Genomic DNA, 55,426 nt, shown 5'->3' with positions numbered 1-55,426 from the left:
GTCGAGGCGATGCGGGCGCGCCCGCGCGCAGGGGCGATGCCGGCCGGGACGCGGCCGCCACCCGCGCCCGGGGCTACCGCCAGCGCCTCGCGCCGGTGCTCGCCGCCATCACGGCGGAGGCCGGGGCAACGCCCGAGGGCATCGCCGCCTGCCTGACCCGGCGCGGCATCCCCAAGCCCCGCGGCGGCCGGGTCTGGACGCCGCCGGACGTGCGCCGGCTCCTGTCACGGCTCGCGGACGAGGCCGCCTCGTGACCGCCGGTCCCCGCCCGCCGCGCATCGCCGCGATCGACGCGCTGCGCGGCCTCGTCATGCTGCTGATGCTGGTCGACCACGTCCGCGAGTTCTTCTTCCTGCACGCCCAGGTTCGCGATCCGATGGACCTCGCGGTCACGTCGCCCGGCCTCGCGGCGACGCGGCTCACCGCGCATCTGTGCGCGCCGGTCTTCCTGCTCCTCACCGGGCTCTCGGCCAGCCTCTATGCCGGCCGCCACGGGCCGGGGGCGGCCTCGCGCTTCCTCCTCACCCGCGGCCTGTTCCTGATCGCGCTCGAGCTCACCCTCGTGAACCTCGCCTGGACCCGCAGCCTGCTGCCGCCGGTCCTCTACCTGCAGGTGATCTGGGCGATCGGTCTCAGCATGATCGCGCTCGCCGGCCTGATCCGGCTGCCCCGGCCGGCGCTCGTCGCGGTCGCGCTCGTCGTCATGCTCGGGCACAACCTCCTCGACGGGATCGTGCTGGCGCCCGACCATCCGGGCTACGTCGCGTGGTCGATCCTGCACCAGCGCGGCTTCATCCCGCTGCCCTGGGGCGTGGCCCGGACCTCCTATCCGGTCCTGCCCTGGATCGGCGTGGCGGCGGCGGGCTACGCGCTCGGCCCGTGGTACGCCCTGGAGGCGGGGGCTCGCCGCCGCCGGCTCCTGGCCCTCGGGGCCGCCGCCCTGGCGTCGTTCGTGGCGCTGCGTGGCCTGAACGGCTACGGCGACCCGACGCCGTGGCGGGCCGGGGCGGATCTCGGGGCGAGCGCCCTGTCGTTCCTGAACCTCACCAAGTACCCGCCCTCGGCCGACTTCCTGCTCGCGACCCTCGGCCTCGGGCTGGTGCTGCTCGCCCTGCTCGAGGCGCTGCCGGCCCGGCGGCTCGCCTGGCTCACGGTGTTCGGCGGCGCACCGCTGTTCTTCTACCTCGCGCATCTGTGGCTGCTGCGCGGGCTGCACGACCTCCTCCTCGCCCTCGGCTTCGGGGCGGAGGGCCGGGTCTCGGCGGACGCGCCGTGGCAGCTCTGGCCGATCGCGGCGCTCCTCGCCCTGCCGCTCTACGGCGCCTGCCGCTGGATGGTGGGGGTGAAGCGGCGCGGGCGCCACCCGGTCCTGAGCTACCTGTAGGTTCGCCGGGACGGTATCACTGGCGCAGGAAGAGGTTCAGCGACACGATGTGGTCCATCGCGACGCGCCCGGCCGGGGCCCGGGCGGTCTGGTTCATGTAGCCGAATTCCAGGGTCGACCGCCCCTGAAGCGGGATTTCCAGCCCGACGAAGGTGCGGACGCGGTCGAAGCCGGCCCGCGCGCCCCAGTCGGTGTCGTTGAGCGCGGCGAAGACCTCGGTCCAGGCGACGGCGGCGACGCCCCGCGTCTCGCCGGTCAGGGGCACGGCGGCGCGCAGCATCTGGCGCAGGCGAAACCCGGTGTCGCGGCCGTTGGTCTGGAATCTCTGCTCGAACCGCGTGCGGGAGGAGAGCTTCATCCGCTCGATCGTCCCGATTTCCCAGCCGATCTGCTGGAAGCTGCGATCCTCCGAGAAGGACCGCCCGGTCAGCGGCGTGGTCTCGACCCGGGCATAGCCCTGGTAGAGGGTGAGCGCGTCGTTGATCGCCCAGCCGACGGCCGGGCGCACGATGAGCTGGTCGAGCCGCGAGGGGCCGTCGCCGAAGCGCGGCTGCACCTCGGCGAAAACCGCGAACGACCCGATGCTGCCGAAGGCCGTGGCGTTGATCCAGAACTGCCCGTCCTGCTCGACCTGTGCCGCCGCCGGCAGGGGGCAGGCGGCGAGCCAGATGGCGGGGAGCAGGAAACGGGGAAATCGGGTCACGGAGCGGGCTCTCCCATCGGGAGCCCGACCGCCGCACGGAACCGAGCGGCTGGAACCTCCCCGACAGGATGGACGAGCGACGGCGGCCGTTTATTGCCGCCCTCCCGCCTCTTGCCGCCGCTGTGACGCGGCGGCCACAGGCGTGGGCCGGTGGGACGGATCCTCAGTGCAGGGCGACGATCTCGCTCTCGCGCACGGCGCGCTCGCCCTTCATCGACCGGATGCGGTAGGCGGCCTCGCCGCTGCGGTCCTCCGGCATCAGCCGCACGACCTCGAACACGTCGATGTCGCTGGCCAGCGCGTCGGAGATCACTGAGCGGACCATCCGCACCTGCTGGTGGAGCTTGAACTTGTACGGCATCGGGCCGGTCCCTTCCTGGTTGACGTGGGGCCGGGGCAGCCCCCCCGGGTCCCGGGACTCAGCCCCGCTTGCGCGCCTTGCGGGCGGCGTAGCGGGCGTCGCGGGCGGCCTTCTGGTCGATTTCCCGCTGCTCGGCCGCGACGGCGGCCTCGGCGGCGAGCCGGATCTCGTCCGCCGCGGCGACCTCGCGCTGGCGGGTCTCCTCGGCGCGGGCCTGGGTTTCGCGGACGAGCCGCTCGGCCTCCTGGACCGCGCGCTCGGCGTCGCGCTCGGCCTGGCGGGCGGCGCGGGCCTCGGCGACGGCCTGGCGCTCCGCGCGACGGGCGATCAGTGCCGGATCGTCGGCGGTGCTGCGGGCCTGGAACCGGCCGAGCATCGCCTGGCGGGCGGCCGCGGCGGTGCCGAGGCGATCACCCAGGGGCGCTTCCTTGAACTTGCCCATCGCTCAGACCCGGCTGATGGCGAGGGAACGGACCGGGCGCGCGAACCGGTCGGCGAGGTGCCAATGCAGCTCCCGCACCGAGTGATAGCGGTAGGTCCGGTCGATCAGGTGGCTGACGTCGCGCGGCTTGCCGCCGGCATGCTGCCAGATCTGCTGCACCTGGAACGTGGCGGGCTCGACGCGCGCCTGGTCGGGACGGGTCTCGGAACTGAACGTGAAATTCACTCAGGAACAATCTGTTGGAGGTCTGGCCCGCATCGCGTGCGGGTGGGGAGATGCGGCTGAAACCACCCGCATCCCGATCGCAAGAAAACCTTACGCGGCGCGCAGGTTGCCGGCGGACTGCTTGCCGCTGCGACGGTCGGTCTCCATCTCGTAGGAGATCTTCTGGCCCTCGTTGAGGGACTGCATGCCCGACCGCTCGACGGCGGAGATGTGCACGAACACGTCCTTGCCGCCGTCATCCGGTTGGATGAAGCCGAAACCCTTTTGGACGTTGAACCACTTCACGGTGCCGGTCGTCATTGTCGTATCCATGATCTGCAAGCATATGGCGGAGCTCGGCGCGCGGGTCCGCAGCGCCAAGGCTCGATTCAATCGACGGATTTGGAGCGAGTGGCAGAGCTTGCGCCGGCACGAGGCGGCGGAGAGGCTCGGTAATCAGGCCAACAATCGATCCGTCATTTGTAATTTATAGAAATCGAGATAGCAAGGCATCCGCGAAAATATTTGTCGTCATCGGCAGCGTGACCGGAAAATCTGCAAAAAACCGCTGGGAAACAGCCGGGTTTTTCTCGCTCAAGGCGCTGCCGACGCTGACGATTCCGCGTCTCGTGCGGGGGGCCGCTCCCGGCCGGTCAGGCGCTCCCGGCACCCGGGGCAGGCCAGCCGATGCAGGCCTCGTGGGCGCGGAAGTTGCGCAGCCACCAGCCCCAATCCTCCGGCACCAGGGCGAAGGGGTCGGGATGCGCGAGCTCCCGCGCCGCCCAGACCGGCCAGTGCGGGTTCGACAGGGCCGGGCGGCCGAGGAAGACGAGGTCGATCAGTTCGTCGCGGATCACTCGGTCGGCCACCGCCGGCAGGCCGAGATTCCAGCTCACGCCGACCGGGATCCCGATCTCGCGCCGCACCCGCGCGCCGCGCTCGACCATGAACGCCATGCGGGCGAAGGGCGGGTCGGTCATCGCGTTTGTGTTGAAGCCGATCGACAGGTCGGCGAGGTCGAGGCCGTGCGCCGTCATCCGGCCGACCGCCGCCACCGCCTCGTCGAACTGCACGCCGTCGGGGTGGAGGTCGTCAGACCCGAGCCGCATGGTCAGCGGCAGGCGCTCGGGCCAGACCGCCCGGACGGCGTCGAGCGCCTCGAGGTGGAAGCGCAGCCGGTTGTCGAACGAGCCGCCGTAGCGGTCGTCGCGCTGGTTGGCGAGCGGCGAGAAGAAGCTGGCGCCGAGATAGCCGTGGGCGAAGTGCATCTCCAGCCACTCGAACCCGGCCGCGACCGCCCGGCGCGCGGCGTCCGCATAGGCCCGGTGGATGCCGGCGATCTCCGCGACGCTCAAAGCCTCGACCGGGTAGGTGTAGCGGCCGCCATACGAGATCGGGGAGGGGGCCTTGAGCTGCCAGCCGTCCGGGTGGTCGGGCGGCAATTGCAGCTTGCCCTCCCAGGGCTTCTGCTCGCTGCCCTTCCGCCCGGTATGGCCGAGCTGGATCGCCGGCACGCCGCCCATCTCCTTGATGATGCGGGTGACGCGGGCCAGGCCCTCGACGTGCCGGTCATCCCAGAGGCCCGCGCAGGCGCTGGTGGTGCGCCCCTCCGGCGTGATGGCGATCTGCTCGGGAAAGACGAGGCCGAACCCGCCGGCCGCCCGCGAGCCGTAGAGCATGACGTGGTAGTCGCCCACCGCCCCGTCGACCGAGCGATGCATGGTCATCGGCGACATCGCGATCCGGTTGCGGAGCGTGACGTCCTTCAGGGTGAAGGGGCTGAACAGGTCGGGCATGCGGCCTCGCGGGAGGTGCGAACCGTCCCGCCGGGAGGCCGCTCGCGAGGGTATGGAGCCGGGGCGGGGGCCGGCAAGGGAGTGTCGGCGCCGGGGGCGATCCGCCGCGGGAGGGAGCGCGACGCCCCGAACTTCCCCCTCTGCGCATGGCTGTCCGGGAAAAGATGAGGCGCGGGTTTCCCCCTCTCCCCGCCCGCGGAGAGGGGGAAACCCGCGCCAACGTTCTGCCCCGGAATGCCCTGCCTCTGCGGGCAAGGGTTCGGGCGGGCGCCGTCGAGCTCGCGCTACTCGATCCCGAGCTTCGCCTTCAGCAGCGCGTTCACCGCCGCCGGGTTGGCCTTGCCGCCGGTGGCCTTCATGGTCTGGCCGACGAACCAGCCGAGCAGGGTGGGCTTGGCCTTGGCCTGCTCGACCTTTTCAGGGTTGGCCGCGATGATCTGGTCGATCGCCGCCTCGATCGCGCCGGTATCGGTGACCTGACGCAGGCCCCGGCTCTCGACGATCTGGCGCGGCTCGCCGCCCTCGCTCCAGACGATCTCGAACACATCCTTGGCGATCTTGCCCGAGATGGTGTTGTCGCCGATGAGGTCGACGATCGCGCCGAGCTGGTCGGCCGAGACCGGGCTGTCCTCGATCGACTTGCCTTCCTTGTTCAGGCGGCCGAACAGCTCGTTGATGACCCAGTTCGCCGCGATCTTGCCGTCGCGGCCCTTGGCCACCGCCTCGAAGTAATCGGCCGAGGCGCGCTCGGCCACCAGCACCGTCGCGTCGTAGGCCGAGAGGCCGTAGGCTTCGATGAAGCGGGCCTTCTTGGCGTCGGGAAGCTCCGGCAGGCCGCTGGCGAGCCCGTCGACGAAGGCCTGGTCGAGTTCGAGCGGCAGCAGGTCCGGATCGGGGAAGTAGCGGTAGTCGTGCGCCTCTTCCTTCGAGCGCATCGAGCGGGTCTCGCCCTTGTTCGGGTCGAACAGGCGGGTCTCCTGGTCGATCGTGCCGCCATCCTCGATGATGGCGATCTGGCGCCGCGCCTCGACCTCGATCGCCTGGCCGATGAAGCGGATCGAGTTGACGTTCTTGATCTCGCAGCGGGTGCCGAAGGGCTCGCCGACCTTGCGCACCGAGACGTTCACGTCGGCGCGCAGGTTCCCCTTCTCCATGTCGCCGTCGCAGGTGCCGAGGTAGCGCAGGATGGTGCGCAGCTTCGTCACGTAGGCCTTGGCCTCCTCCGAGGAGCGCAGGTCCGGCTTCGAGACGATCTCCATCAGCGCCACGCCCGACCGGTTGAGGTCGACAAAGCTCATCGTCGGGGACTGGTCGTGCAGGGACTTGCCGGCATCCTGCTCGAGGTGCAGGCGCTCGATCCCGACCGTGATGCTCTCGCCGTCGGGGAGGTCGACCAGGACCTCGCCCTCGCCGACGATCGGGCTCTTGTACTGGCTGATCTGGTAGCCCTGGGGCAGGTCCGGGTAGAAGTAGTTCTTCCGGTCGAACACCGAGCGGTGGTTGATCTGCGCCTTGAGGCCCAAGCCCGTGCGCACGGCCTGCGCGACGCATTCGCGGTTGATCACCGGCAGCATGCCGGGCATCGCGGCGTCGACCAGCGAGACGTTGTCGTTCGGCTCGGCCCCGAAGGCGGTCGGCGCGCCGGAAAACAGCTTGGAGCGGCTGGTGACCTGGGCATGGATCTCCATGCCGATCACCACCTCCCAGTCGCCCAGCGCGCCCTTGATCAGCTTCTTGGGGTTCACGGGAGCGGTCATGGCGGTCTTCTGTCTCTCGGGCGGTTCGCCCTCTCGCGTCCGGGAGAGGGGTGCGTTTGCGCCTAGTAGGAAGGGCGGCGCGCGAGCGTCAAGCGCGCGGCGCGATCACCCTACGGGCGGAGTAGCCGATGATCGCGTAGATCAGCGCCGCGCCGGTGCGGACCGGAAAGAAGGTCGGCAGCTCGCGTCCGATCGGCGCCGGCCACGGCACGCCGATCCCGGTCAGCACCCACGACACCAGTACGGAGGCGACCAGCGCGATCATCGCGACGAGGACGACCTTGCCGAACTGGTCCGCCTTCCAGCCGAGATAGAGCGCGAGCCCGATCAGCACCGGATCGAACGCCGCCATGATCCAGACGGCGGGCGGGTAGTAGGGAACGGTGGGGTGGTTCACGCCCACCACGCCTGCGGCAGGGCGATGCGGCCCGCCGCCTCCTCGATCACCTGGCCCGCCGCGAACAGCGTCTCCTCGTCGAAGGGACGGCCGATCAGCTGGAGGCCGAGCGGCAGGCCCTGCGAATCGAGGCCGGCCGGCACCGCGAGGCCCGGGAGACCCGCCATGTTCACCGTCACGGTGAACACGTCGAGGAGGTACATCTCGACCGGGTCGGCCTTGGCCTTCTCGCCGAAGCCGAAGGCCGACGACGGGGTAGTGGGGGTGAGGATCGCGTCGACGCCCGAGGCGTAGACCTGTTCGAAGTCGCGCTTGATCAGCGAGCGGATCTTCTGCGCCCGGACGTAGTAGGCGTCGTAGTAGCCGGCCGAGAGCACGTAGGTGCCGATCATGATCCGGCGCTTGACCTCGCGGCCGAAGCCCGCGGCGCGGGTTGCCTCGTACATCCCGGCGATGTCCTTGCCCGGAACCCGCAGGCCGTAGCGCACGCCGTCGTAGCGGGCGAGGTTCGAGGAGGCCTCGGCCGGGGCGACGATGTAGTAGGCCGGCAGAGCGTATTTCGTGTGCGGCAGCGAGACCTCGACCACCTTGGCGCCGGCGTCGCGCAGCCAGTCGGCGCCCTGCTGCCACAGCCGCTCGATCTCGGCCGGCATGCCCTCGACCCGGTACTCCTTCGGGATGCCGATGGTCAGGCCCTTGACGCCGCGGTTCACCGCCGCCTCGAAGTCGGGCACCGGCAGGTTCACCGACGTGGTGTCCTTGTCGTCGTGGCCGGACATCGAGGTCAGCAGGATCGCGGTGTCGCGCACCGTGCGGGCGATCGGCCCGGCCTGGTCGAGGGACGACGCGAAGGCGACGGTGCCCCAGCGCGAGCAGCGGCCGTAGGTCGGCTTGATGCCCACAGTCCCGGTGAAGGCCGCCGGCTGGCGGATCGACCCGCCGGTGTCCGTCGCGGTGGCGCCCAGGCACAGGCGGGCCGCGACGGCCGCGGCCGAGCCGCCCGACGAGCCGCCGGGCACCAGCTTGGTGTCGGAATCCTTGCGCCGCCAGGGCGAGATCACCGGGCCGTAGGCGCTGGTCTCGTTCGACGAGCCCATGGCGAACTCGTCGAGGTTGAGCTTGCCGAGCATCACCGCGCCGTCGCGCCACAGGTTGTGGGTGACGGTGGATTCGTAGTGCGGCTGGAAGCCCTCGAGGATCTTCGAGCCCGCCGTGGTGACGACCCCGTGGGTGCAGAAGAGGTCCTTGATGCCGAGCGGCAGGCCCTCGAGCGGCCGGGCCTCGCCGGCGGCGAGCTTCTGGTCGGCGACGTCGGCCATGGCGAGCGCCCGGTCGGGCGTCTCGAGCAGGTAGGCGTTCAGCACGCGCGCCTTCTCGATCGCGTCGATATGGACCTGCGCCAGCTCGCGGGCGGAGAACTCCTTCGCCCGCAGGCCGTCGCGGGCCTGCGCCAGGGTGAGGTCGGTCAGCTCTGCCGGCTTGGTGGTCACGATCGTTTCGTCCTGTCGCGGGCCCGCACGGGCCGCCTGGATGCCTGAATCTCGCGGAGACGCCCGGGGGCTACTCGACGACCTTCGGCACCACGAAGTAGTTGTCCTCGGTCAGAGGCGCGTTGAAGACGATCTCGCGGGCGTGGCCGCCATCGGTGATCACGTCCTCGCGGCTCTTCATCGCCATCGGGGTCACCGAGGTCATCGGCTCGACGCCCGACACGTCGACCGCGTCGAGCTGCTCGACGAAGGACAGGATGGCGTTGAGCTCGTCCTGGAGCGGGGCCACCTCCTCGTCGGTGACCGCGATCCGCGCCAGGTGCGCGATGCGCCGGACCGTCTTGGCGTCGACCGACATGGGCACTCCGTTCGGGGGAAATCCACTACCCGGGCACGGGTCCCGGTCGCCCGGCGCTATAGCACCGCGTTTCGCGCTGCCGCAACGGGCGGGCCTTCGCCTCAGGCGGCGGGCATCCGCACGGGCATGGCCGCGATGGCGTGCGCCCGGGTCGAGGGCACCTCGATCAGCACCGCCCGCGGCTTGAAGTGCCGGCGCGCCTCCATGCTGCCGGTATAGAGGATCGCGGCGGCGGTGAGCAGCATCAGCTTGTGCTTGCGCGGCATGCCGGAGCGGGCGGCCACGACCGGGGTCGCGGCCTGCGGAGCCGCCGAGGGGCTCGCGACCTGCCGCAGGCGCCGGCCGATGGCGAGGATCGCCTCGGCGGGCACCCGGCGGGCCGGGGCGGCCGCGGCGCGGGCGAAGCGCCCGCTCGCCGCCGGCAGTGGGCCCCGCAGCGGGCTCACCGCCCCGTCGAGGTCGAGGGTCATCGCGCCCCGCGCCGGCGGAACGGCCTCCTGCGTCGGACGGGTACCGGAGGACGGCGCGAAGGGGAGGATGGTGGCGGCCAAGACGACCTCGGAGCGGGGACACGGCGGATTAACGGTTTGTTAATCTCACTCGGTCCCGCCCCGCCACGTCAACCTTTGGTTAACCTTAACGGCGACGCTCCGGCCGGGCGCGGCCGCCCCCGGGGGAGGGCGGCCGCGGACGCGCCTCACTGCACCGTGACGGCGGTGCCCTTGTGGGGCACGATCACCTGCACGCCGCTGCCGTCGAGGGCGGCGACGAAGCGGTCGGCGCTCTGGTCGACGATCGGGAACGAGCCGTAATGGCAGGGGAACACCGCCTTCGGCTTGAAGAAGCGCGTGACCGCGAGCGCGGCGGTGTCGGCCCCCATGGTGAAGCGGTCGCCGACCGGGACCATCAGCACGTCGGGGCGGTAGATCTCCTGGATCAGCGCCATGTCGCCGAAGATGTCGGTGTCGCCCATATGGTAGACGGTGGGCTCGCCCTCGGCCCGCACGATCACGCCGTTGGGCAGCCCGAGCGGCACCGTGACCCCGGCCTCGCTCATGCCGGCCGAGTGGTCGGCCCGCACCAGGCTGACCCGGAAGCCGCCGACATCGACGGTGCCGCCGGTGTTCATCGGCTCGAGCTGCTTGACCCCCTTCGAGCCGAGCCACATGCACAGGTCGTAGTTCGTGACGACCTTGGCGCCGGTCTCGGCGGCGATCTCGACCGTGTCGCCGACATGGTCGCCGTGGCCGTGGGTGACCAGGATGTGGGTCGCCCCCTCGGTCGCCGCCTTGCGGTCGCCCTCGAAGGCCGGGTTGCCGGTGAAGAACGGATCGATCAACACGTGGGCGGACCCGAAATCGAGGCGGAAGGCGGAATGGCCGAACCAAGTGATGCGCATCGGACGAGCTCCGGGCAAAGATGTTTTCGGAGAGGAAATCGGCGGCCGGCCGCCCGGGCGCTGCGTCGGGGCGAGGCCGGCACCCCCTACCTAAGGCGCGGAGGCCGCCCGTGAACCGGGAGACGATCGAAGCCTTCGCGGCCGAATCCCGCGGCGGCGCCCGCCTGCTCGGGCTCGACCTCGGCACCAAGACCATCGGGCTCGCCCTCTCGGACGTGCAGCGCCGCATCGCCTCGCCGCTGGAGACGATCAAGCGGGTCAAGTTCACCCCCGACGCCGCCGCGCTCGCGGCCATCGCCACGAAGCACGCCGTCGGCGGGCTGGTGATCGGCCTGCCCCTCAACATGGACGGCAGCGAGGGGCCCCGGGTGCAATCGACCCGCGCCTTCGTGCGCAACCTGAAGCCGATCCTCCCCCTGCCGGTGCTCTTCTGGGACGAGCGCCTGTCGACCGCCGCCGTCACCCGCACCCTGCTGGAGGCCGACGCCTCCCGGGCGCGCCGCGGCGCGCTCGTCGACAAGCTGGCGGCCGCCTACATCCTGCAGGGATGCCTGGACGTGCTGGACGGGCTGGGGGACGAGGGGGAGGCGGAGGAGGATTTCCTCTGACGCGCTTCGGCCGGCGCCGTCCGCCGGCCACTCACGGCGTCGGCTCGCGATCGCCGACGGACTGCGCGGGGTCCTCGAGACACGCCCTTGTCCCGGACGATCGCCGCGTCAGGAGATCCGGGAAGAAGCCGATCGAGGCAGACCGGGCGCACCGGCACGCCGTCGTCGCGAAGCGTCCGAGAACCGGCGAGGCCGGACCTCGGATCGACCCCGGATGCGAAGCTGACCGGAAAAATGTGGCGACTCGGCAGCGAGCTGCGCTCGGTTGGAATTCTGCTTATGAGAGCGCCCACGGTACCCGACAGGGGCGTGAAGCCTTTCTGCGTCAAGGCTTTCCCATACACCACCTCATCCTGAGGTGCGGGCGATCGACGATCGGCTGACACCTCAGGATGAGGTCGCGGGTGGGAGAGATAAGCGTCGCGGATTCACGTCACTGTCGTTTGCCGTGGAGAGTGTCTATCTAAACCATTTCTACTCCTGTAATTTCAATGACTTGACGTGAGCCAGAGCGGGTTCTGCCAGGTGCGCCAAGGAGCCTCCCCCAGGCACTTGACCGAATCAGTCGGCTCGTGGCGTGTTCCCTCTTCGTTCTCGATGATTCGGCCGGAGGGCAACACGGTGCTGGCGAGACACACCGGGCCCGCCGGAGACCCGTCCTCAGCTCCCACCGGCGCCTCATGCCCCGTCGAGGCCATCGCTGCGGCCTACCTCTCGCAGACTTCGGGCGACCTCGCGCTTGCCCTCCGGTGCGCCATCACGGACGCCTTGGCGGACCTCCTGGAGGCCGAGCGCCGGACCCGGGAGCGCAGCCGGCTCATCTCCCGGGGCTTCGTCCGTGGGCGCCTGGACGACACCGGCGATGCGCTTTGACGATCCGCCACCGGCCCGGCCGGGCAACCTCGCCGCCTACCCGTTCGTGGTGGTGCGGGTAGGGTGCCCGCAGTGTCCCGACCGGCACAGGGCAGCTACAGGCTGGCAAGGCTGGCCGCGAAGTTCGGCCCGCAGATCCCGGTACTGGACCGGATCGCGATGGATTGCCCCTGGTGGGACGTGCCGAGGGCAAGCGCGAAGAGCTCGTACGTGCCGAAGTGCAAGGCGCATTTCGTGGACCTGGCGCGGCCCGGGAGGCCGCCGGATTTGCCTCCCGGGTTGATGAAGTTGCGTGTGGTGCAGGGCGGAAAGGGGTGATGGTTCTCAAGGCACGACGGAAAACGGCCGAGATGCGTAGGCCCACTTTCGTTCGGAACACTCACGCAGGGCCCGTGTTGGTCAGCCGAACCATCACAAGCCTGTGAGGCAATCTGTGTTGAAGTCCTTCCCCGCCCTGACTGCTACCGTCTGCGCTGGTGCCCTGGGTGCACTCCTGGTGTCGCTTCCTGCCTCGGCGGCTCCGCTGCCCGCGTCGAGCACGACAAGCGTCGGGGCGAGCGCGACTGTCGACGGCAACTCGCTCGTGACACCCGTTCGCATGGGCAACGGCAAGCATCCGTCCCGGCCGAGGGGCCAGAAGCGCCGCGGTATGACCTCCGGTGGCTATCGCAACTGAGCGCTGAGAATTCTCGGAGTGGCGGAGAGCCGGCCATCCGGTCCGCCCTTCGCCATCTTGGCCGCCACAGCGCCTTGGGCCTGAAGCCTCTCCCGTAGCCCCGCCCGACGCCACCGCCTCCGGCGAGCCCAGTGCGGGCATCGTGCATCTCCTCATGCTGCCGGCATCCCGGGCCATTCGCGGGAAGGTGCGCCCGACGAGGCGGAAGACCTTCGTCGTGCCCATCATGCCGACCGTCTCGCGCAGGAAGCGGGTGAACCACTTCGACCACGCCCCCGCCGCCTGGGCCTCCCGCTCGATGTCGAGGGCCGGCCGGAGGGAGGCTTCAGTCCCCACGAGGCCCGCCTGGTAGCCCCGCCCGGTAGCGGAGGAGTTCCAAGAGAAAGCCTGCCTCGATCTCTGCGACCGGGAAAGGGCGGCTTCTCGCGGCAAGACCGGCGGCGGACCTTCGCGCCTCGTCCTCTCGGCGTCCTCGAAGCCCACCACACAGCGGGGGAGGGGCGGGCGTGGGCTCGCCTCACGGTAGGCCGGGTCCTTGGTCTGGGGCCTTGCCTTCCCGGTTCACGGAGCGGGCATGGAGGGCTACAGCTCGACCGGGATGACCCGCCGGAACTAGCAGGTGCCGTGCCTGTCCCGCAGGAGGGATTTCAACAACCCCATGGCCCGTCTGCACCAGCCGATTGTACGACCGGAAGCCCGCAAGGCACTGATTTCAGCAAAGTTTCAGCCAGCTCGAAGGCTTGGCAAGGTGTGGCGTCCCCGGCAGGGCTCGAACCTGCGACCCCAGGTTTCATACCACTTCGGCTTTCGCCGCCGCCGCGAGGCGTTCGTGGTCTGGACTATCCCTTCACCGTAAGCCTGCAGGTCCGCCCGCACGCCCTTAGGTGCCGCCCGTCTAGTCTCTACACCTTCCCGGCCTGGCGGTCCGGGCTTGGCTCGGGATCGGCGTGAGGCCAAGGCGGCTCGACGCTTTCCCCGACTTTGAGCGGATCCGTCGCGCGGTTTCCCGGCGCGACGCCCAATTTGAACCTAGGAAACCTGTGCTCTGTCCAGCTGAGCTACGGAGACCCACGGCGAGCCTCTTACCATCCCGGCCGGCTTCCGCCAACCTCGCCGCGCGCGCCGCCGGGCGGGCATCCATCGGGAGCGGGGGTCGACTCATGCGGGGAGGGATCGCGGTCTGTCTCCTCGTGCTGGTCGCCGGCGCCGCCCAGGCGGCGGCCCCGCGCGGGCGCGAGCCGCCGGCTTGCCGGGGGCGGATGTCCGGGCAGGACCGGCTCGAATCGGCCGCCGCCCGGGGCGAACTCGTCCTCGCCTCCGGCCGGCGGGCGCGCCTCGACGGGCTGCGCTGGCCCGACGACCCGGCGGCGGCCGACGCGGCGCGGGCCTGGCTGATGCGCCTCGCGGGGCGCTCGCTCGCCACCCGCGAGGCGCCGGAGGCCGACCGCTGGGGCCGAATCACCCTCGACGCCACGACGCAGGACATCCCCGAGAACGCTCCTCCGGACGATGCCCCGGTCGATCTCGCCGGCGGGCTCGTCGCGGCTGGCCTCGTCCAGGTCGATGCCGGGGAGGGCGACAGCCTGTGCCGCCCGGGGCTGCTGGCGATCGAGGAGACGGCCCGGCGCGCCGGCCGCGGCCTGTGGGCCGGGGCGCCGCCGGTGCCGGCGGAAGAGGGGGCGCGGCTCGCCGGTCTCGTAGGCCGATTCGTGGTCGTGGAGGGCCGCGTCCGCAACGTCGGCGAGCGCGAGCGGCGCACCTACCTCAACTTCGCCCCTTTCGGGACCGAGGGTGCGACCGTCACGGTGTCGAAACGCACTTGGCGGAACATGCTCGAACGTGGTTTCTCTGCTGCTGCGCTTCGGGGGCGGCGCGTGCGGGCTCGCGGCATCGTCGAGCTCTGGCGCGGGCCGACCCTGGATGTCGGCGCGGCCGAGATGATCGAGATGCTGGACGAGGAGCAGGCGCCGCGGCGCTGACGCCATGGGGTGGCTTTTCACGCGAACCAACCCGGCCGGCCAGGCCGCGGTCGCAGGGCCTGCGACCGCGCTCGCCCTGCTCGTGGCTGCCTGCACCGCCGACCAGACCGGGGCGCTGCCGCCGGTGGCGGCCGTCGTGCCGCCGGAGGCGCCGCGCACCACCGGGCGCGACCGGCCGGCCAACGACGCCGACCACGCCAAGCTCGTCGCCTCGTTCGGCGGCGAGTACAGGGCGCCGGCGGCTTTGCGCTTCGTCGGCGACGTCACCGACCGCCTGGTGAAGGCGACCGAGCGCCCCGACGAGACCTACGCGGTGACGCTGCTCGATTCGCCGGTGGTGAACGCCTTCGCGCTGCCGACGGGACGGCTCTACGTCACCCGCGGGCTCCTGGCGCTCGCCGACGACACCTCAGAGCTTGCCGCGGTGCTGGCGCACGAGATCGCCCACGTGACCCTGCGGCATGCCAGCGCACGGACCGAGATGGCGTTGCGCTCCGAGCTCGTCAGCAAGGTCGTGGCCGACGTGCTCAACGACCCCGCGACCGGCGCCCTGCTGCAGGACCAGTCCCGGTTCGTGCTGGCACGCTTCTCGCGCAGCCAGGAATTCGAGGCCGACCAGACCGGCGTGCGCACCCTCGCCCGCGCCGGCTACGACCCGTTCGGCGCCGCCCGCTTCCTCACCGCGCTCAACCGCACGACGGCGCTCCGCGCCGGCGGCGGGCTCAACGCCGAGCCCGACATGCTGGCGACCCATCCGAGCACGCCCGAGCGCATCACCCAGGTGACCCAGGCGGCGCGGCGCATCGGCGCGCCGGGCCTCGGCACCGACGACCGCAACCGCTACCTCGCGGCGATCGACGGCATCGCCTACGGCGACAACCCGGCCGACGGGCTGATCCGCGGCCGCCGCTTCATCCATCCCCGCCTCGGCGTCGCCTTCGAGGCGCCGGACGGGTTCGGGCTCGACAACACCGCCCGCGCCGTGCTCGGCACCACGCCGGACGGTGCCCGCCGCCTGCTGTTCGACGCGGTCGAGACGCATGCCGGCCAGGGCCTCGAGGAGGTCCTGAAGGCGACCTGGAACGACGCGATCGAGACCGGCAGCGTCGAGAACCGGATCGTGAACGGCTTCCCGGCCGTCACCGCAATCTCGAAGGGCAAGGAGTGGTTCTTCCGCCTCGCGGCGGTCCGGGTCGGCACCAACACCTTCCGGATGATCATGGCCGCCAAGGGCACCACCGACCCGGAGCCCGCCTTCGGCCGCTGGCTGTCCAGCATCGCCCTGGTGACGCCCGAAGAGGCGCGCAGCCTCAAGCCCCTGCGCATCCAGACCGTCACCGCCGCCCCCGGCGACACCGCCGAGAGCCTGGCCCAGCGCATGACCGCGGTCGACCGCCCGCTCGAACGCTTCCAGGTCCTCAACGGCCTCGACAAGGGCGCTCCCCTGCGCGCCGGCCAGCCCTACAAGCTGGTCGTGGAGTAGGGGGAACGGAGCGCGGCCGGCACCGGATTTCCCCACCCGCCGCGCTTCTCAAACCGGATCCGCCGTGCTACCTGGACGGCGGCCGCGGGTGTAGCTCAATGGTAGAGCAGCAGCCTTCCAAGCTGAATACGAGGGTTCGATTCCCTTCACCCGCTCCAGCTTTTCTACCTTGCAACGCAAGGCCTTAGACTGCCCTACCGTTGGGCTCGCGTTCCCCACGTTCCCCGTCGCGTTCCCCATGCCTGTTCAGGCCCCGTTCTGGCTCGCCCGGTGCTTGAGCCGGAGGTTTGCCACAGTGCGCGACTTGCCGAGTCCGCCCCGCACGTAGCGGGCCGTGGTCGACATCGTTGCGTGGGCCGCCACGGTCTTCAGCGAATCGAGATCCGCAACGGCCTCGTCACCCTCGGTGATCGCGCCGGCTCGCGCGTCCATGTTGCGAACCTCCGCGGGGATGCCTGCCGCCTGCGCGACCTTGCGCCACTCCCGGGTGAAGGCCCACTCGGCGTAGGGCTTGCCCGTTGCCTCGTTGATGATCAGCGGGCCGACGCGCCGGTCAACCGGAACGTGCTTCAGCAATTCCAGCAAGATCGGACAAAGCTTGAGGTCGTGGGCGGCGAACGCCCCCGTCTTCGTCGTGGCCTTGCGAATCACCAAGTCCACGGCGAGGTCGGATGAGGTCAAGCCGTTCTGCCAACGGCGGCCGTTGATGACGATGCCGGCCGCTTTCTCGCCGGCCGGAATCGGCATCCACTCGCCGATTACGTCGCGCTGGCGCAACGCCGTCTCGAACTGGATCGCGGTCGCGAGCGCGAGTCGCCCCATCTCCTGCGCCTTGACGGCGAACGTCTCGACGTGCGCCAGTTGCATCGCGATGCGCCGCCGGGCCGGCTGCGAGAACCGTGCCTGCGACAGTACCGTATGCAGGCGCTGGCATTCGGGGCAACTCGTCCATGATCCCGTAGGCGAACAGCTCGCGCAGCTTCTTGATGATGCCACAGGCTCGTCGGATCCGCTCCGGGCCGCCGGGCTCCTTCGCCTCGTTGTACCAGCGGCGGAAGTCCTCGTTCTTCAGGTGGGCGAGCACCCGCTGCCCGAAGGCCTTTTCGATCAGCCGCAGCGTGCTCAGATCCGTCCGCCGGGTGTTGTGCTTCGTGTTCGTGTTGAATGGGCTCGCCTCGTCGCTCTGGTACCGGCGCGAGAGGCTGGTCAGCGTGCCGTCGAATCGGTCCGGGTCGCGCTTGTGCCCGGACGAACACTCCAGCATCTCGGCCTGCAGCCGCAGGCAGGCCGCCGAGAGCAGGGCCCCGTTGTCTGGCTCGTCGAGGCGGTAGGGGAGGCGAACCGTTTTCGGTTCGTATCCCTGCTTCACAAGGTCGGCGCGTGCCACCCAAACCGGCACGTCCGGTCCGCCCTTCCGCGTTCGGCGTTTCAGACCGGGTGTTGGAAAATCAGAAGGCATCGAGGTTCTCCACTCCGTCGGGCGCCATTGGCTCGACGGTGGGGAGACCGTAGCGCCTCAGGAAGTAGGCCTGAACCGCAGGCCACGGCCGGCCGCCCATCAACGGATCGACTTTCCGTAGGCCGTCGCGCTCCAGGATCTTCGCCTTCGTCGCCCACTCGGTCGGGCTCTGGCTGAGGCGCCGGGCCACCTCGGCCTCGCATGGAAAGAGGCCCTGGTTGCGGGGGGATGGGCGCGGCATGGTCAGGATCGCTCACATCTTTCGGAAGCCCGCTGGAACGTATCGGGCGTTAAATCGTAGTTCGGGCAGATGAGGCGCGCGAGCAGCGCCCAACACCTCACACCCGAAAGCTGTACGGTCATGTTGCTCTTCGAAGTGACGGACGCCCTTGGCGTGGGCGGCCTCTTCCGCGATGTCATGAAGCCGCTCGACACCTATCTTTCCAACGGTGAGGTCGAGACAGGTCGGTCGATCAGGCATAGCGATGCCGATCCGTCGGCGACTGCGCTGCGTGACGGTGGCATCCGGCGCAACGCCATTCGCCGCGCGCCGGAGACCGTCTCGGCTTACGGTTGAAAGTCGCGGCCTCACTGCGCGGCCGCCCGCGGAATCAGGCAGGCAAGCCGTTGATTCAATGAAAAATTTACCGGAATAGTGTCCGAAATCAGGGCACTGGAATCACCACCTCGTAGGGCGGCCGCGAGGTGCTGCAGGTACTGTCCGCCCGCGCACATCGGCTCGAATTCCTCGCTCTCCCGGGCGTAGAACTCGGCCAGGGCGAACAGTCCGGCTCGCGTGGTCGACAGGATAGTGGTCAGCGTCTGGAAGGCCGCCGAACTCGCATCGGCCGCGGCGTCGGCGCGGCGCACTTGCCCATCGTCGTTCTCGTCGAGGCCTGACAGCGCCGCGGTAGGGGCCGCCTCCGCGGTCTCGGCCGTGGCGATGGCCCGGTGGATCGGATCAGGGCCCACCGCCGGCCAGCACGCGCAAGCGAGTACCGTGAGATCTGCGACGCGGACCTGCGCGGCCCCGTAGGTCGGCTGGTGGGCCTGCGCGAACTCGGCCTCGTCCGCGAGCCACCAGCGCAAGTGCTCGAGAAGCGCCATCGCGCCAGTCGACGTGGTGCAGGCCGTCGCGACCAGGACGTCGCCGGCCTCGCGGTAGGCCCCCTCGGCGAAGATGGATGCCGTACCGTCGGGCGCCACCTGGAACGCGTCGTAGGCGGCGCGGTGGGTGGCGATGCCTACGAGGACGGGATCGGCCCCGGTCATGCCGATCCTCCTGCCTGCCTGCCGTGCGCGAACAGGCCGGGCTTCATCTCGGCCGCTCGGGCCCAGACCTCCGTCACGACCTCGTGGCTGAGGAGTTCCCGGGCGGCGAGGATGAAGGCGCGGCGCCGGCCGTCCTTGACGGAAGAGGCGGCCAGGGTGTCGGCGGCATGCGTCTGGTCCCGCTCGGCTCGCCGAAGGGTGCCGATCCGTTCCTGCAGCCGTGGGCGGATCCGGCGCTTGCGCTTGTGCGCGGTGGTGGCGCGTCGTCGCCACTCCGGGTCCGCGCCACGCAGGTCGGCGGCGGACAGCTGGTCCTCGATCCGGGCGATCTCGCCGTCGAGGACCGCCAGAAGCTGGCGCCCCTCGTCGGCGGTCAGGATGTCGTCGAGGTGGATGGCGCGTCCATTGATCAGCAGAACGTCGATCCCGACGAGGCCGCGGGTGGGAGGAATGCGACCGATCGCGTTCTTTCCCGGACCTCCACCAGGAAGTCGGCATCGTCCGGCGCGGCCTTGCCGGCCTGAGCCCAGGCGGGCAGCGATCCGCTGCCGGTCCAGGCCGCCCGATCGCGGTCATCGTGATCCGGCTCGTCGCCGAAGCCGATGAACCCCGGCGGCAGGCTCTCTCCGGTGGTGCCCAGGATCGCGCGGGCCGCGAGGGTCAAATACAGGCCCGCGTCGCTGTCGGCGGCGCGCCCCTCGGCCGCTATCGCCATCGCCAGGCCGGTGACGCGCAGGCCGTCCGGGGTGACCGGGGCCGGCAAGGCGAGGATGCGCAGGATGATCCTCCCTCGGTTTCGCGGACACCTCTGATACGCTCGTTACGGGCGGGGAAGGTGTTTGATGGCGAAGACACGACGCGAGTTCACCCCGAGTTCAAACGCGAGGCGGTCGCCCTTCTCAAGAGCAGCGGCCGGTCGCAGATGCAGATCGCCGCCGAGCTCGGGATCCAGCCCTCCAGGCTGCGCCAGTGGCGAACCGTGCTGATGGACGGCTCCGTGCAACAGCGACCCGCCGGCGCGCCGGGCTCCGCTCCTACGAGCCCGGTTGCCTCGCCGTCCGATCAGGCAGCCGAGATCGCCCGCTTGCGCCGCGAACTCGACCGGACGCGCATGGAGCGCGACGTGCTAAAAAAGCGATCGGCATCTTTGCGGAGATGCCCAGATGACGTTCGCCTTCATCGAGCCGCATGCGACCACCTGGCCGGTGCGTCTCATGTGCCGCGTGCTCGGAGTGTCCCCCAGCGGGGACTACGGCTGGCGATCACGTCCCGAAAGCGCCCGGTCGGCCTCCAATCCAACCGGCAAATCCTCGACGACGTGCAGCGGATCCATGCCGAGCATCAGAGGCGATACGGTTCGCCTCGGGTGCATGCCGCCTTGCGCGCGGAGGGCCGCGCAGCCAGCCGCGGGCGGGTGGAGCGCCTGATGCGCCGCCATGGCATCCGGGCGCTGGCGGGACGTCGGTTCCGGCCCTGCACGACCGACAGTCGACACGACCGGCCGATCGCCTCCAACCTGCTCAAGCAGCTTTTCTCGGCCGCGTTGCCCAACCAGGTCTGGCTGGCAGACATCACCTATCTGCCCACGGCAGAAGGATGGCTCTACCTGGCCGCCGTCCTCGATCTGGCCACCCGCAAGATCGTCGGCTGGTCGATGCGCGACCACATGCGGACCGAACCGACGTCGACCGCTCTGATGATGGCCACCCAACGGCAGCGACCTCCTGCAGGGCTCATCTGTCACTCGGATCGCGGCAGCCAGTACGCAGCGGAGGCTTACCGCAGGCAACTCGCCGACATCCGCGCGATCCCCTCCATGAGCCGCGCCAGCTGCTGCTACGACAACGCCCCGATGGAGAGCTTCTTCCACACCCTCAAGGTCGAACTCGTCCATCAGCGACGATGGGCGACCCGCGATGAGGCCCGACGCGACCTGTTCGCCTACATCGAGGGCTACTACAATCGACAGCGCCTCCACTCGGCTCTCGGCTACAGAACCCCCGAGCAGGCCGAGCGGAACGCAGGCTAATCCCGTGTCCGCGAAAACGGGGGAGGATCACAACCGAGATCCTGCTCAGCCAAGCCCCGTAGCCGTCCACAGAAACGGGGCAATCCCAATCCCAGTATGCTATTTCCCTACGAATGCAGCGGAGTTCGTTCGCGTCGTCGCCGACCTTGAGCGATCTCATGCCCGTCGGCACGGCGGCGAGCGGAGTCCGCTCGAACACGCTTGGCGAGTCGATAGCGTCCTGGGCTCGCTGGAGAAGCGCGATCGTCGACGTACATAATTGCTCAGTTTCGATGACCAGCAGCCGTAGGGTAAGAAAAATTCTCATGGCCTACAGCTTCACTGGCCGCACCGTGATTTTTTAAGTATTTTCGGATTTGAGTTGCTATCCGCTCACCGCACGCCATATACCTATGGGTGTCGTGGCGATGGGCCAGGACTGCACCGGAGGGCGCCATGCCCACCGACTTTCCTTCTCGCCGACAGCGTTCCCCAAGCTACGGTCGATCGACCCTGCGTGCCGTCATCGTCAACCTGCGGCTCCGTTTGCTCAGCTGGCGCATCGAACAGTCGCTTGAGGAACGCGATCACATCAGGCTCCTGCGCTACCTGAATGCCTGGGCCGAACTGCATCGTCGCACGTCAGAAGGATCAGGTGCAGGAGCACTGCCGAGTGCGAACGGAACAACCACAGTCGAATCCAAGGATGTGTTTTGCGATCGCGCACGCGAAATCTTGTCGAGGATTGCACGCGAGGAGCGGCGTCTCGACAGGATCGTCGGACGGCTGAAACTGGCACGCGTGCAGGGAAACCGTCGCGGTTATGATCGCTCTTATGCTGTCGGCAAAAAATCCTATGACCGTACGGTGCGACTTTGGCAGCACATTTCACTGTCGTTTCATTCCAGGAGATAGTCGTGCCCTACGGTGCTGAGATTATCGAGCAAATCGAGCGGGATCACAGACGGATCGGCCGCCTGCTTCAAGCCATCGACGATGGTCGCTGGTGGAGTGCCGACGAGCCTGGGCGAGCCAGCCTCGAGACGATCAGAGGCGCGGCAATGCAGATCCATGAAGCGACGATGCTGATTGAGCGCTTGCTGAGCGGTATCGGCACGAACTCCACTCGTGACCCGAATTCTTTGGTGTCGTTGCCGGCAGCCATGGCCACTCCTGGTCCCTGAACCTCGTTCGCGCAAGGAACGTACGTGCGTGGGTCCAGTGCCCCGCATATCAAGGTGTCGAGGCCATGACCTCCTTCCGCCGGCTCCGTCGGCCGCGGTCCGGGAGGGTCCCTCGGAGCACCCGCGTTCGCATCCCGACGGCGAAGAGCCGGCAACGCAGCATAGGGGGTTGGCTGGATGACGGATCGTCCGATCGAGCTGGACGAGCGGCGCGGCATGGCCGCCCAGAAGGCGACGAAGGTGCGCCGCAGGCGAGCTGCGGTGAAAGCGCAACGTGCCGGCCTCGTCGCGCGCCAGCACGACCTGGAAGCCCACCTGTTCGCGGCCGAGGCGACGACATGGCCGGAGGCCGCCGACAAGGCGAGGTATCTGCTCGAAAGGTTCGCCGCGACATTCTCCTGCGATGATCCTCGCTTGCAGGGCATGGTCGCCGCCGTGTTGTCCGACTTCGCGCGTCTGTCGGGGCCGACCAAGCCCGAGGCGCGAGACTCGCAAACTCCCAATATCTGACCGGAGAAGTCCAGATGACGAGCGATCGAACTCGTGGAAACCGTGAAGCCAAGAAGCCGAAGAAGGAAACCCCGAAAGTCATTGCGGCGGCACCGAGCACGAAGGGCCAAGTCGTCGCGAGCGGCAAGCCCGGTATGAAACGGTAGCCCGTCCGGGCCCGAACGACCGGCTGAATACCTTGCCGTCCCGTGGCGGCGACAGGCGTCCGATACCCGATAGCCGGCTTTCGAGCCGGAGGTGGGCGTGGCCGTCACGCTGCCATCCGGGCTGCGACACCGAACCCATGCAGCGATGGTTCGAAGTTCGCCTTGGTCTCACGAAGCGGCGCGTCGGTGAGCGGGGACATCCCGCTCCTCGATCGCTATACGGGCTCGGTACCTGATCTCGGTCGAGCGGCTAAGGACTATCGGTGCCGATCCATCGCGCGAAGCCAATGGCGTGTCGTCATGGTTTCCGCCCGCCTCTCGTCCGGCAGCGCACACGATGACGAACTCCGATCGACCATTCAGCGCCTTTGCGGTTTCGATCTGCCGTCGATGCTCGGATCGCCTCCGCTCGGGTCAAAGGGAATGACGGGACCGCCGCAGCCCGTGCAGATCGAGGCACCGAGCTTGTTCATGCGCTCGTCGCGCCTGCGATCGGCCTCCCTTCTTTTTCTCGCGCGGTCTTCGATTTTCGCGGGATCCAATCTGACCTTGGAAGCGGCTCCATCGACGGATCGCTCGGTGGAGCGCCCGGAACCGATCCCGGCCCCTGCCGGGCGCGCGCCGGCGCTCGACCAGGTGCCGGAGAGAACAGTCGCGCAGATCAGCGTGGCCAGAAACACCACTGCATTATTTTGGCGGTTCATCGAGAGGCCTTCTAAAAAGTCACTCTATCATATTTTGACATGAAAGGTGCTGGCTGGATTCCGACGCCGTCGCGGGTTCAAGCCCGTGGCAACCACGACGCCCAAATGCCTGCCACCACCGCGAATGCCGCGATGGGAGGGAGCGACCGACCGCTGCCCCGCCGGGGGGCAGTTGTCGTTTCGATGATCGCGCTCCGGTCCGGCGAACGGAAAAGCTCTTTGTTCGTGCTGTACAGATCGCCCATTCGTGTCATGGATCGTTCGAGTGCAGCCATGTGAACCGAAGACGCGAGCCGACTCGCGTTCAGGGAGAGCACGACCCTGCCGTCCCCCTGGAGACACGCGATGCGCATCCACGTCGGCTGTGAAATGACCTACGACTTCGTGCAGGACACGCCGGTCGTCACGATGCTCAACGTCCACGCGTCGCGGTTCTCCGATCTCGAGCGACCGGATTATCTGCTGACGGTGCCGGCCGTGCCCCTGGAAGGCTATCGGGACACGTTCGGGAACTGGTGCAACCGGCTCGTCGCGCCGGCCGGGCGCTTCACGCTCAAGACCGACACGGTCGTCCGCGATCACGGCAACGGGGACATGACCGACACGGTCGCACGGCAGGAGGAGGTGCGCAGCCTGCCTGTCGACACGCTGCTCTACCTGCTCGGGAGCCGGTACTGCGAGACCGATCGCCTGTCGCAGACCGCCTGGGACCTGTTCGGCGCCATGGCGCCGGGATGGGCACGGGTGCAAGCGATCTGCGACTACGTTCACGATCGCATCGCATTCGGCTACGAGCATTCCCGGCCCACCCGCACGGCGCTGGAGGCCTTCGAGGAACGTCGCGGCGTCTGTCGCGACTACGCCCATCTCGCGATCGCGTTCTGCCGCTGCCTCAACATCCCGGCTCGCTACTGCACCGGTTACGTCAGCGACATCGGTCTGCCGTTGCCGCATGCTCCGGGAGATTTCGCGGCCTGGATGGAGGTCTTTCTGGGCGGCCGCTGGCACACCTTCGATCCGCGCAACAACAGCTCGCGAATCGGCAGAATCCTGATCGCCTACGGACGCGACGCCGCCGACGTGCCCCTGACGCTCACGTTCGGGCCGAACACCCTCGTGGATTTCCGGGTGACGACCGAGGAGGCGACGCCGCTCACGGCATGAGACGCTCCGGCCCTGCCATTCGGTTCGCGGGCTCGCGCGGGTCGCCCCTTGGTCACGGGGCGGCTTGCAGGGCTGCGCTGCGTTTCGGGGCCGGATCAATCCTCCCTCGCGGCGGGTTGACGCCGTGCCGCATCTGCCGCGGTGCGGAGCGAGACATGATCAACCTGTTGCTGTCCTCGATGATGCTCGCGATCGAAGCCCAGAAGGTCGTCGAGCTGCGAATGGTTCGACTGGCCTGGGGCGGTCCCGACGGGTGGGCCGAGGCTCAGTCCATGGTGACGGAGAAAATCTCGGCGGCCGGCGAGGCGATGGTGACGCTCTCGTCCGGCGGGTCGCCCGAGACGGTGGTCGCCCGCTACCGCGAGCACGTGGCGGCGAACACCAAGCGGCTCGCGGCGCCATGACCACCCCGGGAGTGTCCGCCTCAGGAGTGCCCGCAACGAGCGTCGCGATGAACGCGCAGCGCCTGGTGGAGACCGAGCACCGACTGGCCCTCGCCGATCGCGCGTGGCGGGCGGAGGTGCAGCGGCTGCATGGGCCCGACGGCGTCCTGTTGCACGGCTACGGCCCCCTCGGCAGGGGTGAGCCGGGGACGCCGCAGCGTATGGCGTACGAGGCCCGACGAGCCGCCGTAGCGGCTTGGCGGCAGGTCAGGACCCGCGGGATCTCCGCGGTATGATCGCCGGACGAATTCGTGTGCTCGCCCTTCCTCCGGCATCCGTCGCCGTGCGAACGAGCCGGGCAGGGTCGCTTGCAGACCCTCGGAGCGTCCTGACCTCGGGTGGCTGACCGCCGGACGGTCGTCCGTGGAATCTCCAGGGATGATCCTGGCACCCTCACCCGGCGTATGCCGCGTTCTTCGGTACTCCCGACATGCCGTTCGCGAGCACCCACGAGGGACCGGAAGGACCGCTGCCGTGACGGGCGGCGGTCTCCACTGGCCCCAAGTGTGTATAGGAACCGACGCGGACCCCCACGAAGAATTTTGTCTAAACCATTGTTCGTAGGCCAGAAAGTTGGCTCCAAGCGGGTTTCACATCGGTGCTTATCGGGACCCCGCCTTGAGCGAGACTTCCGATTTCGCTTCGAGGGCTTGTTCCTCATCCAGCCCGGGGTCCCGCTTCGGCGTCGATCCACACCTTGCCCGGGGATCTTTCGTTCGAGTGATGCCAGCCTCAAGCGTTCTTCCCGGCTAATTCCGCCCCCGGTTCCCGGAGTCGTTTCAGGACCCGAGCAGCCTCGACCTCGCCGACCGGTGAGCACGGCGGCTCCGGGTAGGCGGCAGCCCGGAGTTCGATGAGGACGGTCTCGCACCAGCGGTCGACGAGGTCATAGCCGCCAGTCGGGATAGGCCCGGACGATGCGGACGAGGATCCCGGTCCGGACCGTGACGCCGCGACGAGGTGGAACCCGGATCGCAACCCGGGTCGCGCGGTGAGGCGCATCCGCTTCTCCAGTGCGGTTTGCAAGCCCTGCGCGGCGGAGCAGAACATTGCGCGCTTCCCTGCGCGGGTTGCGCGCGGCGCGTGGAACACGCCGCACTGGAGGGTTGTACGAGAGCGAGAGGTCGAAGCGGCCTACACCGCCACCACCTTCCCCGGATTCATGATGTTGTCCGGGTCGATCGCCCGCTTCAGCACCCGCATCAGGTTCAGCGCCTCGGGCCCGTGCTCGAGTTCCATGAAGTGCATCTTCTTCTGGCCGATGCCGTGCTCGCCGGTGCAAGTGCCCTCCATGGCAACGGCGCGGGCGACCAGGCGCTCGATGAAGCCGGAGACCCGGGCGATCTCGTCGGGGTCGTCCATCATCACCAGCGGCGCGGTGTGGAAGTTGCCGTCGCCGACATGGCCGGCGATCGGCGCCGTGATGCCGCATTCGAGGATGTCACGCTTGGTCTCGTCGACGCATTCGGCGAGCCGCGAGATCGGCACGCAGACGTCGGTGGCGATGACCTTGGCGCCCGGCCGCATGCCGACCGCCGCCCAGTAGACGTCGTGGCGGGCCTGCCAGAGGCGGGTGCGCTCCTCCGCCTTGGTCGCCCACTCGTAGGGCCCGCCGCCGAACTCGGCGGCGATCTCGCCGAAGCGCTCGGCCTGCTCGCGCACGCTGGCGTCGGTGCCGTGGAACTCGACCAGCAGGAGCGGGGTCTCCGGCAGGGTGAGCTTCGAGTAGGCGTTGCAGGCCGCGACCTGGACCTCGTCGAGGAGCTCGATGCGGGCCACCGGCAGGCCGGACTGGATCGTCACGATGACGGCGTCGCAGGCCGCCTTGATGCTCGGGAAGGGGCAGACGCCGGCGGAGATCGCCTCCGGGATGCCGGCGAGCTTGAGGGTCAGCTCGGTGATGATGCCGAAGGTCCCCTCCGAGCCGACCATCAGCCGGGTCAGGTCGTAGCCGGCCGAGGTCTTGCGCGCCCGCGGGCTGGTGCGGACGATGTCGCCGTTTGGCATCACGGCGGTGAGCGACAGGACGTTGTCCTTCATCGTGCCGTAGCGCACCGCGTTGGTGCCCGATGCCCGGGTGGCCGCCATGCCACCCAGCGAGGCGTCGGCGCCGGGGTCGATCGGGAAGAACAGGCCCTGGTCGCGCAGGTGCTCGTTCACCGCCTTGCGGGTGACGCCGGGCTGGACCACGCAGTCCAGGTCCTCGGCATGGACCGCCAGGACCTTGTTCATCCCGTTCATGTCGATCGAGATGCCGCCGTACGGCGCGTTGACGTGGCCTTCCAGCGACGTGCCGGTGCCGAAGGCGACGACCGGCATCTTATGCGCCGCGCAGACCCGCACGACCGCCTGCACATCCTCCGTGCTCAGGGCGTAGACCACCGCGTCCGGCGGCTGGTTGGCGACCCAGGTCAGGGTGCTGGCATGCTGCTCGCGCACCGCCTGCGAGGTGACGACGCGGTTGCCGAACTGCGCGGTCAGCTCGCGGATCACCGCCTCGACGGTCTCGGAGCTCGGGCGCTCCCGCGACGGGGTGGGGCTCAGGGCGTTCATGGCGGTGTCGACTCCCGAAACGGACTGGCGGGCGCCGTGGGGAAAGTGCGTCCCGGCCTTGCGCCGGCCACCCTAGCAGGCCGGATCCCCCCGGCATATCCGCCGGACCGGTCACGGAGAAGTGCGCTGCGAGGGTGGCTCCTTGCCCCAAGGTGCAAGGCAGGCGGGGGTGCATCCCGGGCCCGAGCATGGTACGTGCCTGGGCGCCCTTGTCATCCCGCGTGCGCCATCGGGAGCCCCACAATGGCAGACGACCGCCCCGCCTCGATCTTCTTCTTCGCGCCGTTCGTGTCGTCCACGATGGTGATCGAGCCGGGATGGATCGACTACAACGGCCACCTCAACATGGCGTATTATCACGTCCTGTTCGACCGGGCGGTGGACGAGGCGTTCGGCGTCGTCGGCCTCGGGCCGGACTACATGGAGAGCGGGCGCGGCACGACCTTCGCGGCCGAGGTGCACGTGCGCTACCGCCGCGAACTGGTGCTCGACGATCCGATCCGGGTCACGCTGCAGCTCATCGCCTTCGACGAGAAGCGGCTGCATTTCTACTCCGAGATCCGCCACGCGACCGAGGGCTGGGTGGCCGCCTCGTCGGAGAATCTCTCCCTTCACGTCGATCCGGAGACGCGGCGCGTGGCGCCGTTTCCGGAGGACATCCAGGCCAATCTCGCGGTCATGCTCGGCTCGCATGCCCGGCTGCCGCGGCCCGACGATCTCGGCCGGGTGATCGGCATCCCGGCCCGCGGCCACCACCGGCCGGACACCATGGCCTTCGCGACCGCCGGCGCCCGGGTCCGTCACTGACGCCGGACGGCCGCCGGCTCAGCGCCGCACGCCGAGCGGGGGCAGGGGCGCCGGAGGCAGGCTCTGCTGGCGCTGGATCTGGCCCTGGAGCTGGTTGGTCTCGAAGCGGTTCTGCTGCTGGATGCCGCGGATCTCGCCGCTGCTCTCGATCGAGCGGTTGATCCCCTCGACCCGCTGCTGGGCGCGGTTCACCGGGGCCTGGTTCTGGGCCAGGGCCGGGAGGGGCGCCGCCATGGCGGCGAGGATCAGGAGGCTGTGGACGCGCATCGGGGGCCTTTTCCGCGGACGAGACCTGTCAGGTGGGGACGACGCGGCGCCTGCTGCAAGGTTCCTCGCTGCAAGGTTCCTGCCCGCAAGGTTCCGGGTCCCGCGGAGACCCGCCGGCATCCGGCTCCCATGCGTCCCGCACCCTCGACGCCGTTCGCGTTTTGGTCCAGTGATGCCGGCATGACTCGCGATATCGCCGGGACCGGCTCCACCTCGATCTCCGCCCGCGCCCGCGCCGCGGTGGTGCCCCAGGGCGTCTCCTACCTCGACGGGCTGAACCCGGAGCAGCGCCGCGCCGTCGAGGTGACGGATGGGCCGATCCTGGTGCTGGCCGGCGCCGGCACCGGCAAGACCCGGGTGCTGACCACGCGGATCGCCCACCTGATCGCCACCGGCCGCGCCCGGCCCTTCGACATCCTGTCGGTGACCTTCACCAACAAGGCCGCCCGGGAGATGAAGGAGCGCATCGGCGCGCTGATCGGCGCGGCCGGCGAGGGGATGCCGTGGCTCGGCACCTTCCACGCCATCGGCACCAAGATCCTGCGCCGCCACGCCGAACTCGTCGGCCTGCGCTCCGACTTCACGATTCTCGGCACCGACGACCAGTTGCGGCTCCTCAAGCAGGTGATCGCGGCGGCCGACCTCGACGAGAAGCGCTGGCCGGCCCGCAGCCTCGCCGGCACGATCGACGGCTGGAAGAACCGCGGCCTCGGGCCGGAGCAGGTGCCGGCGGGCGAGGCCTCGGCCTTCGGCTTCGGCAAGGGCGGGGCGCTCTACGCCGCCTACCAGGAGCGGCTGAAGTCGCTCAACGCGGTCGATTTCGGCGACCTGCTGCTGCTGTGCCTGAAGCTGTGGCGGGAGAACCCGGACATCCTCACCAACTACCAGCAGCGCTTTCGCTACATCCTGGTCGACGAGTACCAGGACACCAACGTCGCCCAGTATCTCTGGCTGCGGCTCCTGGCGCAGGGGCACCGCAACGTCGCCTGCGTCGGCGACGACGACCAGTCGATCTACGGCTGGCGCGGCGCCGAGGTCGACAACATCCTGCGCTTCGAGCACGATTTTCCGGGTGCCCTGGTGGTGCGGCTGGAGAACAACTATCGCTCGACCGGCCACATCCTGGCCGCGGCGTCCGTCTTGATCGCCCACAACGAGGGGCGGCTGGGCAAGACCCTGCGCACCGACAGCCCGGAGGGCGAGAAGGTCACGGTCACCGGCGCCTGGGATTCGGAAGAGGAAGCGCGCCTCGTCTGCGAGGAGATCGAGAGTTTGCAGGCCAAGGGCCACAAGCTGTCGGAGATCGCCGTGCTGGTGCGGATCTCGGCCCAGATGCGCGAGATCGAGGACCGCTTCGTCCAGCTCGGGCTGCCCTACCGCGTCGTCGGCGGCCCGCGCTTCTACGAGCGGGCCGAGATCCGCGACGCGCTCGCCTATCTGCGCATCGTCGCCAACGGCTCCGACGACCTCGCCTTCGAGCGGATCTTCAACACGCCCAAGCGCGGCCTGGGCGACGCGACCCTCCAGGCCCTGCACGGCCTGGCCCGCCGCGCCAACGTGCCGCTGCTCCAGGCGGCCCGCATGATGAGCGAGACCGAGGAGCTGAAGCCCAAGCCCCGCTCGACCGTGCGCGCCCTGTGCCAGAGCTTCTCCCGCTGGGCCAAGCTCCTGGAGGACCAGCCGCACACCGAGGTGGCCCAGACGATCCTGGAGGAATCCGGCTACACCGAGATGTGGCAGAAGGAGCGCACCGCCGACGCCGCCGGGCGGCTCGAGAACCTGAAGGAGCTGGTGCGCTCGATGGAGGAGTTCCCGGACCTCGCCGGCTTCCTCGAGCACGTCTCGCTGGTGATGGACGTCAACGAGGCCGAGGGCGGCGACCGGGTGAGCCTGATGACGCTGCACGCGGCGAAGGGGCTCGAGTTCGACACCGTCTTCCTGCCCGGCTGGGAGCACGGGCTGATGCCCAACCAGCGCGCCCTCGACGAGAGCGGGCGCGCCGGCCTGGAGGAGGAACGACGCCTCGCCCATGTCGGCCTCACCCGGGCGCGCAAGCGGGCCAAGATCTCGTTCGCGGTCAACCGCCGCATCCACGGCCTGTGGTCCTCGACCGTGCCGAGCCGCTTCATCGACGAATTGCCCGAGGCGAGCGTCGAGGTGCGCGACGCGCCGGCGAACTTCTCGCAGGGACCGTCGCGCTTCGACCGCCAGGCGCCGGCCTTCGGCTCGTCCTACTCCACCCCCGGCTGGCAGCGGGCGCAGGCCCAGACCGCCGGCCAGGACCGCTACGGCCAGGGGGGTTTTGGCGGGGGAGGGCGCAGCACCTCGCCCGGCCGGCGCGGGCCGCAGCAGATCGAGGGGACGCTGGTGGCGAAATCCACCGGCACGCCGTCCGCCTTCGAGGCCGGGGCGCGGATCTTCCACACCAAATTCGGGCCGGGCTCGGTGGCGGCGGTCGACGGCAACAAGCTCACCGTTGACTTCGACAAGGCCGGCCGAAAGATGGTGCTCGACAGCTTCGTCCAGCCGGCCTGAGGCCGGCGGGGCGGGCGCTTCGGGGCAGACCGGGAGCGGCGATCAGGTGGCGACCTCGACCGGCCCGCGGATCGCATCGATCCGCATCGACCGTCCCGGCCACTGCGCCGCTGTGTGGTTTTCATCACAATTTGCCGTTCCGTACCGTCCCCGCGCCGTTTCGCAACGGCATGGTGCGGCGCGACAATTGCTCGTTCATCATCGTCTGCTTACCCTGACGGTCGAAACAGGCGGACTTGTCCACCGCCTGCGTCAACCCCGTCCGGAACCGTTGCGGCCTCCCGAGGCTTGAAGCCATCAGAACAACGCAGGAGATCAGGGACACGAGAGGGCACACGATAATCGGCACCGCAAGTCCAGTGGGAGTGTTGATCCGTGAAGAGACGACGCGCACGACTTGAACTGGTTGATGACCGCCCGATCCGAGTGCACCGCACTCGCTTCGAGGAAGAGCGCAACCCGCCACCGATCCAGCCGATGACGGCCCGCCAGGCCGAATATCTCGACGCCCTTGGTTCCCACCCGCAAGTCATCGTCCTCGGCCCCGCCGGGACCGGCAAGACCTACATCGCCGGCACCCGCGCCGCCGACCTGCTGCGTCAGCGCCGGGTCGCCAAGGTGGTCATCACCCGGCCGAACGTGCCCTCCGGCCGCTCCCTCGGCTTCTTCCCCGGCAGCATCGAGGAGAAGATCGCCCCCTGGGTCGCTCCCCTCACCGAGACCATGAAGGAGCGCATGGGCGAGGGCGCCTTCGAGATCGCCGTGAAGGCCGGCGACATCGAGGTCGTGCCCTTCGAGGTGATGCGCGGCCGCACTTTCAAGAACTGCCTGGTGATCCTCGACGAGGCCCAGAACACCACCCCGGCCGAGATCAAGATGTTCCTGACCCGGATCGGCGACGACACCCAGGTCATCATCAACGGCGACGTCTCGCAGACCGACCTGCGGGAGACCTCGGGGCTGCGCACCGTGATCCACCTGGTGAAGAGCCGGATGATGCCGATTCCGATCGTGGAGTTCGGCCTCGACGACATCGTGCGCTCCGGCATCTGCGCCGAGTGGGTGCGGGCCTTCGAGGAAGCCCGCGTCTGACCCGGACAGCGAGCCCGTCCGGTCGTCAGGACCGGGCGGGCTCGCTGCCCACATGAGCCGGCGGGGCGACGGCCGTGTCGCTCAGACCCGCTTCAGCCGCACCCCGAACAGCCGCAGCGCCACGAGCAGCGTCGCCGCGTAGGCGACGAGCCCGGCGGCGCCGAGCGCGGACAGAACCGCGAGGTCGCGAAAGCGCGGCAGCGCCGGCATCAGCCCGTCGATGAGGGGCAGGCCGCCGAGCGTGCAGCCGGCGAGCACGACGCAGGCCGCCAGCACCCCGCCGGCGGTGACGATCAGGGTCCGGCTCGGCGCGGTCCAGCCGCGGCCGTAGGCGAGGCAGAACAGGATCAGCACGTTGACCCAGACCCCGGCGGCGGTGGCGAGCGCGAGGCCCATCACCCCCAGCGGTCCCGTCAGCATCACCTTCAGGCCGACATTGACCGCGACCGCGGTGAGCGAGGCGACGACCGGCGTGCGGCTGTCCTGGCGGGCGTAGAAGCTCGCCACGATGCTGCGGATGAGCACCGCCGCCGGCAGCGCCAGCCCGTAGGCCGCCAGGACCGCACCGGAGCGGGCCGCCGCCTCCGCGTCGAAGGCGCCGCGCTGGAACAGCGCGGTCATGATCAGGTCGGGCACCAGCAGGAACGCCACCGCGAACGGCGCCGAGAGGGCGAGCGAGAAGCCGGTGGCGCGGTTCTGCGCCGCATGCGCGCCGTCCTGGTCGCCCGCGGCGATGCGCCGGCTCATCTCCGGCAGCAGCACCGTGCCGGCGGCGATGCCGATGACCCCGAAGGGCAGCTGGTAGAGCCGGTCGGCGTAGTAGAGCGCCGAGACCGCGCCGGTCGGCAGGAACGAGGCGATGATCGTATCGGCGAACATCGCGATCTGCACGCCGGCCGAGCCGATCACCGCCGGTCCCAGCATCCGGAAGAACCGGCGCATCCCGGCATCGCGCAGGGTCGGGCGCACCAGCGACGGGGCGAGCCCGGCCCGGCGCGCATCGGCCCAGACCAGCATGAATTGCAGCACGCCCGACACCGCGACGCCCCAGGCGGCGGCGGTGCCGGCATTCGGGAACAGGAAGGCGAGGGCGAGCGCGGCCAGCAGCGAGACGTTGAGCAGCACCGGCGCGGCGGCCGCGGCGGCGAAGCGCCGTCGGGCGTTCAGGATGCCCGACAGCAGCGTCACCAGGGTGATGAACAGGAGGTACGGGAAGGTGATGCGGGTGAGCGTCACCGCGAGCGCGAATTTCTCGGGCTCGTCGGCGAAGCCGGGCGCCAGCGCCCGCACGATCACCGGCATCAGCGGCAGGGCGAGCGCCAGCAGCGCCACCTGCACCAGCAGCATCAGGGTGAAGACCCGGTCGGCGAAGGCGCGCGCGGCCCCGGCCTCCGCGTCCAGCGCCGCGTAGGTCGGCACGAAGGCGACGTTGAACGCTCCCTCGCCGAAGATGGCGCGGAAGTGGTTCGGCAGCCGGAAGGCCACCACGAAGGCGTCGGCGACCGGTCCGGCGCCCATCACGGCGGCCATGACCACGTCGCGCAGGAAGCCGGTGGCGCGGGAGACCAGCGTCCAGCCGCCGACCGAGAGGATGCTGCGAATCATGCCGTGCTCCATAGCACAGCGTGGCGGTTGCGCGCGGGGCTCACACGGCGCCGGAATACCGGGCACGCCGCTCGCCGCGGCGGTCGTCGCGGACCAGGCGGTCGTGGCCGACCGCCGCCGGGCCGATGCGCTCGGCCACGACGTAGAGCGGGCGTCGCTTCACCTCGGCGAAGATGCGGCCGATATACTCGCCGATGATGCCGAGCGACATCAGCTGCACGCCGGAGAAGAACATCACCGAGACGATCAGCGAGGCGTAGCCCGGCACGTCCGGCCCGCGCAGCAGCGTGTCGGCGACGAAGTAGAGCGCGGCCAGCAGCGCCACGGCGGCGATCATGCCGCCGAGATAGGTCCAGACCCGCAGCGGCACGGTCGAGAACGAGGTGATGCCGTCGAAGGCGAAGCGGAAGAGCTTGCGGAAGCTCCATTTCGAGCTGCCGTGCTGGCGCTCCTCGACCTGGTAGGGCACCCCGACCGAGCGGAAGCCGATCCAGGAATACAGGCCCTTCGAGAACCGGGCCCGCTCGGGCAGCGAGCGCAGCACCTCGACGCCCTTGCGGTCGATGAGCCGGAAGTCGCCGGCGCCCTCCGGCAGCGGCATCTCGCCGAAGCGGGCGAAGAGCCGGTAGAACAGCCGGGCGAAACCGCGCCGCATCGCGCTCTCGTCGTCGCGGTCGGTGCGCTGGGCGTAGACCATCACGTTGCCCTCGCGCCAGCGCTCCCAGAAGGCCGCGATCAGCTCGGGCGGGTGCTGCAGATCGGCATCCATGATCACCACGGCGCGGCCCTCGGCATGGTCGAGCCCGGCCGCGATGGCGATCTCCTTGCCGAAGTTGCGGCTGAACGAGACCGCGCCGATGCGGGGCTCCGCGGCGTGGTGGGCCGCCACCACGGCGGCGGTGTCGTCGTGGCTGCCGTCGTCGACGAACACCACCTCCCAGGCCGGCGTCAGCCGCTCCAGCACCGGCGTGAGGCGCGCCAGCAGCGGGGCGACGTTGGCGCTCTCGTTGAAGACCGGTATGACGACGCTCAGGTCGACCGGCGCGGGGTGTGCGAACAGCTCCACGGTGCTGTCCCTCGTTTCGGTGTCGCGCCGCGGCGCGAGCCGGCGGCGATCGGTCATCGGGCCGGTGCAGGGCACCGGCGGCTCATGCGCGAGATCTAAGCCATGCTTCCTGAACGGCGCCCGGTCGTGCTCTGCGCCGACGATTACGGCCTGAGCCCGGGCGTCAGCCGGGGCATCCTCGAGCTGGCGCGGGAGGGCCGCATATCAGCCACCGGGTCGATGACCAACATCCCGGCCTTCCGCACGGACGCTCCGCCGCTGCGGGAGCTCGCCGGCACGGTCGGCCTCGGCCTCCATCTCACCCTGACGGCGGGGGCGCCCCTCGGCGCGATGCCGCGCGTCGCGCGGCACGGGCGCCTGCCGCCGCTCGGCCGGATCCTGTCCGCGAGCCTGTCGGGCCGCCTGCCGACATCCGAGATCCGCGGCGAGATCGAGCGCCAGCTCGACGCCTTCGCGCAGGCGATGGGCCGGCTGCCGGATTTCGTCGACGGGCACCAGCACGTCCACGTCCTGCCCGGCGTGCGCGGCGCGCTGCTCGCGGCGCTGGCGGCGCGGCGCTGGCGCGGCTGGCTTCGCGATCCCGGCGATCGTCCGGCGGCGATCCGGGCCCGCCCGCAGGCCCGCAAGGCGGCCGTCGTCGCGGGGCTCGGGCTCGGCTTTGGCGCGGTGGCCCGGCGGGCGGGGTTCGCCACCAATCGCGGCTTCTCCGGCTTCTCGGACTTCGCCGAGGGCGACGGGTTCGCGGACGCCTTCGAGCGGAGCTTCCGGGCGCTCGGCCCCGCCCCGGTGGTGATGTGCCATCCGGGCGAGATCGACGAGGCCCTGCGCGCCCTCGATCCCGTGGTGGCGAGCCGGCCGCGCGAACTCGCCTATCTCGGCTCCGACCGCTTCGCGGCGTTCCTGGAGCGGGAGGGCCTGCGGCTCGTGCCGGGGCCCGCGACATAGAAAAGCCCCCTCGCCCGGGCGGGGAGGGGGCTCTCGACTTTCGACGATCAGGCGCCGATCAGGCGATCGCCTCGCCGTACATCTTCTCGACGTGCTCCCAGTTCACCAGGTTCTCGATGAACGCCTTGAGGTAGTCGGGACGGCGGTTGCGGTAGTCGATGTAGTAGGAGTGCTCCCACACGTCGACGCCGAGGATCGGCTTGGCGCCGTGCACCAGCGGGTTCTCGCCGTTGGGGGTCTTCATGATCTCGAGCTTGCCGTTCTTCACGGCGAGCCAGGCCCAGCCCGAGCCGAACTGCGACACGCCGGCCTGGATGAAGTCGGCCTTGAACTTGTCGGTGCCGCCGAGGTCCTCGGCGATCTTCTTCTCGATCGCGCCCGGGATGGCGCCGCCGCCGTTGGGCTTCATCCACTGCCAGAAGTGGATGTGGTTGTAGTGCTGGCCGGCATTGTTGAACAGCGGCTGGTTCTGGCCGTAGGAGGCCTTCACCACCTCCTCGACGCTCTTGCCGGCGAGCTCCGAGCCCTCGAGCAGCTTGTTGCCGGTGTCGACGTAGGCCTTGTGGTGCTTGTCGTGGTGGAACTCCAGGGTCTCCTTCGACATGTAGGGCTGCAGCGCGTCGTAGGCGTAGGGAAGTTCGGGCAGCGTGAAGGCCATGGCGTGTCTCCGGATCGCTCGGGTCCTCGCGGCGCTTCCCGGGGAAGCCGCCGCGTCACCCGCGTCTACCTAAGTCGGCCTCGCGCCGGCGGCAACGCCGCTCGGCCCAACCCGGCGCCGCCGTCCAGGCCTTTGGCGGCTCGGGGCAGGCCGTCGAGGGCCGTTCAAGCGTGGCGATTTTGCAAATGCGGCCCGCACCTTTAAGCCTGTCGCGCGGGCGGGCGGGGCGACGGCTCCCGGCCGACCGTCCGGCTGTCCCCGATCGCCCGCCGGGATCGACCCGCTTCGTGCCGCCACCTCCGAGAATCCGATGATCGTTGCGTTGTCCGTGCTCGCCCTCCTGATGCTGATCGGCGGCCTCGCCGCGATGGTCCAGGGCATTCCGTTCATCCGGCTCGAGGTCGGCTGGACCATGGTGATCGCCGGCACGGTCGGGGCGAGCGGGGGCGCGGTGCTGCTCGGCCTCGCGGCCGTGGTCGCCCGGCTCGGGCGCATCGAGCGCGCCCTGCGGTCCGACCGGGCGGCCGCGCCGCTCGCCGCGGCGCCGGCCTTCCCCGAGCCCCCCGCCCCGGTCCGCCCGGCCCGCAGCGAGCCGGTGATGCCGCCGATCCCGACCATGCCGCTGCCGGCGCAGAATGCGTCCGCCGTGCAGGAGCCGCACGCGTCCGGACCGTCCGGACCGGGTCATGCCGCCGCCCTCGCGGCCGGGGCCGCCACGGTGGGGCTGGCGGTGGGCGAACTCCGCCTGCGGCGGGCCGACGACGCCGACCCGATCCTGCCGCACGAGCCGACCGTGCCGGACGCCATGCCCCGGGAGCCCGCGCTCCACGTAGCGCCGGTCGCGCATCCGGAGTCCGCTGCGCACGAGGCGCCGCCATCGGCCGCCGAGACCGCTCAGACTTCGGAGGTTGGCCCCGCCGAGCCCGTGCGGCAAGACTCCGTGGTTCAGGAGTCCGCTTATCAGGAACCAGCTCCCCCGGAGCACCACGAGCCGGCGCCGCCGGTCGTCGACGTCCCGACCGTCGCGGAATTGCCTCAGCCCGAGATCGCATCGAGCCCCGAGGCGGCTCCGGTCCCCGAGCCCGCGGCCGGCCCTCATGACACTGCGGTCGCCGAGGAGCCCACGGTCGCAGAGCACGCCCCCGAGGAGCCGGCGGGCAAGACGGTGATCGGCACCTACGATGCCGGCGACAACACCTACACGATGTATGCCGACGGCACGATCGACGCCGAGACGCCGGCCGGGCGCTTCCACTTCGCGTCGATCGAGGAACTGAAGGCGTTCCGCAGCGCCGGCGGCGAGGGCGCGGCCCGCAGCGCCTGACGGCGCCGGCATTTCCCGGGATGAACCGGATGCCGGTTCGTCCTGAAGAATGCGGCAGGATCAGGGGCCTGCCGCATCGGCCGGTCGCCGGCGCGCCTGCACAACGACTGTCGCCATGATCGTCGTCATGCCGGCAGCCCGACCTTCGGCCGAAGGCCGTCCCCCTGATCCACGACGATCGACGCGAGAGTCGCACGCGATCGGGAATGGGTCGGGCCGCGAGGGTCTGCGTTGTTTAGCGCGCACCCGCCGCCGTCCTGTGCCTTGCGATCGGTGGTGGCGCGATCGAAATACGCTCGATCGCGAAGCTCGGCCAGTTCGACATCCCGACGAGCCGTTCGTTTCGCTCCGGATCTGCAAGGCCTCAACCGCTGCGAGATGCCCTTCTCACCGAAGCGACACCGTCCCGCCGGGGTGCCGCCAGATCTTCCCGTCGAGTTCCAGCTCCATCAGCAGGCTCTGTGCGACCCGCGCCGGCAAGCCGGCCTGCCGGGCCAGGGCGTCGACCGGGACCGGCGACGGGCCGAGCAGTTCGAGCAGGATGGTCCGGTCGTCGCGCGGCACCGGCTGCGGCGGGCCTTCCTCGAACGGCGGGTGCGCCGGCTCGGCCGCCATGGCGATGACCGGTTCCGCCGAGAAGTCGATCTCGTCCCAGTAGAGTGCCGGTTCTGCCCGGTCCGCCGCGTCCTCGGCCCCGGTCTCCGGCGCGGGCCCGCCGATCAGCGGGGTCAGGACCGCCATGACGTGCTCGGGGGCGGCGCACAGCGTGGCGCCGTCGCGGATGAGGTCGTTGGTGCCCTCGGCCCGCGGATCGAGGGGCGAGCCCGGCACGGCGAAGACCTCGCGGCCCTGTTCGAGGGCGAAGCGGGCGGTGATGAGCGAGCCGGAGCGGCGCGCCGCCTCGACCACGATCGTGCCGAGGGACAGCCCTGAGATGATGCGGTTGCGGCGGGGGAAATCGCGCCCCCGCGGCTCCCAGCCCATCGGCATCTCGGCGACGATCGCGCCTCCGGAATCGAGGATGCGCGCGACCAGCTCCTCGTGCTCGGACGGATAGATCCGGTCGTGCCCGCCGGCCAGCACCGCGACGGTGCCGCTCTGGAGCGTCGCCTTGTGGGCCCTTGCATCGACGCCGCGGGCCAATCCGGAGACGATCACCAGCCCCTCGTGGCCGAGCGCGTGCGACAGCCGCTCGGTGAAGGTGAGGCCGGCGGCGGACGCGTTGCGCGAGCCGACGATGGCGACGGCGGGGCGCCTGAGGCAGGCGGCGTCGCCGCGCAGGCCGATGAGCGGCGGCGCGTCCGCCGTGGCCTGGAGCGGCAGGGGGTACTCCGCCTCGCCCATCGCCACGAACCGGGCGCCGAGGCGGGCGGCCGCCGCGATCTCGCGCTCCGCCTCGGCCTTGGTGGCGACCCGGATCGGCTTGCCCCGGGCCTTGGCGAGGTCCGGCAGGGCCCTCAGCGCGGCGCCCGCCCCGCCGAAGCGGTTGACCAGCCCCCGGAAGGTGCGCGGGCCGACCCCCTCGGAGCGGATCAGCCGGAGCCAGTCGAGGCGCTGCGCGTCGCTTAACTGCAAGACCCAACTCCCCCTCGAAGGTCCATCGAACCTTGGGTGAGGGTCGGTATCAGACCTTCAGCCCTTCTGGCCGATGCGCCCCTCCGTGCCTGCGGCGAGGCGGCGGATATTGGGCGCGTGCTTCCACCATAGCAGCAGGGCGAGCACGCAGAACAGCACCGCGAGGCGCCCCTGACCGAACGCCCACAGGGCGAGCGGGGTGGCGGCCGAGGCCGCGAGCGCCGAGGCCGAGGAGTAGCGCAGCAGGAAGGCGAGGCCGAGCCAGACCGCGGCGAAGACCAGGACCCCAAGGGGAAACAGACCGAGCAACACGCCGATGAAGGTGGCCACACCCTTGCCGCCCTTGAAGCCGAGCCAGACCGGGAAGAGATGGCCGAGGAACGCGCCGAGCCCGGCGGCGAGTGCCGCGTCCGGTCCGCCGAGGCGCGCGGCGAGGAGCACTGCGGCGGTGCCCTTGAGCGCGTCGCCGACGAGCGTCGCGGCCGCCAGCCCCTTGCGGCCGGTGCGCAGCACGTTGGTGGCGCCGATATTGCCCGAGCCGATCGCCCGCACGTCGCCGAGGCCGGCCAGGCGCGTCAGGATCAGCCCGAAGGGAATCGCGCCGAACAGGTAGCCGACGGCGAGCCAGAGGGCGATCTGGGTCCAGTCCGGCGTCATCGGCCCGTCTCCTCGCCGCGGTGGACGATGCGACCGGCCACCATGGTCAGCGCGGCCTGCCCCTGCAGCCGCGCCTCGTCGAACGGCGAGTTCTTCGAGCGCGACTTCAGCCGGCGCTTGTCGAGCACGTAGGGCGCGTCCGGATCGACCAGCACGAGGTCGGCGGGGGCGCCGGGCGCGAGGCGCCCGGTCTCGCGCCCGAGCACCCGCGAGGGCGCGGCCGAAAGGGCGGCGAGGAGGCGGGGCAGCGAGACGTCGCCGGCATGGACCAGGCGAAGGGCGGCGGCGAGCAGCGTCTCGATGCCGAGCGCCCCGTCGGCGGCCTCGGCGAAGGGCAGGCGCTTGGTCTCGACGTCCTGCGGGTTGTGATCGGAGACGATCACGTCGATCACGCCCTCGTTCAACGCCGCCACCACCGCCTGCCTGTCCTGCTCGGTCCGCAGCGGCGGCGAGAGCTTGCAGAAGGTGCGGTAATGGCCGATGTCGTTCTCGTTCAGAACCAGGTTGTTGACCGAGACGCCGCAGGTGACCGGAAGTCCCGCCTCCTTGGCGCGCCGCACGATCTCGACCGAATCGGCGCACGAGATCATCGCGGCGTGGTAGCGCCCCCCGGTGAGGCGCACGAGGCGGATGTCGCGCTCGAGCAGGATCGTCTCGGCCTCCCGCGGGATGCCGTGGAGCCCCAGCCGCGAGGCCATCTCGCCCTCGTTCATCACCCCGTCGCCGACGAGCGTCGGCTCCTCGACGTGCTGCATCAGCAGAACGCCGAAATCGCGGGCGTAGGTCAGCGCGCGACGCATCACCTGGGCGTTGGTGACCGCCTTGAGCCCGTCCGTGAAGGCGACGGCGCCGGCCTCGGTCAGAAGCCCGAACTCGGTCATCACCTGGCCGGCGAGGCCCTTGGTGATGGCGGCGGCCGGCAGCACGTGGATGCTGGCGGTGTCGCGGGCACGCCGCAGCACGAAGTCGACGATCGCCGGCTCGTCGATCGGCGGGTTGGTGTCGGGCATGCAGACCAGGGTGGTGACGCCGCCCGCGGCCGCCGCCGCGCTGGCGCTCGCCAGGGTCTCGCGGTGCTCGGCCCCGGGCTCGCCCACGAAGGCGCGCAGATCGACGAGGCCGGCGGTCAGCACCTGCCCACCGCACTCGATCACTTCCGCGCCCTCGGGCACGGAAGCGGGCGTTCCCCAGTGGATGTCGGCGATGCGATCGTCGCGGACGAGCACCGCGCCGGGGCCTTCGCGGCCGGTCGCGGGGTCGATCAGGTGGGCGTTGGTGAGGAGGAGTGTGGTCATGGATCAAGCCGCTCGGAGTGCGGGGGCGTAGAGGAGCGTCGCTCGACTACGGCGAGTATGGTGTCGAGCGCGAGTTGGGGATTGCCGAGGAAGGCGTCGTTCGTGAACCGCCTGATCTCGAAAGATTGGCTGCGGAGCCAGGCATCCCGGGCAGCGTCTCGCTTGCCGCGCTCGACCGTGTCGTGCGGCTCCCCGTCGAGTTCGACGATCAGGCGGGCGGAAGGGTAGAGGAAGTCAACGATGTAGGGGGTGATGGGGACCTGCCGCTTGAACTTGTGGCCGGAGAGGCGGCCGGCGCGGACTTGGCTCCAGAACAGGGCTTCGGTGCGTGTGGAAAGGGAGCGCCGATCCTTTGCGAAGTCTCTGAGACGGTCGGGGACCGGATTGCGCTTCTCCTGCTCCACCCGCCTCTCCTCTTAAGCTCGCCGCCCTCGACCCCTCCCCCCTCCGCGGGGGAGGGTGCCCCGCGGATGCGGGGCGGGAGAGGGGACGCCGCTTCCGGAGAAGTCGCGACCGTGGTGAGGGGCGCCACATGGATCAGCGTCGCGCCGCCCCTCTCGGCGGGACCTCGTCCCGCTGCGCTCGCTCCGCTCGCCACCCTCCCCCGCAGAGGGGGGAGGGTTCGGCCGTGCCGCCCTTCCCCAAGGTTACGCCTGACCCCTCACGCGTTCGGCAGATGCGTCGCCAGCGCTTCCAGCACCGCCATCCGCACCGCGACCCCCATCTCGACCTGTTCCTTGATCAGCGACTGCGCACCGTCGGCGACCTCGGACGAGATCTCGACGCCGCGGTTCATCGGGCCGGGATGCATCACCAGAGCGTCGGGCTTGGCGTGGCTCAACTTGTCGCCGTCGAGGCCGAAATAGCGGAAGTATTCCTTCACGGAGGGCACGAAGGAGCCGTTCATCCGCTCGCGCTGGAGCCGCAGCATCATGACGATGTCGACGCCGTCGAGCCCCTTGCGCATGTCGGTGAAGACCTCGACGCCGAAGCGGGGCAGGCCCGGCGGCAGCAGGGTCGAGGGGCCGATCACCCGCACCCGGGCGCCGAGCGCCATGAGCAGGATGATGTTCGAGCGCGCCACCCGCGAGTGCAGGACGTCGCCGCAGATGGCCACCGTCAGCCCCTCGATCCGGCCCTTGTTGCGACGGATGGTCAGCGCGTCGAGGAGCGCCTGGGTCGGGTGCTCGTGGGCGCCGTCGCCGGCATTCACCACCGAACAATCGACCTTGCGGGCCAGCAGATGCACCGCGCCGGCCTGGTGGTGGCGCACCACGATGATGTCGGGGCGCATCGCGTTCAGGGTCGCGGCGGTGTCGATCAGGGTCTCGCCCTTCTTCACCGACGAGGAGGCGACCGACATGTTCATCACGTCGGCGCCGAGGCGCTTGCCGGCCAGCTCGAACGAGGACTGGGTCCGCGTCGAGGGCTCGAAGAACAGGTTGATCTGGGTTCGCCCGCGCAGGGTCGAGCGCTTCTTCTCGACCTGGCGGCTGATCTCGACGGCCTCGTCGGCACGGTCGAGAAGCGCCGCGATGTCGAGGGGCGAGAGGCCCTCGATGCCGAGGAGGTGGCGGTGCGGGAAGCCGGGGGGTGCCTGGGTGCTCATCCTGGGACCAGGGCTATAGGAGCGGCGCAGGCCCGCCGCAAGGATCGCCTGCGGACCATCGCCGGTATTTGACAACCGCTCCTTCATCACCCACTTGTCCGCTTCGCCGCGCGACACCCCGCGCCGGCCGCCCCGCACAAGTTGAAGCCCGATCTGCCGCGGTGTGCTCTTCGAAGAGGCAGCCCGTCCATGAAAGTCGTCGTCGTCGAGTCGCCGGCCAAAGCCAAGACGATCAACAAGTACCTCGGCAGCGACTACGAGGTGCTGGCCTCGTTCGGGCATATCCGGGACCTTCCGGCGAAAGACGGCTCGGTCGATCCCGAGCAGGACTTCCATATGCTGTGGGAGCTGGAGGATCGCGGGGCGAAGCGGGTCGCCGAGATCGCGAAGGCCGTGAAGGGCGCCGACAAGCTGATCCTGGCGACCGACCCGGATCGCGAGGGCGAGGCGATCTCCTGGCACGTCTTGGAGGCGCTGCAGGCCAAGAAGGTCCTCAAGGACGTGCCAGTCGAGCGCGTCACCTTCAACGCCATCACCAAGGATGCGGTCGCGACCGCGATGGCCCAGCCGCGGGCGATCGACCAGGCCCTCGTCGACGCCTATCTGGCGCGCCGGGCGCTGGACTACCTCGTCGGCTTCAACCTCTCGCCGGTGCTCTGGCGCAAGCTGCCGGGCGCCCGCTCGGCGGGGCGGGTGCAATCGGTGGCGCTTCGCCTCGTCTGCGACCGCGAGCGCGAGATCGAGACCTTCAAGCCGCGCGAATACTGGTCGATCGTCGCCACGCTGAAGACCGAGAGCGGCGCGGTGTTCGAGGCGCGCCTCGTCGGCGCCGACGGCAAGCGGATCCAGCGCCTCGACGTCGGCAACGCGGAGGAGGCCGAGGCCTTCCGGCGCGACCTGGAACTCGCCACCTTCACGGTCGCCTCGGTCGAGGCCAAGCCCGCCAAGCGCCACCCGCAGCCGCCCTTCACCACCTCGACCCTGCAGCAGGAGGCCTCGCGCAAGCTCGGGCTGGCGCCGGCCCAGACCATGCGGGTGGCCCAGCGGCTGTACGAGGGCATCGAGATCGGCGGCGAGACCGTCGGCCTCATCACCTATATGCGGACCGACGGCGTCGACATGGCGCCGGAGGCGGTGACCCAGGCCCGCCAGGTGATCGGCGCCGAATACGGCGACGCCTACGTGCCGGGCGCGCCGCGCAAGTACAGCGTCAAGGCGAAGAACGCGCAGGAAGCCCACGAGGCGGTGCGCCCGACCGACCTCGCCCGGCTGCCGAAGGACGTGGCGCGCTTCCTCGAGCCCGAGCAGGCCAAGCTCTACGAGCTGATCTGGATCCGCACGGTCGCGAGCCAGATGGAATCGGCCGAGCTCGAGCGCACCACCGTCGAGATCTCGGCCCAGGTCGGCCCGCGCCGCATCGAGTTGCGCGCCACCGGCCAGGTGGTGAAGTTCGACGGCTTCCTCACCCTCTACCAGGAGGGCAAGGACGACGAGGAGGACGAGGAATCCCGCCGCCTGCCGCCGATGAAGGCCGGCGACGGGCTCGCCCGCGAGCGCATCGCCGCCACCCAGCACTTCACCGAGCCGCCGCCGCGCTATTCCGAGGCGAGCCTGGTCAAGCGGATGGAGGAGCTCGGCATCGGCCGGCCCTCGACCTACGCCGCCGTGCTGCAGGTGCTGCGCGACCGCGAATACGTCAAGATCGACAAGAAGCGCCTGGTGCCGGAGGACAAGGGCCGGATCGTCACCGGCTTCCTCGAGAGCTTCTTCCGCCGATACGTCGAGTACGACTTCACCGCCGATCTCGAATCGCAGCTCGACCGGGTCTCCAATGCCGAGATCGACTGGCGGGCGGTGCTGCGCGACTTCTGGCGCGACTTCTCCGCGGCGATCGCCGGCACCAAGGAACTGCGCACCACGGAAGTGCTGGAGGCGCTGAACGGGCTCCTCGCCGAGCACATCTTCCCGGCCAAGGCCGATGGCGGCAATCCCCGTGCCTGCCCGAACTGCGCCAGCGGCCAGCTCTCGCTCAAGCTCGGCAAGTTCGGCGCCTTCGTCGGCTGCTCGAACTACCCGGAATGCAAGTACACCCGCCAGCTCAACGCCACCGGCCTCGACGGTGACGGCGACGGCTCCGGCGAGGGCGGCCAGCCCGGCGTGCGGGTGCTCGGCGACGATCCCGAGACCGGCCTGCCCGTGACCTTGCGCGACGGCCGTTTCGGCCCGTTCCTGCAACTCGGCGAGGCCTCGGCCGAGAAGGGCGCGGAGAAGCCCAAGCGCTCGTCCCTGCCCAAGGGGCTCGCGCCCTCGGCGGTCGACCTCGAAAAGGCGCTCAAGCTCCTGTCGCTGCCGCGCGAGGTGGCCCGTCACCCGGAGACCGGCGAGCCGATCCTGGCCAATATCGGCCGCTACGGCCCCTACGTGCAGCACGGCAAGACCTACGCCAATCTCGGCAAGGACGACGACGTGCTGGAGGTCGGCGCCAACCGCGCCATCGACCTGATCATCCAGAAGGAGCAGGGCGGCGGCCGCCCGGCGCAGGATCCCGGCCGCCTGATCGGCACCACGCCCGACACCGGCAAGCCGGTCACCGTCAAGGCCGGACGCTACGGCGCCTACGTCACCGATGGCGAGATCAACGCCACGCTGCCCAAGGGCGCCGATGCCGAGGCCGTGACCCTCGACGAGGCGTTGCGCCTGATCGCGGCCCGGCGCGAGGCCGGCGGTGGGACGAAGAAGAAGGCGGGCGCCCGCAAGGCGCCGGCCAAGAGCACGGCCAAGACCGCGACCAAGACCGCCGGCAAGGCGACGGCGAAGACCGCCAAGGCCGCGGCGAAGGACACGGCCGCGGAGGACGGCGAGGCGAAGCCCAAGCCCGCCGCGCGGAAGGCGGCCGCCAAGGCCACCGGTACCGAGGACGCAGGCGATACGGCGAAGGCCGCAAAGAAAACGCCGGCCAAGAAGCCCGCGACCGGCAAGCCCGCGGCCAAGACGGCCAAGGGCGCCGCCGGGGAATAGGCCCCCCGGGACGCGTGGCGCGACGCCGGGAACCGCCCCGCTCGCGCCACGTTCTCTTCTCGAAGGCGGGTTCCCCATTCGCCGAAGACGGTCCGCCCGCCGAGGTCCTATCCCTCCGGCGGGCGTCCTTTTGTGCGGCGGGGCCGGCTGCCTAGGCGCAGTGCGGCGGAGCCGTTTCGCCGGTGCCCTGCCGCCCGGGCCTGGCGTACCGTCCCCGGAGATTCACAGGACGATCCGTGGTCCGACGCCGCAGGCGATTTCAGCTTGAGCGTGATGCGGAGTCCTCACTCCTGCCTTGATTGCGGCGCCTCCTGCCCCTCGACCCGGCCGCGTACTCGACCCGGCCCCAAGCCAGCCCAGCGAGGCAGCAGCGTGCGTTTCATCGGCATTTTCGGGGCGCTCCTCTCGGTGGCCCTCGTCCTCACGGTCGGCGCCTTGTGCACCCTCGTCGCGGCACCGTTCCGCGCCGCCCTGGCATTCCGCCGCGCCTGACGCGCAGACGGTCCCGGCGACGCTCCGCCGCCGGGATCACTCCTCACATCCGCCGGGATGCCGTCAGGCGACGGTCCTGGCGAGCCAGATCGCGGCCGACAGCCCGACCCCCGCGACGCCGATGAACCCGACATAGAGCGCGAGCGTTGGGTCGGCGCGGTCGTGCGCGTAGCCCGGCTTGCGCGGCGACAGGCGCCAGCGCTCCTTGATCTCGGCGAGGCGGGCGCGGGCGATGTCCTTCGGCGACAGCGCGTTGCCGCCCGCCTCCTCGCAGGTGCCGAGCATCGCCATGCCGGGGTCGAACACCTCGACCTTGTCGCCGCTGCGGCCGGAATCGATGTCGCCCTTCAGCATTGCCGTGTTCGGCTTGTCGGCGTCGATCGGGGCCGGGGTGCCGGCGCGCTGCGCCGACAGGTGCGGCGGGATGTCGGTGTCGTAGGCCATGATCCTGTCTCTCTCGTCGTCTGGGCGAGGCCGGCCGGTCCGGCGCCTCGCGGCGTTCCGAGGGACTACGTTCGGCGCGGTGCGAAGTTCGCGGACCCGCAGGCCGTCGCGGCGTCGCGGGTCTGCGGAGGCCGGCCCGGGGGCGCGGTCGAGGGCGAGCGCTCGTTCGACCATGATCTACGGGGGAACCTTTCGCGCTTCGATCGGTAGTAGACCCTGTTCAGATCTTGCGAAGGTTGACGCAATGCCGATGGTCTACGTCGATACGTTCGATGGTGTCGCCACCTTCGACGACGTAGGGATCGAGCTTGCGGATACGAGCGCGATCCGCGACTACGTGCGGTCCGTGCTGATCAATATGCTCGCGACTGAACGATGCGGCGACGATGGTCTTCGGTGCCACGCTAACGTCCGCGACGCCTCCGGCCGACAGGTCTTGGCGGCCTCCCTGGTGCTGACCCTGACCGTGCCGGACTGACCCCCGACCGGGCGTTGGCCGGCCGGGCATTCACCCGGCTTGTTCAGCTTGCCGCTTACCCGAGGGAGGACCGCCGCGTCCGGCGCGTCGCTACCGGGAGGCCGGGTCGCTCCCGGGCCGACCGTGCTTGGCGGGGCGGCGCAGGTCGATCGCCCGGTCGATCAAGCCGCCGACGAACAGCGTCAGCAGCAGGAACACGGTGCCGAGCGCGAGCGGCAGGAAGGCGCCGAGCCCGCACAGGATGCCGAGGGCAGCCGTTACCCAGATCGCCGCGGCGGTGGTCAGCCCGTGGACCCGGTTGCCCTCGCCCTTCACGATCACGCCGGCCCCCAGGAAGCCGATCCCCGTGATGGTGCCCTGGATCGCCCGGCTCGCATTGGCGTCGGTGCCGTCGCCGGAGAAGCCCGACCCGGCCATGGTCACGAGGGCCGCGCCGAGTGCGACGAGCCCGAGCGTGCGCACGCCGACGGGCTTCGAATGCATCTCGCGGTTCACGCCGACCAGGCCGCCCGCCAGGATCGCGGCGCCCAAGCGCAGGCAGATGTCGAAGGGGTCCATCATCGCCCGCGACCGCGCGGGCCATGGGCCGCCTCGGCGGATGCGAGAGGCGTCGGGAGCGGGGGCATGTCGGGAGAGGGGCGCGGCATCTCCCGCACCTTCCGTCGGAACGGGTTAAGGCCGGGTGTGGGCATGATCGCCCGGTCCGGTTCACCCACCGTCATCCGCTAAGACGGATGAACCGTTCGGCCAAAGCGCGGGCATTTACCCGATCGCAATGGTCGGGAATCAACAATCCGGCGTCGCCTTTCATGCCGCGCCGCGACGCGCGGGCCGACCTGCGAGCCGCCAGATGGCCGGGAAACCCGCGGATCTCCGCGACGTCCATATCGGCAGCCTCATCGAGGAGAGGCGCCTGCGTGCCGGCCTGAGCCGCGAGGCCCTGGCCAACCCCCTCGACGTCTCGCTGTCCCAGCTCGGCAAATACCTGAAGGGCGCCAACCGCCTGAGCGCCACCGACCTCGACGTGGTGGCGCGGGTGCTCGGCGTGCCGGTCGGCTTCTTCTTCGAAGGGATGCCGGGCCGCGACCAGCTGTCCCCGGGGCTCAGCGACCGACCGCAGGCCCGCTTGGAAACCCAGGCCGGGTGGACCGACTTCGCCGAGGCCGTGGCCCGCGCCGCCGACACCCATCTCGACGAGGAGCGGCGCCAGTCCCTCGGCAGCCTGGTACGGGCGATCGACCACGCGCTGTCTGGGCAATATCCGTTCGATAAACCGGACGCCTTCGGTCCGTCGGATTGACGTTCGGGATTCCGGCTGCCAGAACCCCGAGGATCGATGTGTCGGGCAGGGTCGGTCGGTGCGCCGCGCTCGACGGGACCTTGAGGGCTTCGCATCCTATGCCGCGTTCCAACTACCTGTTCACCAGCGAGTCGGTCTCCGAGGGCCACCCGGACAAGGTCTGCGACCGCATCTCCGACACCGTCGTCGACGCCTACCTGGCGGTGATGCCGGAGGCCCGCCTCGGCGTCGAGACCCTGGCGACCACCAACCGGATCGTCATCGCCGGCGAGGTCCGCGGCCCCGATTCCGTGACCTTCAAGGACCTGGAGGAACTGACCCGCGCGGCCGTGAAGGACATCGGCTACGAGCAGGACGGCTTCCACTGGAAGAACAACGACGTCGCCATCTACCTGCACGCCCAGTCCGCCGACATCGCCCAGGGCGTTGACGCCGCGGGCAACAAGGACGAGGGCGCGGGCGACCAGGGCATCATGTTCGGCTACGCGTCCGACGAGACGCCCGCCCTGATGCCGGCGCCGATCTACTACGCCCACAAGATCCTCAAGGACCTGGCCGACGCCCGCAAGGCGAAGTCGGGCGACGCCGCCAAGCTCGGGCCCGACGCCAAGAGCCAGGTCACCGTGCGCTACGTCGACGGCCGCCCGGTCGAGGCGACGCAGATCGTGCTCTCGACCCAGCACATCGACGAGTCGCTCGATTCGGCCGCCGTGCGCGCCATCGTCGAGCCCTACATCCGCGCCGCCCTGCCGGAGAACTGGGTCACCGACGGCACGGTGTGGCACGTCAACCCGACCGGCAAGTTCGTGATCGGCGGTCCCGACGGCGATGCCGGCCTGACCGGCCGCAAGATCATCGTCGACACCTATGGCGGCGCGGCGCCCCACGGCGGCGGCGCCTTCTCGGGCAAGGACCCGACCAAGGTCGACCGCTCGGCGGCCTACGCGGCGCGCTACCTCGCCAAGAACGTCGTCGCCGCCGGCCTCGCCCGCAAGGCCACGATCCAGCTCGCCTACGCCATCGGCGTCGCCAAGCCGCTGTCGATCTACGTCGACCTGCACGGCACCGGCGAGGTCGACGAGGCCAAGCTCGAGTCGGTCCTGGGCCAGCTCGTCGACCTGTCGCCCCGCGGTATCCGCACCCATCTCGGCCTCAACAAGCCGATCTACGCCCGCACCTCGGCCTACGGCCATTTCGGCCGCGAGCCCGAGGCCGACGGCGGCTTCTCGTGGGAGCGGACCGACCTCGTCGGCCAGCTCAAGAGCGCCCTGGCCTGATCCGGTGCCCCGATGCTAACGGGGCGTCCATACGCCCTTCCTTGGCTTCGGGACATCATGGACGACCACGACACCGACGCGGGGCCCGAGCGGGCCCGCGCCTTCTACGGCCGGCGCAAGGGCAAGCGCCTGCGCCCGGGCCAGGAGGAGCGCCTCGCCGACCTCCTGCCGCGCCTGCGCCTGCCCGAGGCCGGCCCCCTCGATCCCGCCGCCCTCTTCCCGCGGCCCGTCTCCGAGACCTGGCTCGAGATCGGCTTCGGCGGCGGCGAGCACCTCGCCGCCCAGGCCCGGCTCAATCCCGGCACCGGCATCATCGGCTGCGAGCCCTTCGTCAACGGCGTGGTGAAGCTTCTGCGCACGGTCGACGAGGAGGAGCTCGACACCGTCCGGTTCTGGGACCGCGACGCGATGGAGCTCCTGCCCCGCCTGCCGGATGCCAGCATCGGCCGCGTCTTCCTGCTCTACCCCGATCCCTGGCCGAAGCGCCGCCAGCGCAAGCGCCGCTTCGTCTCGGAGGAATCGCTGAACGAGATCGCCCGGGTGCTGAAGCCCGGCGGCGAGTTCCGCTTCGCCTCCGACATCGACGACTACGTCGGCTGGACCCTGGTGCGGGCCGCCGCGTGCGCCCCCCTGCGCTGGACCGCGACCCGCAGCGCCGACTGGACCACCCCGTGGCCGGAATGGCCCGGCACCCGCTACGAGGCCAAGACCACCGCCGAGGGCCGCCGGCCGACCTACCTGACCTTCGTGCGGGTGTGAGCGGCCGGGCCGGTCGCCGTCGCGGCGCATCGGCCCGTGCCGGGATCGCGCCCCGATTGCGGTCGTCTTCGACATCCCCGAACTTGCCCGGGCGCTGCGTGAGCGGGTACGCCTCTCCGCCCGAAGGGCGGAGGGGCTGTCGGACGTGTTCGCCGAGCCGGCCCAGGGCGGTCTGCCGGCACGGGCCGACCGCCGGAGCCCCGAAGGCTCGGCACAGGCCGAGTTCGCGGCGATCCGCTCCATGCCGGCGCGCAGAGACCCGCGCCTCGGTCCGGACGCCCTCTGGCTCGGAGCATGCGCCACCGCACCGCCGGTGCGGCACCGACGTTCGACCTTGCCGCCGGGCGCCCGGGAAGGCATGTTTTCCATCGAACCGCCAAGCCGGGCCGGGCGGACTCTACGGTTCGGGATCTCGCGCAGGAGGCGAGGCGCGAGGTGCCGCGCCCGTCGCCCTCGGACCCATCAGGAATGCGCCGCCTTGGAACAGAGGCCTGACGCCGCTCCCGGCCTGCCGGACGACCTCCTTTCCCGTTTCGCCTTCGAGGGTGCGCCGGTCGGCCTCGCCTGCGTCGCCGGCTCGGACGGGCGCATCGTCGCCGCCAATCCGGCGCTGGCGGCCCTGCTCGGTACGGCGCCCGGTAGCCTGGTCGGCCGGACCCTCGGCGAGAGTGACGGCGACCCGGCGACCGGGGAGACGGTCTGGCACCGAGCGGATGGATCGACCGTCCGGCTGAGGCTGCGCGCCGGGCTGGAGCGGGACGGGCATCGGGTCGTCGCGGTCGATGCCATCTCGGAGGAGACGACGCCCCGCGAGGATCCGCTCCGGGAGCAGGGGCATCTCGCGCTCGCCGCCGCGGGCCTCGGCGAGTGGAGCTGGAGCCCGGCGGACGGCCGCATCGTCCTGTCCGACCGGGCCGCCGCGATCCTGGGATATCCGGCCGGGGCGACGCCGACCTGGGCCGTCCTGCGGGAGGCGGTCGCCCGCGACGACCTCGACCGGGTCCGCGCGACCGTCGAGGACGCCGTCGCCAAGGCGATCCCCTATGCGGTCGAGCTGCGGTTCCGCCGGGCCCGCGACGGCCAGGAGGCCTGGATCTCGGCCCGTGGCCGGGCGATCCCGGGGCCCGACGGGGCGCTCGCCGGCATGGCCGGCATCGTCCAGGACGTGACCGCCCGGGAGGAGGCGCGGCGCGCCTTGCACGAACGCGAGCAGCGGCTGCGGGTCGCGACCACGGTCGCGGCGCTCGGGATCTTCGAGTGGCACGTGCTGGCCGACCAGTCGCTCTGGGAAAACGAGCGCATGTGGGAGATTTTTGGCCGCCGCCCGCAGGACGGCACCATCAGCATGCGCGAGTTCTTCCGCACGGTGGTGCACCCGGAGGACAAGGCGGCGTTCCGCCAGGCCGTGACCGCGGCGCTCCACAGCGACGGGGTCCTGCACGCGACGACCCGCATCCGCCGCGGCGGCCCCGACGAGGCCGGCACGGCTTGGCGCACCATCGAGATGGCCGGCCGCTTCGAGCGCGACGGACCGGCCGGCTTGCCGAGCCGGCTCATCGGCGTCGTCGCCGACATCACCGACCGGCGGCTCGCCGAGGAGCGCCAGTCGCTGCTGATCCGTGAGCTGCACCACCGGGTGAAGAACACGCTCGCCACCGTCCAGGCGATCGTCGGCTCGACCGCCCGCACCGCGTCGAGCATCGACAGCTTCTACGAGGCGTTCGTCGGCCGGATCATGTCGCTCGCCCACACCCATTCGGTGCTGACCGAGGACGTCTGGCAGACCGCCTCCCTGCGCACCCTGCTCGAGAACGAGCTGCGCCCCTATGCCGACGGCGCGATGCAGCCGGGGACCGGCGGGCGGGTCGAGCTCGACGGCCCGGCGGTCGATCTGCCCTCCGAGGTCGCGGTGCCGATCGGCATGGCGATCCACGAGATCACGACCAACGCCGCGAAGTACGGCGCCCTGTCGAACCGGGCCGGGCGGGTGCGGATCCGCTGGAGCCTCGAACCCGGGCCCGACCGCCCGCGCCTGCGCTTCCACTGGCAGGAATCCGGCGGCCCCGCGGTGGCGCCGCCGACCCGCCAGGGCTTCGGTTCGCGCCTGCTGCAGCGGGTGCTGACGACCCAGGTCCAGGCCGAGGTCGCGACCGACTACGCGCCGGGCGGCTTCGCGCTCACCATGCTGGCGCCGCTGCCGGCCCGCAACGCCGCGCTCAACCCGCTGGCGGCGCTGTGACCGGGCGGCATCAGGGCTGAAATCTGGTCCACGACGAAATCCGCCGAGCATGTCGGCCCGGCGATGCCGGTCTCCGGGGTGCCGGCGCGGATGCGCCATCGGGCCGGCGGCTCATCCCCGGAAAATCGAGCGGAAGGTCGGGCTCGCGCGTGCGTGCCCCGGTCGCTGCAGAAGATCCGGCGGGTCCCGATCCGGCTCGCACGGCAGTGCGGTGAACCGGCTCTCGTCGTCGGCCCGGTCCGCGTGATGGCAGCCCACCGGGTCGCTGCACGCCAAGCTCGTCTGGAAAGACATCTTCGCTCGTACCGCTAAGTGCACCTCACAAAACTCCCGCCGCAATGTCGCTGCCACAGCAAGCCGAGGCGGTGATCGGGAGTTTTGTGAGAGACACCAAGAACGGTCGCGCTGGCCGACCAAATGTTCGTCCGCCCGGATCTTTGTTGTTCGCAGGACCGGCGGCCGATCTTGCGACATCGGACTATGCAGCTCCGCCCCGGTGCATGGCCTCGACCCCCGGCGTGAACCGCCCGTCCGACCCGTGCAGCACAAGCGCCGGCAACAGGGAGAACGGGGCCCGGCTGCCGCGCACGCCCGCCACCAGCACCCGGTTCGCCGCGGCATCGGCCCGCGGCTGGACCGGCGTGACGGAGAGGCCGCCGAACCGCCCCGCCATCGCGTCGAGGCAGGCCGGGAGCGCATCGGCCCGGTGGATCATCACCATGCGGCCGCCGGGGCGTACGAGGTCCGCGCAGGTGCGCAGCCATGCCTCCAGGCCGCCGGGCTCGGAGAAGCCGTGGGCCGAGGCCTTCGCGGCGACCGGCGAGGCGCGGTGCCGGCCGGGCTCGAAGAACGGCGGGTTGGTGAGGAGCAGGTCGACCGTGTCGGGCAGGAGGCCGGCGGCCCGTCGCTCGCGGCCCGGCGCCGTCACGTCGGCCTCGACCACCCGGACCCGGGCGGCGAGCCCGTTCGCCTCGGCGTTGATGCGGGCGAGGGCGGCGGCCTCCCCGTCCCGCTCCACCAGCATCACCCGCGCCTCCGGGCAGGCCAGCGCGACCGCGAGCCCGACCGCGCCGGTGCCGGCGCCGAGGTCGCACACGGTCTCGCCGGCCCGCGCGCCGGCGGTCGCGGCGAGCAGCACCGCGTCGGTGCCGGCCCGGTGGCCGCCGCGCGCCGGCTGGCGCAGGACGAGCCGGCCGCCGAGCAAGTGATCCGGCCGGGAATCCGGCTCAGGGGCGGGGTTCATCGCGCAGCTCGTGGGCGAGGCCGGCATCGACAAGGAGGCGCCTCGCCTGGCGGGCATGGTCTTCCGGCACCAGCAGCCGGCGCGGGAAGGCGCCGATCATCCCCTCCATCACGCTGATGTGGTTGTCGGCGACGAGAACCGGGATGTCGGCCCCGGCCAGGAGCGATTCCGCGAAGCCGATCAGGACGAGGTCGTTGGTGCGGATGAGCTCGATCATGGTGACGTGCGGGGTCCTGTCTCGGATCGCGGCGGCCATACCACACCTCCCGTCCGGTTGCTCCGCATCCCCAGCGCGCCGGGCCGGTTGCAGGCCTTGCGGCAGCTTGCGTGTTGCCGCCGGGGGCGCTCGCGTGCCAAAGGGGGCGTGAATGGACCGAGGTGCCCCGGTATCCGGGGCGGCTCTCAGGAGATCGCGCGGGCGTGGGCGTCGTACTTCCCCTTCACGAGAGACCCTCCGATCCGGAGGCCGGCCTCGAGGCCCTGGTGGGGCTCGTGGCGGGCGGGATGGAGCGCGTCAACGCGATGATCCTGTCGCGCACCGGCTCCGACGTGACGATGATCCCGGAGGTCGCCAACCACCTGATCTCCTCCGGCGGCAAGCGGCTGCGTCCGATCCTGACCCTCGCGACCGCCGCGCTCACCGGGTACGACCCGGCGCGCGACGGCGACGTCAAGCTCGCCGCCAGCGTCGAGTTCATGCACACCGCGACGCTGCTGCACGACGACGTGGTCGACGAGAGCGACATGCGCCGCGGCAAGGTCGCGGCCCGGATCAAGTGGGGCAACGAGGCCAGCGTCCTCGTCGGCGACTTCCTCCTCGGCCAGGCCTTCAAGATGATGGTCGAGGTCGGCTCGCTGCGCGCCCTCGACATCCTGTCCTCCGCCGCCTCGGTGATCGCCGAGGGCGAGGTGATGCAGCTCACCGCCGCCCGCTCGACCGAGACCACCGAGGACGAGTACCTCGCGGTCATCCGGGCGAAGACCGCCGAGCTGTTCGCCGCCGCCTGCGAGGTCGGCCCGGTCATCGCCGAGCGCCCGAAGGCCGAGATGGCCGCCTGCCGCAGCTACGGCATGAATCTCGGCATCGCCTTCCAGCTCGTCGACGACGCGCTCGATTACGGCGGCACCAGCGCCGATCTCGGCAAGAACGTCGGCGACGATTTCCGCGAGGGCAAGATCACCCTGCCGGTGGTGCTGTCGTTCCGCCGCGGCAGCGACGAGGAACGGGCGTTCTGGCGCCGCACCCTGGAGCGCCAGGAGATCGAGGAGCCCCGCGACCTCGACGAGGCGCTCGCGATCATGCGCCGCCACCGCGCCCTGGAGGACACGATCGAACGCGCCCGCCATTACGGCGCCATGGCCAAGGACGCGCTGGCGATCTTCCCGGA

At 70.4% G+C, this 55,426-nt stretch carries 56 protein-coding genes and 1 tRNA gene (2 of these 57 cut by a window edge); 27 read left to right on the top strand and 30 right to left on the bottom strand.

The window, feature by feature from the left end:
- Positions 1-254: the 3' portion of a hypothetical protein gene (locus V3T34_RS24155; protein WP_060848479.1), read on the top strand. 16 nt of this gene lie to the left of the window's left edge; the window shows 254 of its 270 coding nt (coding positions 17-270); its start codon lies beyond the left edge, outside the window; the stop codon is at positions 252-254.
- A complete protein-coding gene (locus V3T34_RS24150) occupies positions 251-1,384 on the top strand; it encodes a DUF1624 domain-containing protein (protein WP_280142904.1) in 1,134 nt (377 codons plus the stop codon). Before V3T34_RS24155 ends, V3T34_RS24150 begins: the two co-directional genes overlap by 4 nt.
- 16 nt (positions 1,385-1,400) lie before the next feature.
- On the opposite strand, the gene V3T34_RS24145 is transcribed toward V3T34_RS24150, so the two are convergent.
- From V3T34_RS24145 to V3T34_RS24090, 12 genes are all read right to left on the bottom strand, one after another.
- A complete protein-coding gene (locus V3T34_RS24145; protein WP_305078159.1) occupies positions 1,401-2,087 on the bottom strand; it encodes a DUF2490 domain-containing protein in 687 nt (228 codons plus the stop codon).
- 163 nt (positions 2,088-2,250) lie between these two features.
- Positions 2,251-2,448, bottom strand: coding sequence for a hypothetical protein (locus tag V3T34_RS24140; RefSeq protein ID WP_305078160.1), 198 nt, complete (start codon positions 2,446-2,448; stop codon positions 2,251-2,253).
- Between the two features lie 58 nt (positions 2,449-2,506).
- Positions 2,507-2,890 carry a DUF6481 family protein gene (locus V3T34_RS24135; protein WP_197682141.1) on the bottom strand — a complete coding sequence of 128 codons (384 nt, stop codon included), beginning with the start codon at positions 2,888-2,890 and terminating at the stop codon, positions 2,507-2,509.
- 3 nt (positions 2,891-2,893) lie between these two features.
- Positions 2,894-3,115 (bottom strand): hypothetical protein, encoded by a 222-nt coding sequence (locus tag V3T34_RS24130; protein WP_305078161.1) that lies wholly within the window; start codon positions 3,113-3,115, stop codon positions 2,894-2,896.
- 90 nt (positions 3,116-3,205) lie between these two features.
- The gene (locus tag V3T34_RS24125; RefSeq protein ID WP_060848484.1) at positions 3,206-3,415 is read right to left on the bottom strand and encodes a cold-shock protein; all 210 of its coding nucleotides are present in this window, start codon (positions 3,413-3,415) and stop codon (positions 3,206-3,208) included.
- Between the two features lie 332 nt (positions 3,416-3,747).
- The gene (locus V3T34_RS24120; protein WP_305078162.1) at positions 3,748-4,890 is read right to left on the bottom strand and encodes an oxidoreductase; all 1,143 of its coding nucleotides are present in this window, start codon (positions 4,888-4,890) and stop codon (positions 3,748-3,750) included.
- A 284-nt stretch (positions 4,891-5,174) separates the two neighbouring features.
- Complete coding sequence (gene gatB / locus V3T34_RS24115) at positions 5,175-6,647, bottom strand: Asp-tRNA(Asn)/Glu-tRNA(Gln) amidotransferase subunit GatB (protein ID WP_305078163.1); 1,473 nt, start codon at positions 6,645-6,647, stop codon at positions 5,175-5,177.
- Positions 6,648-6,735: 88 nt separating this feature from the next.
- Positions 6,736-6,999 (bottom strand): hypothetical protein, encoded by a 264-nt coding sequence (locus V3T34_RS24110; RefSeq protein ID WP_091753717.1) that lies wholly within the window; start codon positions 6,997-6,999, stop codon positions 6,736-6,738.
- 41 nt (positions 7,000-7,040) lie between these two features.
- On the bottom strand, positions 7,041-8,534 hold the full coding sequence (gene gatA, locus V3T34_RS24105) for an Asp-tRNA(Asn)/Glu-tRNA(Gln) amidotransferase subunit GatA (RefSeq protein WP_305078164.1): 1,494 nt from the start codon (positions 8,532-8,534) through the stop codon (positions 7,041-7,043).
- 70 nt (positions 8,535-8,604) lie between these two features.
- Positions 8,605-8,892, bottom strand: a complete 288-nt coding sequence (gene gatC, locus V3T34_RS24100; protein WP_048429481.1) for an Asp-tRNA(Asn)/Glu-tRNA(Gln) amidotransferase subunit GatC — start codon at positions 8,890-8,892, stop codon at positions 8,605-8,607.
- 101 nt (positions 8,893-8,993) lie between these two features.
- Positions 8,994-9,443 carry a hypothetical protein gene (locus tag V3T34_RS24095; protein WP_305078165.1) on the bottom strand — a complete coding sequence of 150 codons (450 nt, stop codon included), beginning with the start codon at positions 9,441-9,443 and terminating at the stop codon, positions 8,994-8,996.
- Between the two features lie 146 nt (positions 9,444-9,589).
- Positions 9,590-10,291: a metal-dependent hydrolase gene (locus V3T34_RS24090; protein WP_305078166.1), complete on the bottom strand. Its 702-nt coding sequence runs from the start codon at positions 10,289-10,291 to the stop codon at positions 9,590-9,592.
- Positions 10,292-10,401: 110 nt separating this feature from the next.
- Here V3T34_RS24090 and ruvX point away from each other — a divergent pair, with 110 nt between their 5' ends.
- From ruvX to V3T34_RS24065, 5 genes are all read left to right on the top strand, one after another.
- The gene (ruvX, locus tag V3T34_RS24085; RefSeq protein ID WP_305078167.1) at positions 10,402-10,899 is read left to right on the top strand and encodes a Holliday junction resolvase RuvX; all 498 of its coding nucleotides are present in this window, start codon (positions 10,402-10,404) and stop codon (positions 10,897-10,899) included.
- Between the two features lie 597 nt (positions 10,900-11,496).
- Positions 11,497-11,772, top strand: a complete 276-nt coding sequence (locus V3T34_RS24080) for a hypothetical protein (RefSeq protein ID WP_305078194.1) — start codon at positions 11,497-11,499, stop codon at positions 11,770-11,772.
- A 1,836-nt stretch (positions 11,773-13,608) separates the two neighbouring features.
- The gene (locus V3T34_RS24075) at positions 13,609-14,427 is read left to right on the top strand and encodes a DNA-binding protein (protein WP_331369307.1); all 819 of its coding nucleotides are present in this window, start codon (positions 13,609-13,611) and stop codon (positions 14,425-14,427) included.
- A 4-nt stretch (positions 14,428-14,431) separates the two neighbouring features.
- Complete coding sequence (locus V3T34_RS24070; RefSeq protein ID WP_060848496.1) at positions 14,432-15,910, top strand: M48 family metalloprotease; 1,479 nt, start codon at positions 14,432-14,434, stop codon at positions 15,908-15,910.
- A gap of 84 nt (positions 15,911-15,994) precedes the next feature.
- A tRNA-Gly gene (locus tag V3T34_RS24065) sits at positions 15,995-16,068 on the top strand.
- 88 nt (positions 16,069-16,156) lie between these two features.
- On the opposite strand, the gene V3T34_RS24060 is transcribed toward V3T34_RS24065, so the two are convergent.
- On the bottom strand, positions 16,157-16,777 hold the full coding sequence (locus V3T34_RS24060) for a site-specific integrase (RefSeq protein ID WP_305078170.1): 621 nt from the start codon (positions 16,775-16,777) through the stop codon (positions 16,157-16,159).
- Between the two features lie 581 nt (positions 16,778-17,358).
- Positions 17,359-17,610 carry a hypothetical protein gene (locus tag V3T34_RS24055; protein WP_305078171.1) on the bottom strand — a complete coding sequence of 84 codons (252 nt, stop codon included), beginning with the start codon at positions 17,608-17,610 and terminating at the stop codon, positions 17,359-17,361.
- Between the two features lie 120 nt (positions 17,611-17,730).
- Here V3T34_RS24055 and V3T34_RS24050 point away from each other — a divergent pair, with 120 nt between their 5' ends.
- Positions 17,731-17,946: a hypothetical protein gene (locus V3T34_RS24050; protein WP_305078172.1), complete on the top strand. Its 216-nt coding sequence runs from the start codon at positions 17,731-17,733 to the stop codon at positions 17,944-17,946.
- Positions 17,947-17,957: 11 nt separating this feature from the next.
- Here the strand turns inward: V3T34_RS24050 and V3T34_RS24045 are convergent, their stop codons facing one another.
- Positions 17,958-18,641, bottom strand: coding sequence for a hypothetical protein (locus V3T34_RS24045; RefSeq protein ID WP_305078173.1), 684 nt, complete (start codon positions 18,639-18,641; stop codon positions 17,958-17,960).
- A gap of 83 nt (positions 18,642-18,724) precedes the next feature.
- Here V3T34_RS24045 and V3T34_RS24040 point away from each other — a divergent pair, with 83 nt between their 5' ends.
- The 5 genes from V3T34_RS24040 to V3T34_RS24020 all read left to right on the top strand — a co-directional run bounded on the left by V3T34_RS24040 (position 18,725) and on the right by V3T34_RS24020 (position 22,343).
- Positions 18,725-19,165, top strand: coding sequence for a hypothetical protein (locus V3T34_RS24040; RefSeq protein ID WP_305078174.1), 441 nt, complete (start codon positions 18,725-18,727; stop codon positions 19,163-19,165).
- A gap of 53 nt (positions 19,166-19,218) precedes the next feature.
- Positions 19,219-20,670 (top strand): IS3 family transposase, encoded by a 1,452-nt coding sequence (locus V3T34_RS24035; RefSeq protein WP_305078175.1) that lies wholly within the window; start codon positions 19,219-19,221, stop codon positions 20,668-20,670.
- A gap of 435 nt (positions 20,671-21,105) precedes the next feature.
- Entirely contained in the window at positions 21,106-21,564 is a 459-nt protein-coding gene (locus V3T34_RS24030) for a hypothetical protein (protein ID WP_305078176.1), read from the top strand.
- Positions 21,565-21,566: 2 nt separating this feature from the next.
- Positions 21,567-21,833, top strand: a complete 267-nt coding sequence (locus V3T34_RS24025) for a hypothetical protein (protein ID WP_305078177.1) — start codon at positions 21,567-21,569, stop codon at positions 21,831-21,833.
- Positions 21,834-22,010: 177 nt separating this feature from the next.
- Positions 22,011-22,343 (top strand): hypothetical protein, encoded by a 333-nt coding sequence (locus V3T34_RS24020; protein WP_060846269.1) that lies wholly within the window; start codon positions 22,011-22,013, stop codon positions 22,341-22,343.
- 505 nt (positions 22,344-22,848) lie between these two features.
- On the opposite strand, the gene V3T34_RS24015 is transcribed toward V3T34_RS24020, so the two are convergent.
- Positions 22,849-23,193, bottom strand: coding sequence for a hypothetical protein (locus V3T34_RS24015; protein ID WP_305078178.1), 345 nt, complete (start codon positions 23,191-23,193; stop codon positions 22,849-22,851).
- 345 nt (positions 23,194-23,538) lie between these two features.
- Between V3T34_RS24015 and V3T34_RS24010 the strand changes: the two genes are divergently transcribed.
- Both V3T34_RS24010 and V3T34_RS24005 read left to right on the top strand, forming a co-directional pair.
- Positions 23,539-24,357, top strand: a complete 819-nt coding sequence (locus tag V3T34_RS24010) for a transglutaminase-like domain-containing protein (RefSeq protein ID WP_091888983.1) — start codon at positions 23,539-23,541, stop codon at positions 24,355-24,357.
- A gap of 155 nt (positions 24,358-24,512) precedes the next feature.
- Positions 24,513-24,761 (top strand): hypothetical protein, encoded by a 249-nt coding sequence (locus V3T34_RS24005; RefSeq protein WP_091888985.1) that lies wholly within the window; start codon positions 24,513-24,515, stop codon positions 24,759-24,761.
- 1,173 nt (positions 24,762-25,934) lie between these two features.
- On the opposite strand, the gene V3T34_RS24000 is transcribed toward V3T34_RS24005, so the two are convergent.
- Positions 25,935-27,353, bottom strand: coding sequence for an FAD-binding oxidoreductase (locus V3T34_RS24000; RefSeq protein WP_060850286.1), 1,419 nt, complete (start codon positions 27,351-27,353; stop codon positions 25,935-25,937).
- Positions 27,354-27,596: 243 nt separating this feature from the next.
- Here V3T34_RS24000 and V3T34_RS23995 point away from each other — a divergent pair, with 243 nt between their 5' ends.
- Positions 27,597-28,160, top strand: coding sequence for a thioesterase family protein (locus V3T34_RS23995; protein WP_305078179.1), 564 nt, complete (start codon positions 27,597-27,599; stop codon positions 28,158-28,160).
- Between the two features lie 18 nt (positions 28,161-28,178).
- Here V3T34_RS23995 and V3T34_RS23990 read toward each other — a convergent pair whose 3' ends face one another.
- Complete coding sequence (locus tag V3T34_RS23990; protein ID WP_305078180.1) at positions 28,179-28,427, bottom strand: hypothetical protein; 249 nt, start codon at positions 28,425-28,427, stop codon at positions 28,179-28,181.
- 180 nt (positions 28,428-28,607) lie between these two features.
- Between V3T34_RS23990 and V3T34_RS23985 the strand changes: the two genes are divergently transcribed.
- On the top strand, positions 28,608-30,962 hold the full coding sequence (locus V3T34_RS23985; RefSeq protein ID WP_305078181.1) for an ATP-dependent helicase: 2,355 nt from the start codon (positions 28,608-28,610) through the stop codon (positions 30,960-30,962).
- A gap of 375 nt (positions 30,963-31,337) precedes the next feature.
- Positions 31,338-32,054 (top strand): PhoH family protein, encoded by a 717-nt coding sequence (locus tag V3T34_RS23980; protein WP_060850282.1) that lies wholly within the window; start codon positions 31,338-31,340, stop codon positions 32,052-32,054.
- A gap of 81 nt (positions 32,055-32,135) precedes the next feature.
- Here the strand turns inward: V3T34_RS23980 and murJ are convergent, their stop codons facing one another.
- Both murJ and V3T34_RS23970 read right to left on the bottom strand, forming a co-directional pair.
- On the bottom strand, positions 32,136-33,659 hold the full coding sequence (gene murJ, locus V3T34_RS23975) for a murein biosynthesis integral membrane protein MurJ (protein WP_305078182.1): 1,524 nt from the start codon (positions 33,657-33,659) through the stop codon (positions 32,136-32,138).
- 40 nt (positions 33,660-33,699) lie between these two features.
- Positions 33,700-34,725 (bottom strand): glycosyltransferase family 2 protein, encoded by a 1,026-nt coding sequence (locus V3T34_RS23970; protein ID WP_288587457.1) that lies wholly within the window; start codon positions 34,723-34,725, stop codon positions 33,700-33,702.
- A gap of 102 nt (positions 34,726-34,827) precedes the next feature.
- Here V3T34_RS23970 and V3T34_RS23965 point away from each other — a divergent pair, with 102 nt between their 5' ends.
- Entirely contained in the window at positions 34,828-35,670 is an 843-nt protein-coding gene (locus V3T34_RS23965; protein ID WP_305078183.1) for a ChbG/HpnK family deacetylase, read from the top strand.
- A 58-nt stretch (positions 35,671-35,728) separates the two neighbouring features.
- Here V3T34_RS23965 and V3T34_RS23960 read toward each other — a convergent pair whose 3' ends face one another.
- Positions 35,729-36,328, bottom strand: coding sequence for a superoxide dismutase (locus tag V3T34_RS23960; protein ID WP_060850279.1), 600 nt, complete (start codon positions 36,326-36,328; stop codon positions 35,729-35,731).
- A gap of 310 nt (positions 36,329-36,638) precedes the next feature.
- Here V3T34_RS23960 and V3T34_RS23955 point away from each other — a divergent pair, with 310 nt between their 5' ends.
- Positions 36,639-37,652: a hypothetical protein gene (locus V3T34_RS23955; protein ID WP_305078184.1), complete on the top strand. Its 1,014-nt coding sequence runs from the start codon at positions 36,639-36,641 to the stop codon at positions 37,650-37,652.
- A 387-nt stretch (positions 37,653-38,039) separates the two neighbouring features.
- Here V3T34_RS23955 and dprA read toward each other — a convergent pair whose 3' ends face one another.
- The 5 genes from dprA to V3T34_RS23930 form a co-directional block, all read right to left on the bottom strand.
- On the bottom strand, positions 38,040-39,227 hold the full coding sequence (dprA, locus tag V3T34_RS23950) for a DNA-processing protein DprA (protein WP_305078185.1): 1,188 nt from the start codon (positions 39,225-39,227) through the stop codon (positions 38,040-38,042).
- 57 nt (positions 39,228-39,284) lie between these two features.
- Entirely contained in the window at positions 39,285-39,884 is a 600-nt protein-coding gene (gene plsY / locus V3T34_RS23945) for a glycerol-3-phosphate 1-O-acyltransferase PlsY (protein ID WP_091888998.1), read from the bottom strand.
- Complete coding sequence (locus V3T34_RS23940) at positions 39,881-41,179, bottom strand: dihydroorotase (protein WP_091889000.1); 1,299 nt, start codon at positions 41,177-41,179, stop codon at positions 39,881-39,883. Before V3T34_RS23940 ends, plsY begins: the two co-directional genes overlap by 4 nt.
- Positions 41,176-41,583: an endonuclease domain-containing protein gene (locus V3T34_RS23935; RefSeq protein WP_305078186.1), complete on the bottom strand. Its 408-nt coding sequence runs from the start codon at positions 41,581-41,583 to the stop codon at positions 41,176-41,178. The genes V3T34_RS23940 and V3T34_RS23935 overlap by 4 nt, the downstream gene beginning before the upstream one ends.
- Positions 41,584-41,840: 257 nt before the next feature.
- Complete coding sequence (locus V3T34_RS23930) at positions 41,841-42,788, bottom strand: aspartate carbamoyltransferase catalytic subunit (protein WP_305078187.1); 948 nt, start codon at positions 42,786-42,788, stop codon at positions 41,841-41,843.
- 189 nt (positions 42,789-42,977) lie between these two features.
- Between V3T34_RS23930 and topA the strand changes: the two genes are divergently transcribed.
- Positions 42,978-45,806, top strand: coding sequence for a type I DNA topoisomerase (gene topA / locus V3T34_RS23925; protein ID WP_305078188.1), 2,829 nt, complete (start codon positions 42,978-42,980; stop codon positions 45,804-45,806).
- A gap of 555 nt (positions 45,807-46,361) precedes the next feature.
- Here the strand turns inward: topA and V3T34_RS23920 are convergent.
- Positions 46,362-46,742 (bottom strand): hypothetical protein, encoded by a 381-nt coding sequence (locus V3T34_RS23920; RefSeq protein WP_060850271.1) that lies wholly within the window; start codon positions 46,740-46,742, stop codon positions 46,362-46,364.
- A gap of 244 nt (positions 46,743-46,986) precedes the next feature.
- Here V3T34_RS23920 and V3T34_RS23915 point away from each other — a divergent pair, with 244 nt between their 5' ends.
- A complete protein-coding gene (locus V3T34_RS23915) occupies positions 46,987-47,220 on the top strand; it encodes a DUF6894 family protein (RefSeq protein ID WP_060850270.1) in 234 nt (77 codons plus the stop codon).
- Positions 47,221-47,310: 90 nt separating this feature from the next.
- Here V3T34_RS23915 and V3T34_RS23910 read toward each other — a convergent pair whose 3' ends face one another.
- Positions 47,311-47,781 carry an MgtC/SapB family protein gene (locus V3T34_RS23910; protein ID WP_305078189.1) on the bottom strand — a complete coding sequence of 157 codons (471 nt, stop codon included), beginning with the start codon at positions 47,779-47,781 and terminating at the stop codon, positions 47,311-47,313.
- A 289-nt stretch (positions 47,782-48,070) separates the two neighbouring features.
- Between V3T34_RS23910 and V3T34_RS23905 the strand changes: the two genes are divergently transcribed.
- The 4 genes from V3T34_RS23905 (at position 48,071) to V3T34_RS23890 (ending at position 52,795) form a co-directional block, all read left to right on the top strand.
- Positions 48,071-48,520 carry a helix-turn-helix domain-containing protein gene (locus V3T34_RS23905; protein ID WP_091889012.1) on the top strand — a complete coding sequence of 150 codons (450 nt, stop codon included), beginning with the start codon at positions 48,071-48,073 and terminating at the stop codon, positions 48,518-48,520.
- A 98-nt stretch (positions 48,521-48,618) separates the two neighbouring features.
- On the top strand, positions 48,619-49,797 hold the full coding sequence (gene metK / locus V3T34_RS23900; protein ID WP_091889014.1) for a methionine adenosyltransferase: 1,179 nt from the start codon (positions 48,619-48,621) through the stop codon (positions 49,795-49,797).
- A 57-nt stretch (positions 49,798-49,854) separates the two neighbouring features.
- The gene (trmB, locus tag V3T34_RS23895; protein WP_060850267.1) at positions 49,855-50,556 is read left to right on the top strand and encodes a tRNA (guanine(46)-N(7))-methyltransferase TrmB; all 702 of its coding nucleotides are present in this window, start codon (positions 49,855-49,857) and stop codon (positions 50,554-50,556) included.
- A gap of 478 nt (positions 50,557-51,034) precedes the next feature.
- A complete protein-coding gene (locus V3T34_RS23890) occupies positions 51,035-52,795 on the top strand; it encodes a sensor histidine kinase (RefSeq protein WP_305078190.1) in 1,761 nt (586 codons plus the stop codon).
- Between the two features lie 478 nt (positions 52,796-53,273).
- Here the strand turns inward: V3T34_RS23890 and V3T34_RS23885 are convergent, their stop codons facing one another.
- Both V3T34_RS23885 and V3T34_RS23880 read right to left on the bottom strand, forming a co-directional pair.
- Positions 53,274-54,038 carry a tRNA1(Val) (adenine(37)-N6)-methyltransferase gene (locus V3T34_RS23885; protein ID WP_305078191.1) on the bottom strand — a complete coding sequence of 255 codons (765 nt, stop codon included), beginning with the start codon at positions 54,036-54,038 and terminating at the stop codon, positions 53,274-53,276.
- Complete coding sequence (locus V3T34_RS23880) at positions 54,022-54,255, bottom strand: putative signal transducing protein (RefSeq protein WP_060850889.1); 234 nt, start codon at positions 54,253-54,255, stop codon at positions 54,022-54,024. The genes V3T34_RS23885 and V3T34_RS23880 overlap by 17 nt, the downstream gene beginning before the upstream one ends.
- 203 nt (positions 54,256-54,458) lie before the next feature.
- Between V3T34_RS23880 and V3T34_RS23875 the strand changes: the two genes are divergently transcribed.
- Positions 54,459-55,426, top strand: partial view of a polyprenyl synthetase family protein gene (locus V3T34_RS23875; RefSeq protein WP_060850265.1) — the 5' portion only. 61 nt of this gene lie beyond the right edge of the window; only the first 968 of its 1,029 coding nucleotides appear in the window; its start codon is at positions 54,459-54,461; its stop codon lies off the right edge, out of view.

The sequence above is a fragment of the Methylobacterium ajmalii genome (genome assembly GCF_036448855.1).
In the GTDB taxonomy this organism is placed as follows: Bacteria; Pseudomonadota; Alphaproteobacteria; order Rhizobiales; family Beijerinckiaceae; genus Methylobacterium; species Methylobacterium ajmalii.
This window is presented reverse-complemented; position numbering and strand designations above follow the sequence as displayed.

What these genes read in the sequence shown, in the direction of transcription:
- V3T34_RS24140 (WP_305078160.1), bottom strand. Translation starts at nt 2,448, where the DNA reads ATGCCGTACAAGTTCAAGCTCCACCAGCAGGTGCGGATGGTCCGCTCA.
- V3T34_RS24135 (WP_197682141.1), bottom strand. Translation starts at nt 2,890, where the DNA reads ATGGGCAAGTTCAAGGAAGCGCCCCTGGGTGATCGCCTCGGCACCGCC.
- V3T34_RS24125 (WP_060848484.1), bottom strand. Translation starts at nt 3,415, where the DNA reads ATGACGACCGGCACCGTGAAGTGGTTCAACGTCCAAAAGGGTTTCGGC.
- V3T34_RS24120 (WP_305078162.1), bottom strand. Translation starts at nt 4,890, where the DNA reads ATGCCCGACCTGTTCAGCCCCTTCACCCTGAAGGACGTCACGCTCCGC.
- gatB (WP_305078163.1), bottom strand. Translation starts at nt 6,647, where the DNA reads ATGACCGCTCCCGTGAACCCCAAGAAGCTGATCAAGGGCGCGCTGGGC.
- V3T34_RS24110 (WP_091753717.1), bottom strand. Translation starts at nt 6,999, where the DNA reads ATGGCGGCGTTCGATCCGGTGCTGATCGGGCTCGCGCTCTATCTCGGC.
- gatC (WP_048429481.1), bottom strand. Translation starts at nt 8,892, where the DNA reads ATGTCGGTCGACGCCAAGACGGTCCGGCGCATCGCGCACCTGGCGCGG.
- V3T34_RS24090 (WP_305078166.1), bottom strand. Translation starts at nt 10,291, where the DNA reads ATGCGCATCACTTGGTTCGGCCATTCCGCCTTCCGCCTCGATTTCGGG.
- V3T34_RS24080 (WP_305078194.1), top strand. Translation starts at nt 11,497, where the DNA reads ATGATTCGGCCGGAGGGCAACACGGTGCTGGCGAGACACACCGGGCCC.
- V3T34_RS24075 (WP_331369307.1), top strand. Translation starts at nt 13,609, where the DNA reads ATGCGGGGAGGGATCGCGGTCTGTCTCCTCGTGCTGGTCGCCGGCGCC.
- V3T34_RS24070 (WP_060848496.1), top strand. Translation starts at nt 14,432, where the DNA reads ATGGGGTGGCTTTTCACGCGAACCAACCCGGCCGGCCAGGCCGCGGTC.
- V3T34_RS24060 (WP_305078170.1), bottom strand. Translation starts at nt 16,777, where the DNA reads ATGCAACTGGCGCACGTCGAGACGTTCGCCGTCAAGGCGCAGGAGATG.
- V3T34_RS24055 (WP_305078171.1), bottom strand. Translation starts at nt 17,610, where the DNA reads ATGCCGCGCCCATCCCCCCGCAACCAGGGCCTCTTTCCATGCGAGGCC.
- V3T34_RS24050 (WP_305078172.1), top strand. Translation starts at nt 17,731, where the DNA reads ATGTTGCTCTTCGAAGTGACGGACGCCCTTGGCGTGGGCGGCCTCTTC.
- V3T34_RS24045 (WP_305078173.1), bottom strand. Translation starts at nt 18,641, where the DNA reads ATGACCGGGGCCGATCCCGTCCTCGTAGGCATCGCCACCCACCGCGCC.
- V3T34_RS24030 (WP_305078176.1), top strand. Translation starts at nt 21,106, where the DNA reads ATGCCCACCGACTTTCCTTCTCGCCGACAGCGTTCCCCAAGCTACGGT.
- V3T34_RS24020 (WP_060846269.1), top strand. Translation starts at nt 22,011, where the DNA reads ATGACGGATCGTCCGATCGAGCTGGACGAGCGGCGCGGCATGGCCGCC.
- V3T34_RS24015 (WP_305078178.1), bottom strand. Translation starts at nt 23,193, where the DNA reads ATGAACCGCCAAAATAATGCAGTGGTGTTTCTGGCCACGCTGATCTGC.
- V3T34_RS24010 (WP_091888983.1), top strand. Translation starts at nt 23,539, where the DNA reads ATGCGCATCCACGTCGGCTGTGAAATGACCTACGACTTCGTGCAGGAC.
- V3T34_RS24005 (WP_091888985.1), top strand. Translation starts at nt 24,513, where the DNA reads ATGATCAACCTGTTGCTGTCCTCGATGATGCTCGCGATCGAAGCCCAG.
- V3T34_RS24000 (WP_060850286.1), bottom strand. Translation starts at nt 27,353, where the DNA reads ATGAACGCCCTGAGCCCCACCCCGTCGCGGGAGCGCCCGAGCTCCGAG.
- V3T34_RS23995 (WP_305078179.1), top strand. Translation starts at nt 27,597, where the DNA reads ATGGCAGACGACCGCCCCGCCTCGATCTTCTTCTTCGCGCCGTTCGTG.
- V3T34_RS23990 (WP_305078180.1), bottom strand. Translation starts at nt 28,427, where the DNA reads ATGCGCGTCCACAGCCTCCTGATCCTCGCCGCCATGGCGGCGCCCCTC.
- V3T34_RS23985 (WP_305078181.1), top strand. Translation starts at nt 28,608, where the DNA reads ATGACTCGCGATATCGCCGGGACCGGCTCCACCTCGATCTCCGCCCGC.
- murJ (WP_305078182.1), bottom strand. Translation starts at nt 33,659, where the DNA reads ATGATTCGCAGCATCCTCTCGGTCGGCGGCTGGACGCTGGTCTCCCGC.
- V3T34_RS23965 (WP_305078183.1), top strand. Translation starts at nt 34,828, where the DNA reads ATGCTTCCTGAACGGCGCCCGGTCGTGCTCTGCGCCGACGATTACGGC.
- V3T34_RS23960 (WP_060850279.1), bottom strand. Translation starts at nt 36,328, where the DNA reads ATGGCCTTCACGCTGCCCGAACTTCCCTACGCCTACGACGCGCTGCAG.
- V3T34_RS23955 (WP_305078184.1), top strand. Translation starts at nt 36,639, where the DNA reads ATGATCGTTGCGTTGTCCGTGCTCGCCCTCCTGATGCTGATCGGCGGC.
- plsY (WP_091888998.1), bottom strand. Translation starts at nt 39,884, where the DNA reads ATGACGCCGGACTGGACCCAGATCGCCCTCTGGCTCGCCGTCGGCTAC.
- V3T34_RS23940 (WP_091889000.1), bottom strand. Translation starts at nt 41,179, where the DNA reads ATGACCACACTCCTCCTCACCAACGCCCACCTGATCGACCCCGCGACC.
- V3T34_RS23930 (WP_305078187.1), bottom strand. Translation starts at nt 42,788, where the DNA reads ATGAGCACCCAGGCACCCCCCGGCTTCCCGCACCGCCACCTCCTCGGC.
- topA (WP_305078188.1), top strand. Translation starts at nt 42,978, where the DNA reads ATGAAAGTCGTCGTCGTCGAGTCGCCGGCCAAAGCCAAGACGATCAAC.
- V3T34_RS23920 (WP_060850271.1), bottom strand. Translation starts at nt 46,742, where the DNA reads ATGGCCTACGACACCGACATCCCGCCGCACCTGTCGGCGCAGCGCGCC.
- V3T34_RS23915 (WP_060850270.1), top strand. Translation starts at nt 46,987, where the DNA reads ATGCCGATGGTCTACGTCGATACGTTCGATGGTGTCGCCACCTTCGAC.
- V3T34_RS23910 (WP_305078189.1), bottom strand. Translation starts at nt 47,781, where the DNA reads ATGATGGACCCCTTCGACATCTGCCTGCGCTTGGGCGCCGCGATCCTG.
- V3T34_RS23905 (WP_091889012.1), top strand. Translation starts at nt 48,071, where the DNA reads ATGGCCGGGAAACCCGCGGATCTCCGCGACGTCCATATCGGCAGCCTC.
- metK (WP_091889014.1), top strand. Translation starts at nt 48,619, where the DNA reads ATGCCGCGTTCCAACTACCTGTTCACCAGCGAGTCGGTCTCCGAGGGC.
- trmB (WP_060850267.1), top strand. Translation starts at nt 49,855, where the DNA reads ATGGACGACCACGACACCGACGCGGGGCCCGAGCGGGCCCGCGCCTTC.
- V3T34_RS23885 (WP_305078191.1), bottom strand. Translation starts at nt 54,038, where the DNA reads ATGAACCCCGCCCCTGAGCCGGATTCCCGGCCGGATCACTTGCTCGGC.
- V3T34_RS23880 (WP_060850889.1), bottom strand. Translation starts at nt 54,255, where the DNA reads ATGATCGAGCTCATCCGCACCAACGACCTCGTCCTGATCGGCTTCGCG.